Raw genomic sequence first — 45,964 nt, 5'->3', positions numbered from 1 at the left:
ACACCCGTTCCCATCCCGAACACGGTAGTTAAGCTTCTCTGCGCCAATGGTAGTTGGGGGCTTCCCCCTGCGAGAGTAGGTCGCTGCCGGGCAATATTAAAAGTCCTAATTATTTAGGGCTTTTTTTGTTGAAGTGTTTCCTTTGTCAGCTATCTTATTGGATGTTATATTAGTAAAAGACCCTTAAATAGAATTTTTAATGGAGTTTTTTAGGTGGAGGGGTGTTTTTTAGTGGATAATGGTATATTTATAGTAGCTACAATCTTTGTTGTAAATATTTTGTATGTGACCATTTATACGGTAAGGTTGCTACTTACGATGAAAGGATATCGTTATTTAGCTGCACTTTCGAGTGTATTTGAGATGATTATTTATGTTGTTGCACTAAGTTTGGTATTAGATAATTTAAATAACATAGCGAATGTTTTAGCTTATGCAGTAGGTTTTGGCGTGGGTATTATTGTTGGAATGAAAATTGAAGAGCGAATTGCTTTAGGTTATATCACTGTAAATGTTATTACGAAAGAATATAATTTAGATTTGCCGAATCAAATTCGTGATTTAGGCTACGGGGTGACTAGCTGGCTTGCGAGTGGGCGTGATGGAGAGCGTATGATGCTTGAAATTTTGACTCAAAGAAAGAATGAACGAAAACTATATAAACAAATTATTGAAATTGATAATGGAGCATTTATTGTTTCATCTGAGCCAAAACAAATTCATGGCGGTTTTTGGATAAAACAAGTTAGAAAATAGGAAGAAGCTTACCAAGCATGGTAGCTTCTTTTTTTATTTATTTAGTGAAATGAGCTACATAATACCACTATTAGTAATAAAAAACAGTAAAACACGAACGTTAAGAAAACGTAACAATTAAATGTTCGATTTTTCGTTGACTTTTATGATAGCTATTGTTAGAATGAAGGAGTCGAAAGAGATTATGAAATTAAGAAGGAGTTGATCACGTAATGCCTGCGGAAATTGGTGTCATTATGGGGAGTACCTCAGATTGGGATACAATGAAAAAAGCATGTGATGTATTGGATGAACTTGAAATTGCTTATGAAAAAAAAGTCGTTTCTGCTCATCGTACACCAGATTTAATGTTTCAATATGCAGAACAAGCGCGGGAACGTGGTTTGAAAATTATTATTGCGGGCGCTGGAGGAGCGGCGCATTTGCCAGGTATGGTTGCTGCTAAAACAACTTTGCCTGTTATTGGTGTGCCAATTAAGTCAAAAGCGTTAAGCGGAATGGATTCTCTATTATCCATTGTACAAATGCCTGGTGGCGTTCCTGTTGCTACTGTTGCAATCGGTGAAAGTGGAGCAGTCAATGCGGGTCTTTTAGCAGCGCAAATTTTATCTATTACAAACGATGCAATTACTAACAGATTACAAAAAAGACGTGCTACACTAGAAGAAACAGTTCTAGAAAGTAGTGATTCTCTTGGATAAAAAATTTTTACTGACAAATAGTACAATTGGTATCATCGGTGGTGGACAATTAGGACGTATGCTAGCGATAGCTGCAAAAGCAATGGGTTACCGAATTATTGTTTTAGATCCTACAGCAGATTGTCCAGCTGCTCAAGTAAGCGATGAACAAATCGTAGCTGATTATGATGACAAAGTAGCTTTACGTGAACTTTCGGAAAAAGCAGATGTTGTGACATATGAATTTGAAAACATTGACTACGATGCGCTTAAAATGACACAAAACTTAGTATCTGTCCCACAAGGATCGGAATTACTTTCGATTACGCAAGACAGAATTTTAGAAAAGGCGTATTTAGAATCTGCTAACATTAATATTGCGCCATATGCTGTAATTGTTGATAAAGAAGAAATCGAAAGTGAGATAAGAAGTATTGGTTATCCGGCTGTCTTAAAAACAGCGCAAGGCGGATATGATGGAAAGGGACAAGTTGTTATTCACAGTGCAAGTGATATTGAGGATGCAGCACAATTGTTGCGTTACGGTTCTTGTGTGTTAGAAGCTTGGATTCCTTTTGAAAAAGAGATTTCTGTCATTGTTGCTCGTAACTTAAATGGACAAGTGGAAACATTCCCAGTAGCTGAAAATGTTCATGTAAACAATATTTTGCATACGACTATTGCGCCGGCCAAAGTGGCAGCGGATGTCTATGAAGAAGCGGAAGAAATTGCCAAAAAATTAGCCGATGTACTTCAATTATGTGGTGTTTTAGCTGTAGAAATGTTTGTGACTAGTTCTGGGGCGATTTATGTAAATGAACTTGCTCCAAGACCTCATAATTCAGGACATTTTACGATTGAGGCTTGTTCGATTTCTCAGTTCACACAGCATATTCGTGCGATAGTTGGCTTGCCGCTAGTAAAACCTGAGCTATTGAAACCAGCGTTAATGGTCAATATTTTAGGACAACATGTGGATGCAGTGAATGAACAAATGATAGATTACCCACATTGGTTTGTGCATTATTATGGTAAAAAAGAAGCTAAAATCAATCGCAAAATGGGTCATATAACTATCTTGACTGATGAACCAAAAGCGGTATTGAGTGATATAGAAGAAACGCAAATTTGGAAGTAACTGGAGGAATTAAAAAGGATGTTAGAACGTTATACTCGTAAAGAAATGGGCAATATTTGGACAGAACAAAATCGTTATCAAGCTTGGTTAGAAGTAGAAATTTTGGCTTGTGAAGCGTGGGCAGAGCTTGGTGATATTCCAAAAGAAGATGTAAAGAAAATTCGTGCGAATGCTAAGTTTGATGTCGACCGTATTCATGAAATCGAATTAGAAACTAGACATGATGTAGTAGCATTTACTCGTTCGGTATCTGAGTCTCTTGGTGAGGAACGTAAATGGGTGCATTATGGCTTAACTTCAACAGATGTAGTAGATACAGCCAATTCTTACTTACTAAAACAAGCAAATGAAATTTTAAGAAAAGACTTGGAGAATTTCATTGCGATTATTGGCGAAAAAGCGAAAGAACATAAATATACAGTAACGATGGGTCGTACGCACGGTGTTCACGCGGAGCCAACTACTTTTGGTTTAAAACTTGCTCTATGGTACGAGGAAATGAAACGTAATTTAGAACGTTTTAACTTTGCTGCTGATGGTGTAGAGTTCGGAAAGATTTCTGGAGCTGTTGGGACTTATGCTAACATTGATCCTTTTGTGGAAGCATATGTTTGTGAAAAATTAGGAACTACTCCAGCGCCGATTTCAACGCAAACATTGCAACGTGATCGTCATGCAGAATATCTTGCAACGCTTGCTTTAATTGCCACTTCTGTCGAAAAATTTGCTGTTGAAGTACGTGCACTACAAAAAAGTGAAGTACGCGAAGTAGAAGAATTCTTTGCAAAAGGGCAAAAAGGTTCATCCGCAATGCCGCATAAACGTAATCCAATTGGTTCTGAAAATGTAACAGGGTTAGCTCGCGTTATTCGTGGACATATGGTTACTGCTTATGAAAATGTACCACTTTGGCATGAACGTGATATTTCTCATAGTTCAGCGGAACGAATTATTTTACCAGATTCTACTATTTTATTAGATTATATTTTAAATCGTTTTGGTAATATTGTGAAAAACTTGACGGTATTCCCAGAAAATATGAAACGTAATATGGATAGAACTCTAGGATTAATTTATTCGCAACGTGTTCTACTTGCGCTGATTGATAAAGGCTTAGCTCGAGAAGTAGCCTATGATGTCGTACAACCAAGAGCAATGGAAGCTTGGGAAAAACAAGTACCATTCCGTGAATTAGTAGAACAAGATGCAACCATTACTGAAAATCTATCTGCAGAAGAAATTGCAGACTGCTTTGATTACAACTATCACCTGAAGAATGTCGACTTAATTTTTGATCGCTTAGGATTATAATTACGGACAGAATACAACCTAACCTCTTTGATATATGTTTTTTCAAAGAGGTTAAGTAATTTATAAGGAGATAAATTATCGTGACTAATGAACTGTTGTATGAAGGAAAAGCAAAACGACTTTTTAAAACAGATGAGGCTGGGGTCTTGCGTGTTGCATATAAGGATGATGCGACTGCTCTAAATGGTGTTCGAAAAGAATCTTTTACTGGTAAAGGCGAACTTAATAATCAGATTACATCACTTATTTTTTCTTATCTAGCAAAAGAAGGGATTTCGAGTCACTTTATTCGGGCGATTTCAGAAACGGAACAACTTGTTAAAGAAGTTTCGATTATTCCACTTGAAGTTGTTGTTCGTAATGTGATGGCTGGTAGTCTTGCGAAACGTCTTGGTAAAGAAGAAGGCGAGGAAATTCCAAATGCGATTGTGGAATTTTATTATAAAGATGATGCCTTAGATGATCCGTTTATTAATGATGATCATGTGCTTTATTTAGACATTGCGACAACAAATGAAATGGACGCGATTCGTCAGGCTGCTCGTTCGATTAATAAGGTGCTACAAGAATTATTCAATCAAATGAATATTACTCTCATTGATTTTAAATTAGAATTTGGTCGTGATGCAGCGGGAAATATTTTGCTGGCGGATGAAATTTCACCAGATACTTGCAGACTTTGGGATAAGGAAACAAATCAAAAGCTCGATAAGGATGTCTTTCGTCGGAATATTGGCAATTTAACAGATGTGTATACAGAAGTATTGAATAGATTAAAGCAAGTTCAAAACTAGGAGGCCACAAAATGTATAATGTCAAAGTTTATGTCACTTTAAAGAAAAGCGTATTAGATCCACAAGGGGTTGCAGTAAAAGACGCAGCGAAAAGCATGGGTTACGAAGAAGTAGAAGATGTCCGTATTGGTAAATTTATGGAATTAAAAGTAGCGAAGTCAGATAGAGATATTCATGAAGTGTTGAATGAAATGTGCGACAAACTGTTAACAAATCCGGTGATGGAAGATTACCGATATGAAATTGAGGAGGCTTAAACGATGAAATTTGCTGTCATTCAGTTCCCAGGTTCAAATTGTGACCTTGATATGCTACATGCGATTCGCGATTCTCTTGGTGAGGAGGCGGAATATGTTTGGCATGCGGAAACAAGTCTTGCAGGTTTTGATGCGGTATTACTTCCAGGTGGATTTTCTTATGGAGATTACTTGCGAACTGGTGCGATTGCGAAATTTTCAAGTATTATGCCAGAAGTTTTACGCTTTGCTGAAATGGGAAAACCAGTGCTTGGTGTGTGTAACGGATTTCAAATTTTAACAGAAATTGGTTTACTACCAGGAGCTTTAATTAGAAACAATAATTTACATTTTATTTGTAAGACGGTGCCGCTTCGTGTGGCGAATGCCGATACAATGTTTACTGGACTTTATGAAGAAGGCGAAATTATTCAAGTTCCAGTTGCTCACGGGGAAGGTAATTATTACTGTGATGATGAAACACTTTTAAAATTAAAAGACAATAATCAAATTGTGTTTACATATGATAGCGTGAACCCAAATGGAAGTCGTGCAGATATTGCTGGTATCGTTAATGAACGCGGGAATGTGCTTGGAATGATGCCACATCCTGAACGCGCGGTGGAAGATATTATTGGCGGCACTGATGGTTTAAGACTTTTCGAGTCCGTTGTAAAAGCTTGGAAGGAGGAACAAGTAAATGCCTAACATGGAGCCAACGACAAAAGAAATTAAAGAACAAAAGATTTATCAAGAAATGGGTTTAACGGATAGTGAATATGAGCTTGTTTGTTCCATTCTTGGACGCGAGCCTAATTATACTGAAACAGGTCTTTTCTCTGTTATGTGGTCAGAACATTGTAGCTATAAAAATTCTAAACCAGTACTTCGGAAATTTCCTACAGAAGGAAAACAAGTTTTGCAAGGACCGGGTGAAGGTGCTGGGATTGTTGATATTGGCGATGGTTTAGGTGTTGCTTTTAAAGTCGAAAGTCATAATCATCCATCATACGTGGAGCCGTACCAAGGAGCTGCAACTGGTGTCGGCGGAATTATTCGTGATGTTTTCTCGATGGGAGCTAGACCGATTGCAATGCTGAACTCGCTTCGTTTTGGTGAGCTAGATACTCCACATGCGAAGTACTTAGTTAGTGAAGTTGTTGCTGGGATTGCTGGATATGGTAATTCGATTGGGATTCCAACTGTTGGCGGCGAAATCCAATTTGATCCTTGTTACACAAAAAATCCATTAGTAAATGCGATGTGTGTTGGATTAATTGAAGCAAAAGATATTCAAAAAGGGCAAGCAAAAGGAATTGGCAACCCGGTGATGTATGTTGGCGCTAAAACTGGTCGTGACGGCATTCACGGTGCCACTTTTGCATCTGTAGAGTTTAGTGAAGAAGGCGAACAACAACGTTCTGCTGTACAGGTGGGCGATCCTTTTATGGAGAAATTGTTGCTTGAAGCTTGTTTAGATGTGATTCGTGATCATTCGGATATTTTAGTGGGAATTCAAGATATGGGAGCTGCTGGTCTCGTAAGTTCAAGTTCTGAAATGGCCTCAAAAGCGGGTGCTGGGCTAGAATTAATTATGGATGATGTGCCGCAACGTGAACTACATATGACGCCATACGAAATGTTGCTTTCTGAATCTCAAGAACGGATGCTTCTATGTGTGAAAAAAGGTCATGTAGAAGAAATCCAAGCTTTATTTGAGCGATATGGTTTAGAAGCAGTTGTCATTGGAAAAGTAACGGACGATAAAATGTATAAAATTATTCATCACGGTGAAGTGGTTGCGAATGTTCCTGTAGATGCGCTTGCAGAAGATGCGCCAGTTTATCATAAACCTTCGAAAGAACCAGCTCGTTATCAAGCTTTCCAAGAAGAGGATGCATTTGTGCCGGTTATTGATGATGTGATTGGTGTTTGGAAAGAGTTACTTGCTCAGCCAACAATTGCTAGTAAGCGACATATTTATGAACAATATGATTATCAAGTGCGCACAGACACAGCAGTTGTGCCCGGATCAGATGCGGCGATTGTTCGTGTGCGTGGAACCGAGAAGGCGATTGCGATGACAACTGACTGTAACTCGCGCTATTTGTATCTTGACCCAGAAGTAGGCGGAGCGATAGCGGTTGCGGAAGCGGCGCGCAATATCGTTTGTTCTGGCGGGAAGCCACTCGCGATTACAGATGGACTTAATTTTGGTAATCCTGAAAAACCTGAAATTTTTTGGGAAATTGAAAAAGCTGCTGATGGCATTAGTGCAGCTTGTCTAGAGCTTGATACGCCAGTCATTTCGGGAAATGTTTCGCTTTATAATGAAACAGATGGTACGGGGATTTATCCAACGCCGGTGATTGGGATGGTTGGTTTAGTAGAGGATTTGGCACACATTACGACACAAGATTTTAAAAATAGTGGCGATGTGATTTTCTTAATTGGTGAAACAAAAGCTGAATATAGTGGCTCAGAATTACAGAAATTACAACAAGGGAAAATTAGCGGACGTGCGCCAGAATTAGATTTAGCGACAGAGAAAAAATACCAACAATTACTTCTAACAGCGATTCAGGAAGGTCTAGTTGCTTCCAGTCACGATTTGGCAGAAGGCGGATTTGGTGTTGCCCTTGCGGAAGCGACATTTAAAGCAGGGCTTGGTGCGGATGTAGAAGTACCATTTGAGTTGAATCAACTATTCAGTGAATCACAATCACGTTTCTTAGTATCTGTAAAACCAGAAAATGAAGCAGCTTTTGCTAAATTAATGGAACTGAAAAAAGTATATCGACTTGGTGTAGTAACGGCAGATGAAACGATTCGCGTGAAACATAAAGAAGAGCTAGTAACTGCGAGTACATCTGATTTACGATCTATTTGGGAAGGGGCTATTCCATGCTTGCTGAAGTAAAAGGACTTAATGAAGAATGTGGTATTTTTGGTATTTGGGATCATCCTAATGCAGCGGAAATCACTTACTATGGGTTGCATAGTTTACAACATCGCGGTCAAGAAGGTGCCGGAATTGTTTCAACAGACGGAGAAACGTTAAAAGGGCATCGGAATCTAGGGCTTTTAGCAGATGTATTTAAGCACGGTGAACTAGACGATTTAAAAGGTAAGGCAGCAATTGGCCACGTTCGCTATGCGACAGCTGGTCAAAAAAACTTAGGAAATGTACAACCATTTTTATTTCATTTTCACAGTTCTTCTCTTGCACTTGCGCATAATGGGAATTTAGTGAATGCGAAGACTTTACGCCGCGAATTAGAAGAAGAAGGAGCTATCTTTCAAACAAGTTCGGACACGGAAGTATTAGCGCATTTAATTAAACGCAGCCATACTGGTGATTTTGTAGAAGATTTAAAAGTAGCTTTAAACAAGGTCAAAGGTGGCTTTGCATATATGCTGCTTACAGAAGATACAATGTACGCCGCGCTTGACCCAAATGGCTTTAGGCCGCTTTCGATTGGTCGAATTGGCGATTCTTATGTAGTTGCTTCTGAAACTTGTGCTTTTGAAACGGTTGGCGCTGAATTTGTCCGTGATGTGGAGCCAGGTGAACTGATTATTATTAATAATGACGGACTGCGGATTGAAAAATTTACGGAAAATGTGACGCATTCGATTTGTAGTATGGAATATATTTATTTTGCTCGTCCGGACTCTAATATTGCTGGAATTAATGTTCACTCAGCTAGAAAGCGTTCTGGGAAAAGACTTGCAAAAGAAGCATTTATTGATGCGGATGTAGTAACAGGTGTGCCGGATTCAAGTATTTCTGCGGCGATTGGGTATGCAGAAGAAGCCGGACTGCCGTACGAACTTGGTCTCATCAAAAATAGATATGTGGCAAGAACTTTTATTCAGCCATCGCAAGAACTTAGGGAACAAGGGGTTAGAATGAAGCTTTCTGCGGTGCGAGGAGTTGTGGAAGGTAAACGAGTTGTCATGATTGATGATTCCATCGTTCGCGGGACGACAAGTAAACGCATTGTCCAGCTTTTACGTGAAGCGGGCGCGGCGGAAGTTCATGTGAGAATTGCTTCTCCACCACTTGCTTATCCTTGTTTTTATGGAATTGATATTCAAACACGAAATGAATTGATTGCTTCTAATTATTCTGTTGATGAAATTTGCCGTATTATTGGCGCAGATTCTTTAGAGTATTTGAGTGAAGAAGGTTTAGTAGATTCCATTGGTAGACCTTATCCGAACGAACCTTATGGGGGACTTTGTATGGCTTATTTTAACGGGGATTATCCGACCCCTTTATACGATTATGAAGCAGAATATTTAGCGAGCTTAGAAGCAGAAAAATAATGAGGAGTGACAAATCGAATGGCAGAGAATGCATATAGTAAAGCAGGCGTGGACGTAGATGCTGGCTATCAAGTAGTCGAGCGCATCAAAAAGCATGTAGCTAGAACAGAGCGGATGGGCGCAATGGGTGCCCTTGGTTCTTTTGGCGGAATGTTTGACTTAAGTAGTTTGAATTTAAAAGAACCCGTTCTTGTTTCTGGTACAGATGGTGTTGGAACAAAATTGCTTTTGGCTATTGAAGCAGATAAGCATGATACGATTGGGATTGACTGCGTGGCAATGTGCGTGAATGACATTTTAGCTCAAGGTGCCGAGCCATTATTTTTCTTAGATTATATCGCAACAGGGAAGACAGATCCTGTTAAAATGGAACAAATTGTTAAAGGGGTAGCTGATGGTTGTGAACAAGCTGGTGCTGCTTTAATTGGCGGGGAAACTGCTGAAATGCCCGATATGTACGGGGCAGATGATTATGATTTAGCAGGTTTTACTGTCGGAGCTGTCGAGAAAAAGAAACTGATTACAGAAGGTGCAGTCAAAGCCGGAGATACTCTCATTGGTATTCCATCGAGCGGAATTCATAGTAATGGTTACTCACTAGTCCGAAAAATTTTCTTTAAAGACAATGACTTTAAGTTAAATGAAGCGTTCACGGAACTAGATGTGCCACTTGTGGAAGAGTTACTTAAGCCGACACGTATTTATGTGAAGCCAGTTTTAGAAGTTTTAAAAGCAGTGGATGTTCGCGGTATTACTCATGTGACAGGTGGCGGATTTGTAGAGAATTTACCACGAATGTTAACAAATGATTTAGCTGTTAAAGTGGAGCTTGGTTCGTGGCCGGTTCTTCCAATTTTTGACTTAATGAAAAAATACGGTCAATTGAGCGAACTTGAAATGTATGAGATTTTCAATATGGGTATCGGAATGGTTTTGGCAGTTGCGAAAGAGGATGTCGAAAAAACATTAGAAGTACTCGTTCAAAACGGGGAAGCGGCTTATGTTATTGGAGAAGTAACAACGCGTTCTGATGATGCCGTTATTTTCGGAGGCGCAAAAGGATGAATATAGCTATTTTTGCTTCTGGTAATGGCTCGAATTTTCAAGCTTTAGTAGATGATGAGCTTATTAAGCCTCATGTGAAGCTACTTGTCTGTGATAAACCAAATGCCTATGTTGTAGAACGCGCAAACAAGCAAAATATTCCGGTTTTCCTGTTTGATGTGAAAAATTATCCGGATAAAGAGGCTTTTGAAACCGAAATTTTATTAGAACTGCGCGGTTTGGAAATTGATTTATTAGTGCTTGCGGGTTATATGCGCTTGATAGGGCCTACGTTACTTGCGGAATTCCCTGAGCAAATTGTTAACTTGCATCCGTCGTTATTACCTGCATTCAAAGGGAAAGATGCGATTGGTCAAGCTATCGAAGCGAAAGTATCAGAAACCGGTGTTACAGCTCATTTTGTGGATGCCGGGATGGATACAGGACCAATGATTGACCAGGTCAAAGTAGTGGTAGCTAAAACAGAAACAGCAGATAGTTTAGCTGAAAAAATTCATCAAGTAGAACATATTTTTTATCCAAAAGTGATTCGAGGATTAATTCAAAATGGAGGGAACGATTAATTATCATGAAAAGAGCGCTTATAAGTGTATCAGATAAAAACGGCATCGTGCCATTTGCAGAAAAATTAGTAGAACTTGGTGTAGAAATTATTTCAACTGGTGGAACAAAAGCAGCATTTGAACAAGCTGGCGTACCGGTTACGGGAATTGAAGCAGTTACCGAATTTCCAGAAATGCTTGATGGCCGAGTAAAAACGCTTCATCCAGCTATTCATGGTGGTTTGCTTGCAAGACGTGATACGGCGGAACATATGGAAGCAATTGCTGCACATGATATTAAGCCAATTGATTTAGTCATTGTTAATTTGTATCCTTTCCAAGAAACGATTCAAAAACCTGGTGTTACTTTAGAAGAAGCGATTGAAAACATTGATATTGGCGGACCTTCAATGTTACGCTCTGCTGCGAAAAATTATGCGGCGGTAACTGTTGTGGTTGATACAGCGGACTACGATACAGTACTTACAGAACTACAAGAACACGGCGCAACTACTTTTGAAACGCGCCAACGTCTTGCTGCTAAAGTATTTCGGCACACAGCAGCTTATGATGCTTTAATTGCAGAGTACTTAACGGATGTTACCGGTGAAACTTTCCCAGAAAAAGTAACATTAACTTACAATCGAAAACAAGTTTTGCGTTACGGTGAAAATCCTCACCAAGATGCAGCTTTTTATACAGAACCACGTGCGGTTGAAAACTCGATTAGTGCTGCGAAACAGTTGCACGGTAAAGAGTTATCTTATAACAACATTCGCGATGCAGATGCAGCACTTAAAATTGCTAGTGAATTCAAAGAACCAGTGGCAGTTGCAGTAAAACACATGAATCCATGCGGAGTTGGCGTTGGTGAAACTATTGAAGAAGCTTATTTAAAAGCCTACGAAGCAGATGAAATATCTATTTTTGGTGGAATTGTTGCTTTAAATAAAGAAGTTGATGCGAAAACGGCAGAACATATGAGTAAAATTTTCTTAGAAATCATTATTGCACCAAGTTTTTCCGAAGCAGCTTTTGCGATTTTAGCGAAAAAGAAAAATATTCGTTTGTTAACAGTTCCATTTGCGGGTAATGTGGAAGGTTTTGAGAAAACATCTGTTAACGGTGGACTTCTTATCCAAGCGAACGACTCTCTTGTAGAAGATACAACAAGTTATGAAGTAGTGACAGAAAAACAACCAACCGACTCAGAAATGAAAGCTTTACTTGCTCAGTGGAAAATTGTCAAACATGTCAAATCAAACGCGATTGTTGTTGGCTCAGACAAACAAACGCTTGGAATTGGCGCTGGTCAAATGAATCGAATCGGCTCAGCATTGATTGCGATAGAACAAGCTGGTGAAAAAGCGAAAGGTGCTGTACTTGCTTCCGATGCCTTTTTCCCGATGGATGATACAGTTGAAGCTGCCGCAAAAGCAGGCATTACGGCGATTATACAACCTGGTGGATCGATCAAAGATAAAGAATCAATTGCAATGGCTGATAAATATGGAATTTCCATGGTTCTAACTCATGTACGCCATTTCAAACATTAATCCTCATAAAAAGGACGTGTCATTAAATGAATTTATTAGTAGTTGGTAGCGGCGGTCGAGAACATGCTATTAGTAAAAAATTACTAGAATCAAACAATGTCGAAAAAGTATATTGCGCTCCCGGAAATGACGGAATGCGTTTAGATGATATTCAATTAGTTGCTATTTCCGAAACAGATAAAGCTGGTTTGGTTGATTTTGCCAAGAAAGCAGACGTTTCCTTTGTCATCGTTGGACCTGAAGTACCTCTTTTAGAAGGGGTGGTAGATGCGTTTGAAGAAGCGGGAATCAAAGCTTTCGGACCAAAAGCAAATGCGGCTTTAATTGAAGGTAGTAAAGACTTCGCCAAGCAATTTATGGAGAAATATGCCATTCCCACTGCTGCCTCAAGAACTTTCACTGATTATGCGGAAGCTAAAGCATATTTGGATGAACGCGGTGTACCAATCGTTATTAAAGCAGACGGACTAGCCGCTGGAAAAGGTGTCACAGTAGCTTTAGAGATGGAAGAAGCTGTCCTTGCGTTAAAAGATATGATGTTAGAAGAAAAATTCGGTGACGCATCTCTCAAAGTCGTTATAGAGGACTTTTTAGCTGGCGAAGAGTTTTCCTTGATGGCTTTTGTAAACGGGGAAGAAGTGTATCCAATGGCGATTGCACAAGATCATAAACGTGCTTATGAAGGCGATAAAGGACCTAATACTGGTGGCATGGGTGCTTATTCACCAGTACCACATATTTCAGAAGATGTAGTGAATGAAGCTGTTGAAAAAATCCTTCGCCCCGCTGCAAAAGGAATGGTGCAAGAAGATCGCTACTTCCGCGGAATTCTTTATGCAGGTCTTATTTTAACGACAGATGGGCCAAAAGTAATTGAATTTAACGCGCGATTTGGTGATCCGGAAACACAAGTCGTATTGCCTCGTTTAGAAAGTGATTTTGCAGCACTTATAGCAGCTTTACTCAACAACGAAAAACCAGAAGTTCGCTTTAAAAAAGAAGGAATTACGCTCGGTGTCGTTTTAGCAAGTGCCGGTTACCCAGAACATTATGAAAAAGGAAATAAACTCACTGGCTTAAATGATATTAGAGAGGATGTCGCCATTTATCATGCGGGAACAAAACAAAATGAAAACGGGGAATTTGTCTCAAGTGGCGGCCGCGTTTTATTACTAGCAAAAGAAGCTGAAACCATGAGTGATGCCCGGACTTTACTGTATCCAGAAATGCAAAAACTAGATAATCCAAATTTCTTTTACCGAATGGATATTGGAACAAAGGCAGAATAATAAAAAGTACTATCTTTAAGCAAATTGCTTGGATAGTACTTTTTTTGTTTATTTCGTAAAGAGAAACGTTTGTGTTTTACGCGTTGGTACGTTAAAATATGAAAGTAGGATATATGAGATTATTTGGAGGTAAAGATATGCAAATAGAGAAGTTGCGTGGACAAGGATTGGATGAATTCTTCCAAGGGATTTTAACGCTCGAGAATTTAGAAGAATGTTATGCTTTTTTTGATGATGTTTGTACTGTGAACGAAATACAATCCATGGCTCAACGTTTCCAAGTAGCAAAAATGCTTCATGATGGAAAAACGTATAATGTGATTGAATCTGAGACAGGTGCAAGTACAGCAACAATTTCACGTGTAAAACGTTCACTTCATTATGGCAATGATATGTACGATGTCGTATTTTCAAGAATGACAAAGCCAGAATAAGATTGGTAGGGATTAATATTGAAAAAGTTTAATAGTAAAACCTATCAGATTGTAATCATCTCTATTCTTGCTCTTGCAGTTATTTATTTTGTGATTAATATGATTTCCACTGGAACTGGGCTTGATTTTTCTTTACTGTGGCACTGGGTCTTTATTATTTGTTTTATTTTCACGACGCTTGCTAATGTTAGAGAAAAACGAGCAATTGGAACGGCGATTGGCCTAAGTGGAATCCTGATTTGTGTGACAAGTATTGTACTGATGGCAATATAATAAAAGCAATCTCGCTAAGAAATTAGCGGATTGCTTTTTTTGTTAAAACAGAAAATCAATTAAACCGGTCGCTGAGAGAAAGACAAAAATAATCGCAATTGGTGCAATATATTTAATGAGAAAGAGCCAAATAATAAAAACCTTTTTGCCAAAATGGCTGCTTGATGTAAATTCTTTTAAAAGTAATTCACGAGGTAATCGGTAACCAACAAAAATAGCGATAAATAAAGCACCAACTGGCAAGATAATATTCGACACAAGATAATCGGCAGCATCAAAAATACTTAGTCCAAAAATCTGAACATCGCTCCAAACGCCGAAACTAAGTGCACTTGGAATCGCCATTAAAACAATCACAAGCCCCATCCAGAGACTCGCCTTTTTACGATTAACGCCCGCATTCATCAGCGGAGCAACTGTTGCTTCAAGCATGGAGAAGCTAGACGTTAGCGCGGCGAATAAGAATAAAATTAAGAAAATAATAAAGAACAACATACCAAACGGCATTTGATTAAATATCGAGGGTAAAATAACAAACAATAACCCCGGACCTGCATCTGGCGTAATGTTAAACGAAAATGCCGCTGGAAAAATAGCTAACCCAGCAAGTAACGAAACAAACACATTCATAAGCGAAACTGAAATCGCTGACTGCGGTAAACTAGTCGATTTGTTCAAATAAGAACTATACGTAACCATCACTGAAATCCCCACACTGAGTGAAAAGAAGGCCTGACCAAGTGTAATAAGGACTGTTTGAGCAGTAAAATGACTAAAATCTGGTCGTAAGAAAAATGCGACACCTTCCATTGCACCAGGTAGTGTCAAGGACCTGATAATTAACACTATAAATAAGATGAAAAGCGCGGGCATCATAAACTTGCTCATTTTTTCAATTCCGCTGACAACTCCGCGGCTAATAACGATCACATTGAGTAAAATAAAGAAAATTGTCGCACCAACCGAAATCCATGGGTTGGCTGTCGTCACTTGAAAATCATGGAGTAAAGTCGCTTGGTTTTCACCGGCAATTCCACCAGCGAGCGTTTTAATTAAATAAGTAATAATCCAACCGCCAACGACACTATAAAATGAAAATAAAATACTTGCGCCAACTACGCCTAATTTTCCAATTAAGTTCCATTTCGTTCCAGGTGCGAGCGTTTTATAAGCTTGAACCGCATCCCCACCAGAACCTCGTCCAATAACAAACTCAGCAATCAAAAGTGGCATGACTACAAGTAAGGTTAAAACTAAAAACAATAAGAAAAATGCGCCACCTCCTGCAGTTGCAGCCACATAAGGCAATTTCCAAATCGCGCCAATTCCTATTGCGGACCCAGCGGATGCTAAAATAAATCCGACTTTTGAGCCCCATTCTTCTCTGTTTTCTTGCATAATATCCCCATTTCCTTTTTTCTATGTCAATACTCTAGAAGTCATAATAAAATCAAATTTTCCTCATCATACCATAAAATAAAAGCTATCCCAACAAGAAGTCGTAAAAAAAGCTTAAAAAAAGTTAAAATTTCCTATTGTAAGGGTGCGATGAAATGTAACTAATGCTATAATAAGATATCCCATTATAGAGAATTGGAGGAGCATATGAAGCATTTATTCAAGTTAGACCCAGCAAAGAATTTACCTCGTAATAGTGTCACAAAGCTCATTCATTCTGGAACCGATGGATTTATCATTGGTGGGACAGATAATTTAGAAATAGAAGCAGTCGAAAATCTGTATGAATTATTAGCTGAAACAGATTTGCCGATTTTCCTTGAAGTAAGCGATGAATCCATGATTTTACCGGAAGCAGAACATTTTTTAATTCCTGTTGTATTAAATACGGAAAATAGTAAATGGACGCACGGTTTACACAAAGAGTTAATCAAGGAACTAGGGGATTTTATTCCTTGGAAGCGAATCACATCAGAAGGTTATGTTATTTTAAATAAAGACGCAAAAGTTGCCCAGTTAACAGAAGCGAAAACAGACTTAACGAATGAAGATATTATTGCTTATGCGCGATTAGCAGAGAATATATTTCGTCTGCCGATTTTTTATGTCGAATATAGCGGGATGTACGGCGATCCAGAAGCAGTAAGAAAAGTAAGTGAAGTTTTAAGCGACACCGAGTTTTGGTATGGTGGCGGAATCCGTTCCAAAGAACAAGCTGCTGAAATGGCGAAGTACGCGGATACGATTATTGTGGGCAATATTATTTATGAGGATTTAGAAAAAGCACTAGAAACCGCAACTATTTTTAGGAAGAAAACGGTTTGATTATAAAGTGTAGTATGATAAAATAAGAACAAATGTTTGTATGGTGGTGTATAGGAGAATGCAATTGAATGCAAAAGAATTAGTTGACGGATTAAACCCAGAACAACGAAAAGCAGTAGAAAGTACAGAAGGACCTTTATTAATTATGGCTGGTGCAGGGAGTGGTAAAACACGTGTTTTAACCCATCGCATAGCTTATTTAGTAAGAGAACGTGGCGTAAATCCTTATAATATTTTAGCGATTACGTTTACTAATAAAGCAGCGCGTGAAATGAAATCCCGGATTGGTAATTTAATGGGCGGAGAAGCGGAATCAATTTGGATTTCCACTTTTCACTCCATGTGCGTAAGAATTTTACGTCGTGATATAGACCGGATTGGCTACGAACGCAATTTTACTATTTTAGATGGAAGTGACCAATTATCGGTTATTAAAGGCATTTTAAAAGAAAAAAATGTCGACCCTAAGAAGTTTGAGCCACGAGGTATTTTGGCTTCTATTAGCAATGCAAAAAACGAACTTATAACTGCAAGCGAATATATAAAAGAAGCAAGTGGTTTCTACGATAAAATGGTCGGCGAAGTCTATGAAAAATATGAAAAGAAACTGAAGAAAAATCAAGCGCTCGATTTTGATGATTTAATTATGGTGACGATTCAATTATTTGAGCGTGTTCCAGATGTTTTAGAATACTATCAGCGCAAGTTTCAATACATTCACGTGGATGAGTACCAAGATACCAACCACGCGCAGTACTTACTTGTAAAACTACTTGCCTCTAGATTTAAGAATTTATGTGTCGTTGGTGACTCTGACCAATCAATCTACGGCTGGCGCGGGGCAGATATTAGTAATATTATGTCTTTCGAAAAAGATTACCCGAGCGCCAAAACCATTTTGCTAGAAGAGAATTACCGTTCGACCAAACGTATTTTAGAAGCGGCGAACCGTGTAATCGAAAATAACGGCAATCGTAAACCAAAAAATCTTTGGACTAGTAATGCGGAAGGGAAGAAGATTTTTTACCACAAGGCGTTAACTGAGAAAGAAGAAGCGGCTTACGTCGTTATGAAAATTCAAGAAGAAGTAAATAATTCGAATCGTCCTCTTTCTGATTTTGCGATTCTTTATAGAACCAATGCCCAGTCCCGTGTAATGGAAGAATATTTCATGAAGTCAAATATGGCTTACACAATGGTCGGTGGTACGAAATTCTATGACAGAAAAGAAATTAAAGACATTTTGGCTTATTTACGACTTATTAGTAATAATGAAGATGATATTAGTCTGACACGTATCATCAACGTACCAAAACGCGGAGTTGGACCAGGCACATTAGAAAAACTAAACAATGTTGCCGCAGCTTACGATTTAAGTTTGTTTGAAGTACTTAATCGCATTGAATTAGCCGGGATTTCTGCTAAAATAAGCAAAGATTTAGTTGCTTTCCATGATTTGGTTCGCGGATTCACCCAAATGCAAGATTTCCTATCTGTAACTGAACTTGTAGAAGAAATTCTCGAAAAAACAGGTTACCGAGCAATGCTGAAAAACGAACGAACTATTGAAGCTCAAACTCGCTTAGAAAATATCGATGAGTTTTTATCAGTTACACAAAACTTTGAAAAAGAAAATGACGATAAAACATTACTCGCATTTTTAACGGATTTAGCACTGGTTGCTGACGTCGATAAGTTAGAAGAAGATAATGAAGAACAAAACGGTGCGGTGACACTGATGACGCTTCACTCTGCCAAAGGGCTAGAATTCCCAGTTGTCTTTTTAGTTGGGATGGAAGAAGGAATTTTCCCACATTCTAGAGCCATTTATGAAGAAGAAGAAATGGAAGAAGAACGCCGCCTTGCTTACGTTGGTATCACTCGTGCAGAAGAAGAACTTTTCCTAACGAGCGCGTATTCCCGGATGCTTTATGGTCGTCCATCATCCAACCAAGAATCTCGCTTTATTGGGGAAATTCCTCGTGACTTACTAGAATTAGGTAATGCAAATAAATTAACAGCTGATAAACCGTATGCCAAACCGCGCATGCCGCAAAAAGCAACTACTGCCTATAAATCTTCTGGAGCGGAAACACTCGGTTGGACAGTCGGCGATAAAGCTAGTCATAAGAAATGGGGCGTAGGAACAGTCGTAAGTGTCAAAGGCGAAGGTAGCGGAATGGAACTTGATATTGCATTCCCAAGCCCAACTGGAGTCAAACGATTGCTCGCAGAATTTGCGCCAATTGAAAAAGTATAAATTTGGAAAAAGCAGGTGAAGAAATGGCTGATAAAAAACGGTATGAAGAACTAATAAACATACTTGATCAATACAGCTATGATTATTATGTAATTGATAATCCAACAGTAGAAGATGCCGAATACGATCAAAAGATGCAAGAACTACTTAAAATAGAAGAAGCGCATCCAGAATGGGTTACACCTGAATCCCCGTCGAAACGAGTAGGCGGAGAAGTTTTAGAAGGTTTTAAAAAAGTAGAACATGACACACCAATGTTAAGCTTGGCCAATGCATTTAATCGTGATGACTTGGCTGATTTTGACCGCCGTATCCGCGATAAAGTTGGTGATGATATTAGTTATATGTGCGAACTGAAAATTGACGGGCTAGCCGTATCACTTCAATACGAAAATGGTAAGTATAAACAAGGTGCTACGCGAGGTGATGGAACAGTTGGTGAAGACATTACTGCTAATTTACGCACGATTCGTTCTATCCCAATGAAACTGAAAAAAGCTTATTCCATTGAAGTCCGCGGTGAAGCTTTTATGCCAAAACGTTCCTTCCAAAAATTAAATGAAATACGCGAAGAAGAAGGCCAGATGTTATTTGCAAATCCGCGAAATGCAGCGGCTGGCTCACTTCGTCAATTAGATACAAAAATTGCTGCATCTAGAAACCTTGATATTTTCCTTTATGCAGTAGCTGATTTTGGTGAAATGGGTGTTGAAACACATAGCGCGGGCTTAGATATGCTTGAAACACTAGGCCTTAAAGTCAATAAAGAGCGTAGACTTTGCAGTAATTTAGAGGAAGTATATGCTTACATTGACGAGTGGACGGAAAAACGAGCTGGTTTAGCTTACGATATTGATGGTATCGTTTTAAAATTAAATAATTTAGAACAACAACGCCAAATGGGGACAACAGTTAAATCACCACGATGGTCAATTGCTTATAAATTTCCTGCAGAAGAAGTACCAACTAAACTGCTGGATATTGAATTAAACGTTGGCAGAACTGGCGTAATAACTCCCACAGCGGTGTTAGAACCAGTAAGAGTTGCAGGAACTACAGTTAGCCGTGCGTCACTTCATAACGAAGACTTAATTACAGAAAAAGATATTCGCATTGGCGATACCGTTTTAATTAAAAAAGCAGGCGATATTATTCCTGAAGTGATTAAGAGCATTACCGAAGAACGTAACGGTAGTGAAGAACCTTTCCGTATGCCAAAAAACTGTCCAACCTGTGATAGTGAACTTGTTCGCTTAGAAGAAGAAGTAGCACTAAGATGTATTAATCCTAAGTGTCCAGCTCAAATTAAAGAGGGGCTTATCCATTTTGTTTCAAGAAATGCGATGAATATCGATGGCCTTGGAGAAAAAGTTATTATTCAGCTATTTTCAATGCATTTAATTAAAGATGTTGCAGATTTGTTTTTCCTTTCGAAAGAGAAACTGTTAGAATTAGAAAGAATGGGTGAGAAATCAGTAACCAATTTACTGGCATCCATCGAAGCAAGTAAACAAAATTCGCTTGAAAAATTACTTTTTGGTTTGGGAATCCGCCATGTTGGTGCTAAAGCAGCCAAATCGCTTGCAGTTCATTTTGAAACAATGGATAATTTGAAAATAGCAGACAAAGAAACACTGACAAGTATTAATGACATTGGGGAAAAAATGGCAGATAGCATTGTGACTTATTTTGCGAATGAAGAAGTACATGATTTACTGGAAGAACTAAAAAGGGCTGGCGTCAATATGACCTATACAGGGCCAAAACTAGAAAACATGTCCGAAGAGGAGCTTGTTTTTGCAGGGAAAACAGTTGTTTTAACTGGAAAACTGGAAAAATTAACACGAAACGATGCAAAAGCATTAATCGAATCACTCGGGGGAAATGTTTCTGGAAGCGTCAGTAAGAAAACGGATGTTGTTGTAGCTGGCAGTGATGCTGGTTCTAAACTAGCCAAAGCTGAAGAACTAGCAATTCCTATTTGGTCCGAAGAAGACTTAATAGAGTACTTACCAGACGAAGGTGGATTAAACGAATGAAAAAACTCATAATTGCAGCGCTCGGTTTAACGCTTATTCTCTCTGGCTGTGCCCCGAAACTCGACTCAAACGATAAAGTGGTACAAAAAGATGATAAAAAAGCAGAAACGGGCATCATGACAAAAAATCAAATTTCATCCAATTATTACAAAACGGTATTACCGTACAAAGCAAGTAAATCTCGTGGACTTGTAGTATCGAATATTTACTCAAGATATGATATTAACGAGTTAGAATCTGGTTTAATGCGAGTTTCCCAAAATAAATATTCGCCAGACAATTATCTTTTCCAAGAGGGGCAGTATTTGGACAAGGAAACACTAGAAAAATGGTTAGACCGGAAAAGTGAAAAAAATCCTAATGGTTTAAATCCAGAAAGTAATGGCGACGGAAAAGATCGTAAGCCAATTTATTTAGCTCACATTTTAGAACAAGATTATTTAAAACAAACAGATAAAGATACTGTAGCGCTTGGTGGGATTTCAATCGCGCTGGCAATGAATTCAGTTGATTACTATCAAAAAGAACAATATGGCGACACTTTTGAACAAGAAATCAGTGACAGCGATTTACTAGCACAAGGTAAAGAAATGTCTGGTACTGTATTGAACCGAATTCGCCAAACAAAAGGGTTAGAAAATGTTCCAGTTACGATTGCTATTTATAAACAAGGTCCACGTGATGCTGTAGCTCCAGGTAATTTTCTTACTTATGCAACAGCAAACGGTGACAGCTTATCCAGTTGGAAAGACGTGGAAGAAAAAAATTACGTTTTACCTTCCACTGAATCTGCAAAAGATCACAAAACTGACAATGATAATTTCCTGAACTTCAAAAAAGCTATTGAAGATTACTACCCGAACTTTACAGGTGTAGTTGGTCGCGCTAGATATGAAGACGGGCAATTAGCAGAACTTAGTATTGATATTCCATTGCAATTTTATGGGCAAGCGGAAATTATTGGCTTTACACAATATGTAACAGATTTAGTAGGACAACATATTCCTAAAACAGCTGATTTACAAGTCAATATTTCTACATCAGACGGTCCAGCTGCATTAATTACTAGAAAAGCAAATGAAGACGCAGCTACTGCTCACATTTATGATTAATAAAAAACAATGCGAATTGTTCTTTCCTGTTGTATAATTATGCAGGAGAGGACAGTTCTTCCCATTTAGCAAGGCGGGAAGCACTACCGCATAGAAAGTACCACTAAAAAGGAGGATGGCATTTTGTCAAATATATCCAAAGAAACAGTAGAAAAAGTAGCAAATCTTGCCAAACTAGAAGTATCAGAAACAGAAGCAACTGCTTTTGCTGGTCAGCTTGGTAAAATTATTGAGCTAGTGGAGCAATTAAATACACTAGATACAAACAATGTAGAGCCAACAAGCCATGCAATCGATGTATCGAATGTGTTACGTGAAGACGTAGCAACGAAAGGCCTTGATCGTAAAGAAGTACTGAAAAATGCGCCGGATCAACAAGACGGCATGTTCAAAGTACCAACAATAATGGAACAATAAACACGCTAAGGAGGGAAAATATTTTGGGCTTATTTGATTTTTCAGTAAAAGAATTACATGATAAATTAGTAAAAAAAGAAATCACACCTTTTGATTTAGTAACAGAATCATTTAACCGTATTGAAGCAGTAGAGGATAAAGTCGGTTCATTTATTACTTTAAACAAAGAAACAGCTCTTGGTGTAGCAGAAGAGCTTGGTGATGCAGGAATTGATCCAAACAATATGCTGGCTGGTCTTCCTATCGGTATTAAAGATAATATCGTAACTAAAAACTTACGTACAACAGCAGCAAGCAAAATTTTAGAAAACTTCGATCCAATTTATGATGCGACGGTTGTTTCTAAATTAAAAAACGCGCAAACGATTAATATCGGAAAATTAAATATGGATGAATTCGCGATGGGTTCTTCTACAGAAACATCTTACTTCCATAAAACACATAACCCATGGGATTTATCAAGAGTTCCTGGTGGCTCTTCAGGTGGTAGCGCATCCGCAGTTGCAGCAGGCGAAGTATTGTTTTCGCTTGGTAGTGACACTGGTGGATCGATTCGCCAACCAGCAGCTTTTTGTGGGGTAGTCGGAATGAAACCTACATATGGCCGTGTATCTCGTTTTGGTTTAATTGCCTTTGCGTCTTCTTTAGACCAAATCGGCCCAATTACAAAAAATGTAGAAGATAACGCTTATTTATTAGAAGCGATTTCTGGTTTAGATGCAAATGATTCTACATCGATTAACCAACCAGTAGAACGTTTCTCAGATAGCTTAACAGGTGATATTAAAGGCTTACGCATCGGTGTTCCAAAAGAATACCTTGGTGAAGGTGTGGATCCTGGTGTCAAACAAGCTGTGTTAGATGCACTTAAAACACTCGAAAAACTTGGCGCTACTTGGGATGAAGTTTCTTTACCTCATTCTGAATACGGTGTAGCAAGTTATTACATTTTAGCATCCAGTGAAGCTTCTTCTAACCTTTCTCGTTTTGACGGCGTTCGTTACGGATACCGTTCTCCAAACGCGACTACTTTAGAAGAACTTTATACAAAAACACGTTCTGAAGGTTTTGGTGATGAAGTAAAACGTCGTATTATGCTTGGAACATACGCATTAAGTTCTGGTTATTACGATGCTTACTACAAAAAAGCACAACAAGCACGTACGTTAATTAAACAAGACTTCGTTGATGTGTTTAAAAATTATGATGTCATTATTGGCCCAAGTTCCCCGACAACTGCATTTAAAATTGACGGAATGATTAATGATCCAATTACAATGTATTCCAATGATATTTTAACTGTTCCAATTAACTTAGCAGGCGTACCAGCTATTTCTGTTCCTTGTGGATTTTCAGAAGGATTACCGGTAGGATTACAAATTATCGGTAACTACTTTGAAGAATCATTACTATACAAAGTAGCGCACGCATTTGAACAAGAAACAACATTCCATAAAGAAAAACCAAACTTATAGGAGGCGTAGCAATGAATTTTGAAACAGTTATTGGACTTGAGGTTCACGTAGAGTTAAAAACCAATTCAAAAATATTTTCTTCTGCGCCAGCTCATTTTGGAGCAGAACCAAATACAAATACAACCGTGGTAGACTTAGGAATGCCAGGTGTTTTACCAGTTTTAAATAAACGTGCTGTCGAATATGGTATGAAAGCTGCAATGGCGATTAACTGCGAAATTGCTGAGCATACAAAATTTGACCGTAAAAACTATTTTTATCCTGATAATCCGAAAGCATACCAAATTTCTCAATTCGATAAACCAATTGGCGAACATGGCTGGATTGAAATCGAAGTTGGGGGCAAAAAGAAAAAAATCGGTATCACTCGTCTTCATTTAGAAGAAGATGCAGGGAAAAACACGCATACATCGCATGGTTATTCTTTAGTGGATATTAACCGTCAAGGAACACCACTTATCGAAATCGTTTCTGAACCAGATATTCGTTCTGCTGAAGAGGCATACGCTTACTTAGAAAAATTAAAATCTATCATTCAATACACTGGCGTATCCGATGTGAAAATGGAAGAAGGTTCGATGCGCTGTGACGCCAACATTTCTATCCGTCCAATCGGGCAAGAAGAATTTGGCGTAAAAACAGAACTTAAAAACCTAAACTCCTTTAACAACGTGCGTAAAGGTATCGAATACGAAGAAAAACGCCAAGCAGAAGTACTTAAGTCCGGCGGTATTATCGAACAAGAAACACGTCGTTTTGAAGAAGCAACGGGTAAAACTTCCTTGATGCGTATCAAAGAAGGTTCGGATGATTATCGTTATTTCCCAGAGCCAGACTTAGTAGATTTATTTATTGATGATGCTTGGAAAGAACGTATTCGTGCTGAAATTCCAGAACTTCCAGATAAACGTCAAATCCGTTATATCAATGATCTTGGTTTACCAGCATACGATGCGATGGTTCTTACGCTTACAAAAGAAATGTCTGATTTCTTTGAAGCAACTCTTGCAGCTGGAGCAGACGCTAAACAAGCATCTAACTGGCTGATGGGTGAAGTTTCTGCTTACTTAAATGCAGAACAAAAAGAACTTCACGACACAGGATTAACACCAGAAAATTTAGCAGGAATGATTAAATTAATCGAAGCTGGAACTATTTCCTCTAAAATCGCCAAAAAAGTTTTCCGTGAATTAGCACAAAACGGTGGCGATGCAGAGCAAGTTGTAAAAGATAAAGGACTTGTTCAAATTTCCGATGAAGGAGCTTTACGTACTATCATTGGAGAAATTTTAGATAACAACGAACAATCTATTATCGATTACAAAAATGGGAAAGATCGTGCAGTTGGTTTCCTTGTAGGCCAAGTTATGAAAGCAACAAAAGGCCAAGCAAACCCACCAATGGTTAATAAAATTTTACTAGAAGAAATGAACAAACGTTAATTTTTAGGCAGTGAGGCATTTCGCTTCACTGCTTTATTTATTAGGAATTTATAGCGAAATTTGCTATAATGTTACTATCATGTGTCAAAACGCGCTTTTCTTTTGAACAACGCTGTTTGAGTGAAGGAGAGGACGAACATAATGCAAAAACACGCTCGAGTTATTTATAATCCTACATCTGGAAGAGAGATTATCAAGAAAAATCTCGCAGATGTCCTTTCGATATTAGAGCAAGCAGGTTATGTAACATCTGCACATGCCACAACTGCAGAGCCAGGTGACGCCAAGCACGCAGCAGAAGAAGCTGTAAGAGATCGATATGATTTAGTCGTTGCAGCGGGCGGAGATGGTACCATTAATGAAGTTATTAATGGGATTGCAGAACAACCTTATCGACCAAAAGTAGGGATTATTCCAACCGGGACAACCAACGATTTTGCAAGAGCCTTACATGTTCCTAGAGACGTGATAAAAGCAACGAAGATTATAGCAGCTGGTCAAAGTGTAGCAATGGATATAGGTAAAGCAAATGATACTTATTTTATTAATATTGGTGGTGGAGGTAGGCTTACAGAGCTCACGTACGACGTCCCAAGCAGATTAAAAACAATGCTTGGACAATTAGCTTATTACTTAAAAGGAATTGAAATGCTCCCTTCCTTAAAAGCTACCAAAGTAAAAGTAGAATATGATCAAGGTGTCTTTGAAGGGGAAGTAATGTTTTTTCTTTTAGGTTTAACCAATTCTATTGGAGGCTTTGAAAAAATTGCTCCTGATGCCAAGTTAGATGATGGTAAGTTTTCTCTCATCATCGTCAAAAAAGTGAATTTAGCAGAATTTATTCGCTTAGTTACTCTGGCGCTTAGAGGAGATCATATTAAAGAACCAAACGTTATTTATGTAAAATCAGAAAAAGTAAGTGTACACTCTGAAGACAAGATGCTTATTAACCTTGACGGAGAACTTGGCGGCGAAACCCCGATGGAATTCCGCAACTTAAAACAGCATATCGAATTTTTTGCGAGTGTAGATGATATTCCAGCAACCGATTTATTTATAAAAGAAAATAGCTAAAAACTGCCCAGCTTGGTAGTTTTTTTCTTTAGCCTAAATGTCCTAACTGCAACATAGTAAAAAGGATGTAATTATTGTTAGATATTTGTCTTATTTGCGCAAAACAAGTATAATAGGTATCTTGACAAGAAATGAGGTGAATGCGATATGACGAGTGGATATGTATTAAAAAAATTCATTATGGTAATTGTTATCCTTATCATTGCTATCGCAGCGGCTATATTTTTCTTTTGGCAAGTTGATGCCGAAGAACAAGCGCCGACAGTCAGTAAATCAGAATTAATTGAAAGTAATAAAGTGTGGATAAACGACCAAATGCAAATTCCCTTAGAGGATAATGTATTTCTATCTATCCCATCTCCAAGTACTGAAGCAACAATCGCTAAAAACGGCGATTTAATCATAGCAACAACTAATCCAGAAATTTTAAATAAATTAGCAGCTTCTAATAGTCGTTATGACGGAATGAAGGCATATCGTCTTCGCATTGAAGCGAAAAAAGTTTCGGAATATATTACTAATACAAAATATCGTTATCCAACAACGACCGTCCAAAAAAAGCTTGCTAATTACGAAATTAAAAGCGGCGAACGAACAATCGAAACAGGTCAAAAAGCTATAAAAGCAGAATCAACTAAAAAAAGCGATATTAAATTAACACTTGAAACAACTTATTCAAGTAAGGACGCAGAAGTTGCTGCAGCTATTTTTAGCAATAAAATTCCCGATGAAATAACTATAAATGACAATACAAAAAATTTAAGTACTCAAAAAAACGTAACGATTTATCCAAAATCATTTGTTTATGATTTTACTTTACAAAAAAATACGATGCTTATATTTAAAGACCAAAAAGAAGCAACTATCACAGAACCAATCGGCATCGAATACATTATTAAGTAAAGCAAAGAGAGGGGCAAGGGACTTTGGAAGCATCCCTTTTAAAAAAGAACCAATCCGTAGAACTAACTATTGAAGATTTAACACATGACGGCAGTGGTGTAGGTAAGATTGATGGCTATCCGCTTTTCATTCCAAATGCATTACCAGGAGAAAAGATAACTGCAAAAATTACTAAATTAAATAAAAATTACGGCTTTGCGCGGATGGAAAATATTGAAGTTGTTAGTGCTGAACGTGTTGAACCACCTTGTGCCGTTTATTCAAAATGTGGTGGCTGTAGCTTACAACATTTGAGCTACGATGGACAACTAGCTTTTAAACGAAACCAAGTAGAAGAAACAATGAAACGCATTGGTAAGTTAAATGTAGAAGTACCAGACACGCTTGGTATGGAAAACCCGTGGCGCTATCGTAATAAATCACAAGTTCCAGTTGGCTTTGTGAACGGAAAATTAACAGCCGGTTTTTATCAAAAAAGAAGCCATGATATTATTGATATGTCGACATGTCTAATTCACAATGAAAAAGGGGATGTTGCCGTTCAAAAAACAAGAGAAATCTTGGCAAAATATGGGACAGAACCTTACGATGAAAAAACAGGTAAAGGTGATATTCGCCATATTATGACTAGGTTTGCGCACACTACAGGTCAATTAATGATTGTCCTTGTAACAACGAAAGAGCGCCTTCCTTTTAAAGCGGAAATTATTCAAGACTTAACGAATCAACTAGAAGTAACGTCCATCGTTCAAAATATTAACCCACAAAAAACAAATGTGATTTTCGGTGATCGTACGAAAACACTTTGGGGAAGTGATATTATTGAAGATACAATTCATGGTATTAGATTCGCTATTTCGGCACGTTCTTTTTATCAAGTAAATCCTTTGCAAACAGAGATTTTATATCAACAAGCTATTGATTCCGCCGAGTTAACGGGAGAAGAAACCGTGATTGATGCATATTGCGGGATTGGCTCGATCTCACTTTGTCTTGCGAAAAAAGCCAAACATGTTTACGGTGTTGAAATTGTTGACCAAGCTATTCAAGATGCCCGTGCGAATGCTGAATTAAACAATCTAACGAATACAACCTTTGAAACAGGTAAAGCCGAAGAAGTTATTCCACAGTGGTATAAGAACGGGATTGTAGCGGATGTTTTAGTAGTAGACCCACCGAGAAAAGGTTGTGATGAAACACTACTTGAAACAATTCTTGCAATGAAACCAAAGAAAGTAGTATATGTTTCTTGTAATCCAGGGACGCTTGCTCGAGATATGAAGATATTAACAGAAGGCGGTTATGAAGCGAAGAAAGTGCAACCAGTAGATATGTTTCCGATGACGACACATATTGAAGCTGTGACCGTTTTAACCTTAAAATAAACATACAAAAACCGCCAAAATGGGATAAATGGCGGTTTTTGCTTTTCGAGTGTGTGTGGTTGACTAAGTCAAATTAACAGACGTGATTTACGAAAATCAAGTCCAATTATTATTTAACCACGAAATAAAAATATGGTCAAAGGTGTTATTTTTAACTTTTCAAATATTAGAATCGATAAATTTTACTGTTTCAGCACTAAAAAGTTAAATAAAACACGAATTAAGGGCTGAGGGCACAAGAAATTGTCGCTAAATTGTCATAATATTTTTTTGCTTTCCATAACCGTGCGAATTTGGTAAGATGTATGTAACAGATTTCACATGAATGGAGGAACTTATAAAATGGCTATTACAATGTATATTGACCGCCCAGATGCTGCTCTTGACTTAGAGACAACCCATCCCCATTTTAAAGAACATTTTAAAGCAAGTTACTATTTAGACAAAAACGATGCTTATAGTCCTTTTGGATATGCCGATGGAATGGAGGTACTTCATCGTTTAGAAGAATATTTTAGTGATAAAAGTGACCAAGGACTTAATTTAGCAGCTTTTCCGAAATACATGATGGAAACAGTCAAACATTCCACTTATATACCAGCCAAAGACGACGGGGTAGACCGTTTACAACAACTTTTAGCGGAATATGGTAGCGCTCTTAGAGAGTCGGACCGGATAACTGTATCGGCTGCGTTAGCACAAATTAAGATAACTGGCTATGTATTGCCCGCTCTTCGTGATGCCGCACTCGAAGCACTCCATCGCGAAATAGAATTAAATAAAATCGAAAATATCGATGCAGGTTACGCAGATAGTATGTTTTATGACTTATTAACATTTACAAGAGATTATACTTCTGTTTTACCCGATATGTGGTGTCGACACTGCACGGAATAAAAAAAGAGCGCTAATATTATTAGCGCTCTTTTTTACTTATCTAGCATGGCTAAAATGGCTTTAGCGACTTCGTGTTGATTACGGTTGTCCGTGTTGACAATGAAGTCTGCGGAATCTTGATAATGGGCAATTCTCGGTTCGAAAATTGCTCGGATTTCTTCAGGTGTCTTTTGTTGAACTAGCGGGCGTGTTGTATCACCTTTTAAGCGGTTCATAAATACTTCCGGATCGGTTTCTAAATAAATAACTGGATATGTATTTTTTAAGACTTTTCTATTTTCAGGATTTAGAACAATGCCACCGCCTGTTGCAATAACGGCTTTGGTATTAGCTAGTTCTTTTAATTTTTCGTGTTCTAGTCGGCGGAATTCTTGTTCACCATACTTCGCAAAAATTTCAGATACACTCATTCCTTGTTCGCGAGTAACTACTTCGTCAATATCAATATAAGGCAAATCAGCTAATTTCGCGAGTATATTGCCGACTGTTGTTTTTCCAGCTCCCATGAAGCCAATTAAGATAACTTGATCGATGATGTTCTCCTCCTTTATTATTTCTTATATTTTACTACTTAAAAGCATTAAAGAAATTATATCACAAATGCTAGAAACGTCAACTGTAAATAATCCATTTTGATAGCAGTTTTTAAACGATAGAATGCTTTCTTTCCATTGTAGTATATTTCTAGTACAATAGAAATAAGAGAGAAGTAAACTGGAGGAAGAAAATGATAGAAAATGAGCTAAATCAAGCGAATAAAACAGAAAAAATCGAATTTGGCGTAAACCGACGCCTTATTTTTTCAAGTTGTTTACTTTGGATTGCTACCGGATTATTGTTATATGTAATTTTTAGTCATATAAAAGGCGTTACAGGTACAGAAGAAGTGATTTTACTTGTATTTATTGGTCTTTGTGTTTTACGGCCATTACTGCGTTTAATCAATATCGCACCCACTGTAGAGTTAACAGAACGTGGGCTTGCTTATCGTGGCGATTTTAAGCCGTGGAATGAAATTAAAGGGACAGAACTAATTAAGCCAGCAGTAATTCTTTTTTCTCAGGGAAGATTAAAGATTATGACATCGATTAACGGACGGGAAGAAGTTGCTTGGGATATTGTTGCGGCAGATGTGTCTGTTAGTTTAGAAGAATTAAGAGCAATTATCCAGTCCATGCAAGAAACGTATACAGATGATAATACAGTTGGGGAAGAAATATTCATTGAAAAAAAATAATAACAAGAATCATTTTTCTGTTTTCTTAAAATAGGGAGATGATTTTTTGATAAATACATCTATAGACCATGGTATCTTGCTTCATTATAGGGTAAAATAAGCAAATAATCGTGTAACGGGAGGAAAACAATGGATACAGTGCTAAAGGCGCTTAAAGTCAGAAAAGTATATGGTTCAAAAGGAAATTTGTTTTCTGCGTTAGGAAGTATTAGTTTAGAAATACAAAGAGGCTCATTTGTAGGTATTATGGGTCCATCAGGTGCAGGGAAATCTACATTACTTAATGTTTTATCTTCTATAGATAAGCCAACTTCTGGAGAAATAGAAATTGGCGGAAAACAGCTGTCTAAAATGAAAGGGAAAGATTTAGCAGTGTTTCGTAGAGATCAACTAGGATTTATTTTTCAAGATTATAATTTATTAGATACAATGACAGTTAAAGATAATATTGTGCTACCTCTGGCCTTAGCTCGAGTAAAGCAAGCAGAAATTGATGAACGTTTTGAAATTATTGCACGTCAGTTTGGCATTTATGATTTACGGAATAAATACCCGACAGATATTTCAGGTGGGCAAAAACAAAGAACGGCGGTTTGTCGCGCAATGATTACCGAACCAACATTAATCTTTGCTGATGAACCAACTGGAGCTCTTGATTCTAAAGCGGCAACTAACTTGTTAGAAGGTCTCTCTCAAGCTAAAAGTGTTCGAGATTCTACCATTTTGATGGTAACTCATGATGCTTTTGCGGCGAGTTACTGCGAACGGATTATGTTCATTAAAGACGGCGAAATTTTTACAGAAATATACCGAGGAACAAGTTCAAGAAAACAATTTTTCCAAAAGGTGTTAGATGTGTTGGCACTTCTTGGAGGTGGCGAAAATAATGTTATTTAAAATCGCGCTGACCAATATGCGAAAGAATTTTAATCAATATATCGTCTATTTTGTTTCGCTTATTGTGTGTGTATTAGTATTTTTTACTTTTGTCTCACTGTCTTATAATCCGCTCATAGACAAGGTGTTTAAACGATGGGAATTATTTGGGCCAGCAATGTTTTCATCGGCAAGTTTAATGTTGATATTATTTATTTTCTTTTTCATATTTTATTCTAATAGCTTCTTTCTTAAAAGAAGAAAACGAGAAATCGGACTTTATTCATTACTTGGTTTACGTAAGTCGCAAGTAGTTTTAGTTTTATTTTATGAAAATGCTTTGTTATACATGCTTGCGACCTTATTTGGTATTTTAATTGGCATATTTTCTTCAAAGTTTTTCGCGATGATTTTGTTTTGGATTGTTGGACTCGCGATTGATGCTGAATTTATTATTTCATTTAAAGCAGTTCTTGATACTGGGCTTGTCTTTTTTTGTATCATGCTGTTCACTTCTTTTTATGCTGTTTATATTGTATTAAGATATAATTTAAGCCAATTGTTTAAAAATGATCAAAAAGAAGAGAAATTGGCTAAGGGTTCTATTTTTCTTATGTTAATTGGACTTGCTCTTATTATTTTTGGTTATTATTTGGCAACAAGTAATATTGAAGTATCACCAATTTGGCTAACATATGATTTTTTTGATGTAATTTTAGTTATTTTATGTTCTGTTATTTTAGGGACGTGGCTTATGGTGAGGTTTGGCACGCCGTATGTGATTCGGAAGTTATATAGTAATAAACGTTTCTTTTATAACGGAACAAACATGATTGGTGTTACCTCCCTTCGCTTTAGGTTAAAGAAAAATGCAGGAACGATTGCGATGATTGCAGTATTAAGCGCGACGACATTAACGATTATTGGATCGATGAGTAGTTTTTATGTTCGAACAATTAATGACATTTCAGCAGAAAACCCTTCTAGTTACCAAGTGCTTGATATTTCGGCTAAAGATGAACGAGAAATTATTCAAACGATACAAAATGACCAAGATCACAAATTAAAAAGTTTGATGCAAGCGGAAATGGTTAGTGCTACGCTAGAATATAAAGATATTCCTAAATATAAAACGCGGATGGATAACATGATTCATACGGTCGTAGCAGAATCCGAATATAACCGCATTGGCGCCAAACAGCAAAGTGATTTTGAGAAGCCGAAAAAGCTTTCTTATGGAGACGCCATCTTACTTGGAAAAAATACGTATTATGCAAGACAAGAGATTCAAGATAAGTGGCTATCAAGAAAAATGGTAGTCCAGTCGAATGAGTCTTTAGCGAAAAAAATGCCACCAATAAAAGTAGTTGATTTTCGAGAGAATTCGATTTTCAATACGGGTATTTCTTATGAGACGCTCGTTGTATCAGATGAATATTATGATGATTTGGAAAGGCTATTCGCACCAGAAATAGTGGCAATGTTTGATATTACGAATCCCAATCACAGTGAAGAATTAGATAAGAAAGTACAGACTATCGTGGACGGGGAACCTTCTCTTTTTTCTGAAAATGTTTCGTCCTATTATACGAATTATCACTTGATTTCCACGCTAGTAGGTTCGCTATTATTTATTGGGATTTTCATCGGTATTGTATTTTTCTTAGCGACAGGAAGTATTATTTATTTTAAACTTGTAACAGATGCTGTTTCTGAGAAGTCTAAGTTTGATATATTATTTAAATTAGGTGTTACCGAAAAAGAAGTACGAAGGATTATTTCCAAACAAGTTTGGCCAATTTTTGCCATTCCGTTATTTTTTGGAATTGCCCATTCAATGGCTGCATTATGGGGAATTTCGATTAATTTAATGGATAATATCAAATATCCTGTTTTAATTGGAACAGGTATTTACATTATTTGTTATGCTGCTTATTACTTTTTATGTATTAATTCTTTTATTAAAATCGTTATGGCAGATAAAAAGTAATTGGCTTTTGTGTTTAATTCAGCTAAAATGAAAAGAGAGTTCTGCCGAGGAGGTACAAGAAATGGTTAAGGTATATATCGTAGAAGATGATGAGGTAATTCGTGATACTATTAGAAAACATTTAAGTAAATGGGGATTTGAAATAGGGGTTGTTGATGATTTCAATAATATTTTGCAAGAGTTTTTATCATTTGAGCCCCAATTGGTTATTTTAGATGTGAATCTTCCATTTTTTGATGGGTTCTACTGGTGTAATCAAATTCGCGAAGTTTCGAATGTACCTATTATTTTCTTATCATCACGTAACTCGCGAATGGATCAAATCATGGGAATGAACATGGGAGCAGATTATTATATTGAAAAGCCAGTAGATTTGGATGTTTTAATGGCTCGGATCAATGCACTTTTAAGACGGACATATTCGTATGCGGATTTAGAAGAAGCGAACGTAATGGAACATAATAATGTATTTTTACACATTGATACTAATACACTTACCCATTTAGAAGATAAAATTGAATTAACGAAAAACGAATTTTTGATTTTATATGAATTAATGAAACAAAAAGGTAGTATTGTAAGTCGTGACGAAATTATGCGTGCACTTTGGGAAGATGAAAGTTTTGTCGATGATAATACACTTACAGTCAACGTTGTACGAATTCGTAAAAAACTAGCAGAAATCGGCTTAGATGAATTTATTAAGACGAAAAAAGGCCAAGGTTATATGATTGAATGAAGTAAGAAAACAGGAAGATAGCGCCAAAAAACGCGAACTTCCTGTTTTTCGTAAATTAAGGAGGAGTCAAAATGAAAATTTTAGTATTTGGTGGTACGCGTTTTTTTGGAAAGAAATTAGTAGAACGACTTGTTTCCGCTGGGCATGATGTCACAATTGGCACTAGAGGAAAAACAAAAGATGATTTTGGCGATTCTGTAAAACATGTTGTACTAGACCGCGAATCTAGAGACGCCTTATTCCAATTAGCAAAAGAAGAATGGGACGTTATTTATGATAATATTTGTTTCTCACCGCGAGAAGCTCTTTATGCAGTAGATGCATTTAAAGGCAAAGTAAAACGATACATATATACATCTTCTCTGTCCGTTTATAGTCAAAAAGGTCGCGCGTTGGTGGAAGATGATTTTAATCCAAAACATTATGAAATTGTTATTGGTGACAAAGATGATTTTGATTACGGGGAAGGAAAACGCCTTGCTGAAGCTGTGTTTTTTCAAAAAGCCTCTTTTCCAGTGGTAGCAGTTCGTTTTCCGATTGTCCTTGGACTCGATGATTATACGAAACGTCTACATTTTCATTTGGAGCATATTAAAAACCATGAAGAAATTGGTATTAGTAATGCGCAGGCGGAAATAAGTTTTATTACTTCAGATGAAGCAGCTCATTTTTTAGAATGGGTAGGGGTGGATTCAGACCTTACTGGACCAATTAATGCTAGCTCTAACGGTACATATTCGTTAAATGCTTTTATCAAAATGCTTGAAGCGAAAACAGGTGAAGTGGCACTCGTTGAAGAAGTAACAGATGATGTGGATGATTCGCCGTTTAGCATCAATAAAACTTATTACATGGATAATGCAAAAGCAACAGAAGCTGGCTTTACTTTTGAAGATATAAAAGTCTGGTTGCCGGCGCTTGTGACGGATATTTTAAAAGAAAATTAATTTGGAGGCAAAAATATATTATGTTAAATTTTGAAGAGAAAAAAGCGCTAATAGAATCAATCGATGGTTTTGAACTGCATGAAATTTCTATGGGGCGCGTGAACGTACATTATCCAGCGAGTAAAAGGGATAAAAAAATCATCGTCAAACATCTTCATCCTAATGGTAACGCGTTTGTTTATGCGCCGTTTTTAGAAGTAGAACCGCTAGATAAGCAAGGTTACGTCAATGTAAAAGACTACTCTCAAAATGAAATTCGCGTGTTGTTACTTGAAGCGAAAGAGTTTATGGATAAAGATGAAGATGGGTTTAAAGAAGGTTTTACAAAAATATACCAAGATAATGAGGGCGAAAAGCTTTCTTTAGTCTATGAAAATAAAATGTGGGTTATTTATACAGGAGAAAATCTAGAAGCGGTTTTCCCAACTTTAGAAGCTGCAGAAGGTTATTTACTTGATGAAGGTTTTTTTGAAGCATAATTAACGGAGGCGAAAAATCGGTGGAGAATTTAAAGCAACTGCAAGAACGGGTCGCAGTAAGTGATGGCCGTGCAAAAGCAGATTTAGTTATAAAAAATGGACGAATAGTAAATGTGTTTTCAGGTGAAATTATGGAAGGCGATATTGCAATTAAAAATGGTTATATTGCTGGGATTGGTCATTTTCCGGATGCAGATCAAATAATTGATGCCGCTGGAGAATTTATCTCACCGGGCTTTATTGATGCGCACGTCCATGTTGAAAGCGCGATGGTAACCCCTTCTGAGTTTGCCCGGGTGTTACTTCCAAATGGCGTAACTACAATCATTACAGATCCACATGAAATCGCCAATGTTGCCGGAGAAAAAGGGATAGAATTTATGCTTGAAGATGCAAAAGGCGCCCCACTCGATATGTTCGTCATGCTACCATCATCCGTACCAGCAACAGAAGGTGAACATAACGGCGAAACACTTCATGCAAAACATCTCCATCCACTTTATAAACACGAAAAAGTAATCGGTCTCGCAGAAGTAATGGACTTTCCATCCGTTGCAAAAGGTAGCGCAGATATTTTAACAAAAATTATCGATGCAAAACGAGAAGGTGGCAGAATTGATGGCCACGGGGCGGGTTTAACTAGCGCGGATTTAAATAATTATCTTGCTGTTGGAATTCGAACTGATCATGAGAGTACAAGTGCCAAAGAAGCACTTGACCGCTTACGTGCGGGAATGTTTGTTATGTTGCGCGAAGGTACAGTTGGTCGTGATTTAAAGCAAACTATTTCAGCAGTAACGGAGAAAAATAGCCATCGTTTTTGTTTTTGTACGGACGATAAACTAATTAATGATTTAATCACAGAAGGCTCGATTAATTATAATATCCGACTCGCAATTGAAAACGGTATTGAGCCAATCACAGCCATCCAAATGGCGACAATTAATGCAGCTAATTGCCATAACTTGCCTTACCTCGGTGCAGTTGCAGCAGGCTATCAAGCGGATATTGTTTTTCTAAAAGACTTAAAAACAATTGAAATTAGCAAAGTTTTAAAAAATGGACAAGTTGTCGTTGAAAACGGAACTCGTAAAGAAGCAGCCTTTAAAAAGAAAAACAAAGCGAAGTTCATTTCTCCAAAAATTAATCATCATTTAAGCATCAAAGATTTAGAACTTCCATTAACAAATGAAACTTGCTATGTCATTGGAATGCAACAAAATAACCTTTTTACAGAAAAACTAATAGAACAAGTTACAATTAAAAATGGTAAATTTGTTCCGTCAATCGAAAAAGACTTGCTAAAAATGGCTGTTGTGGAACGTCATCATAATACTGGTTGCGTCGGTGTTGGAATTGTTAAAGGTTTCGGCTTAACAGAAGGTGCGATTGCTACGACCGTCGCGCATGATTCCCATAATATTGTCGCAGTTGGTGTGATCGATGAGGCCATGGAAAAAGCAATCAACCATGTGACAAAAACAGGTGGAGGCATTGCAGTAGTAGATGCAGCAGGTAATGTATTGCATGATTTAGCGCTCCAAGTGGCGGGACTTCTTAGTGATAAACCATATGAAGAAGTAGAAAATGATTTGGCAGGCCTTTTAAAAGCATTTAATCAGATTAGTAAAGCTAAGGGGTTTGACCCATTTTTGACATTGTCGTTTCTGACTTTACCAGTAATTCCTGAATTAAAATTAACAGATCAAGGATTGTTTGATTTTGCGACATTCCAAATTATTCCAAATGAAGTAAATTAACTCGAATGAGGGAGGTGCGATATGAACTGGTGGAGCTATATAAAAGATAAACGATTTTTCTTATTGTTCTTTTGCAGTATTATGTTTTTCGTCGGGGTATTAATTTCAATTGATCCTAACAGTAAATTAACTCTCGGGAATTTCATTTACTTATATGTCTTTGTTTTTGTCTTCCTGCTTTCTTACTTAGTGTTAGGCTACTTCTTTAAATACAATTATTGGCGTGAAATGGAAGACCTAGTAAGTGGCGAAATTGAAGAAAATATCATTGAATTATTACCAAAACCGCGAACACGCGAGCAAGCTTTTTTTAATCAGCTAATGGCAAAAAAACATAAAGAAGAATTACGAACCATTAGTAAACTTCAAGATAAACAACAAGAATATCATGATTTCATTTTATACTGGGTACATGAAGTGAAAACTCCTGTTGTAGCAAGCAAAATGTTAATTAATAACCCAGATTTAAATGATACCAAAACCATTTTTAAACAGATTGATGAAGAATTAGAGACAATTGATAAATTAGTAATGCAAGCACTCTATTTTTCAAGGCTTGATACGTTTTCTAAAGACTATTTCATCCAAGAACAAAATCTTGGCGCTGTTATGCGTGAATCAGTTAAGCGTCACTCCAAGCTTTTCATTGGTAAAAAGATGAAACTTGATTTACAAAATGTAGATATTGATGTGCGAACTGATAGTAAATGGCTGGGCTTTATTATCGACCAAGTGTTATCTAACGCATTAAAATATACCGCTGATGGTGGCGATATTCAAATTTGGTGCGATACAGAAGTAACCGGAAAAAAAGTGCTTCACATTAAAGACAACGGTCGAGGTATTAAAGAAGAAGATTTACCTCGCGTCTTTGAACAAGGCTTTACCGGCACAATCGGTCGCCAAGAAAAGAAAGCAACTGGAATGGGGCTATATCTCGCTAAGCAAATGGCGAAGAAATTAGGTCATGAAATTTGTATCGAGTCTAAAAGTGAAGTAGGGACAGAAGTACGCATTTACTTCGAACAAAAAGACGACTACTTACTAATAGCGAAAGATTAATAAAAAGACAAGCAAACGACTAACTGTTTGCTTGTCTTTTTTTGTTCAATTAAAAATGGTTGACTCTATCGCTTTATCGTGGTAGAGTATTAGCAAGAAGAAGTAAAAGCGATGAACAGAACAAGTAGAGCGTCATTCTTTTTAAGAGAGTCCTTGGTTGGTGCGAAAGGATAAAGATAGCGTTATCGAACACATCTCGGAGCTGGTTTACTGAAGCATAAGTGAGTAGGTGAACTCGGGAAAAGCCCGTTATAGCTTGTTAGTCTCGAACTAACTGAGGCTGGTGCTGTGAAGTATCAGTAAATTGAGGTGGAACCACGTGAATAGTATTCTCGTCCTCTTGGCAATTTTGTGCCAAGTGCGACGAGATTTTTTTATGTAAAAAAGGAGCGAAACAATATGGATTATATCATGGAAATTTTACCAGCATTACTTGACGGGGCGAAAACAACCTTACTTGTTTTTGTCGTCACGCTAGTTTGTTCTATCCCACTGGGAGCTATAGTGGCAGTAGGAAACATTAGTAAAATAGCCCCGCTGAAATTTATTTTAAACATTTATATTTGGATTATGCGAGGTACACCATTACTTTTACAATTAATTTTTATCTATTATGGTTTGCCGATTATCGGAGTTGTTTTTGACCGAATGGACGCCGTGTTTATTGCTTTTATTTTAAATTATGCTGCTTATTTCGCAGAGATTTTCCGGGGTGGCTTTTTATCAATCGAAAACGGACAATATGAAAGTGCTAAAGTTCTTGGTCTAACTTACGGTCAAACACTTCGAAAAATTGTTTTACCGCAAGTTGTCAAACGTGTTTTGCCAGCAATCGGAAATGAAGTTATCAATTTAGTAAAAGACTCTTCGTTAGTTTACATCCTGGGCATTGGTGATTTACTAAGAGCAGGAAAAATTGCTATGAGTAGAGACGTTACTTTAATACCGCTCGTATTAGTGGCTGCAATATACTTAGCGTTAACGGCTATCCTAACGCTACTATTTAAACAATTAGAAAAACGTTTTAGTTATTATAAATGAGGTGAAGAAAATGTTGGAAATTAAAAATTTATCGAAAAAATTTGATCAAAAAACGATTTTAGATAATGTGAATATTGCGCTTCAAGACGGGGAAATTCTTTCTATCGTCGGGCCATCCGGTGGCGGGAAAACCACTTTGCTTCGTTGTATTAGTGGTCTTGAAAAAATGGATGCCGGAGAAATTTTTATTGACGGTGAAAAAATTGATCCGATGTCGAGAAAAGATGTGGAAAATACGATTGGCGTAGTTTTTCAAGAATTTCACTTATTTCCACATTTAAGTGTGTTAGATAATTTGATTTTGGCACCGACGCTTGCTAGGAAAACTAAAAAAGAAGAAGCTATTAAAGAAGCTAAAAGGTTACTTGGCTTACTTGATTTAGCAGACAAAGCGGATAATATGCCTTACCAATTATCTGGAGGACAAAAGCAACGTGTGGCTATTGCTCGGGCACTGGCGATGAATCCAAAAGTACTACTATTTGATGAACCGACATCGGCTTTAGATCCTGACTTACGAGATCATGTGGCGTCGTTAATTTTGAGTTTGAAAAATGTTGGTATTACGCAGATTATTGTGACTCATGATCACGATTTTGCCAAAAAAGTTGCAGATCAAATGATGGAAGTCGAACCACTAAAAAAGGAGGCAAACTAATATGAAAAAAGGATTATTAATAACGGTAATGGCAATCGTAATGTTAGCGCTAGGGGCATGTTCAAGTGGTGAATCTAAGGAAGACCAGTGGAGTAGAATTAAAAAAGATAAGGAAGTCGTCATTGGTTTAGATGATAGTTTTGTACCAATGGGATTTCGTGATAAAGATGATAATTTAGTCGGCTTTGATATTGACCTTGCAAAAGCTGTTTTTGAAGAATATGGTATTAAAGCGAAATTTACGCCAATTGACTGGACGATGAAAGAGTCCGAGCTGAAAAATGGTTCGATAGATTTGATTTGGAATGGCTATACGGTAACTGACGCAAGAAAAAAACAAGTTGCATTTAGCAAACCTTACATGAAAAACGAACAAGTATTAGTGACATTGAAATCAAGCAATATTAATAAATTTAGTGATATGAAAGATAAAACGCTAGGGGCTCAAAACGGCGCAAGTTCGATTGATGACATGGCTAAAAAACCAGAAGTGCTCACAGATATTATCAAAAACAACGAACCAGAATTGTATGATACGTTCGATACAGCATTTATTGATTTGAATAATAAACGCATTGACGGCTTGATTATTGATGAAGTATACGCGCGTTATTATATTGATAAACAAAAAAATAAAGATGACTATACTATTATAACTGGTGGCTTTGATCCGACCGATTTTGCTGTAGGTATGCGTAAAAGTGATAAAGAACTGCAATCAAAAATCAATGAAGCGTTTGAAAAATTATACAAAGAAGGAAAAATGCAGGAAATTAGTAAAAAATGGTTTGGTGACGACGAAATCGCTAAGCAGTAGCTAGATTGACAGTAGGTTTAAGTTCCGATACAATTTGAATTATAAATGTCGCAGCCGAATATCCGACCGTGCCAGACAGAAGGGATGATTTTTGTTGAATAAAGAATTAATTGTTCGCGGAGCTCCGCAAGAGTATTTTTGCCAAGTAGGCGCATGGGATACTTTACCTACCCACTTAGAACGCCGCGGTTTGAAAAATGTTTTAGTAGTTCGTGGAAATGCTTCTTGGGAAGTGGCTAAAAAGAAATTCCCGGTATTATCTAATGTTACATCTACTTTTGAAGTATATAATGGCGGTTCAACGTATGAGGAACGCGATCGTCTGGTAGCGATAATGAAAACAAATAATATGGATGCGATTATAGCAGTCGGTGGCGGAAAAATTGCTGATGTATGTAAAGCAGCGGCAGCAGTTTTACGATTACCAGTGATTATTTTACCAACACTTGCTTCCACTTGTGCGGCTTATACACCGCTTAGTGTGATGTATGACGTTGAAGGCGCAATGATTCGTTATGACGTATTCGCTAGCAGCAACGCCTTATTATTAATTGATCCGGAAATGATTTTAGATTCACCAAAAGAATTGCTTGTTGCAGGCATTGGCGATACGCTCGCTAAATGGTATGAAGCAGATGTGATTATTAAATCATTACCAACTAAATCCGTCGAAATCGAAATTGCTCATATTGCTGCTAAAATGTGCCGAGATAATTTACTGCAATTTAGCGAAGAAGCACTTAACGCAATGGATAAGCAAGAATTAAATGAAGCATTCGTGAAAATTATCGAAACAAATATTTTAGTTGGCGGAATGGTTGGCGGTTTTGGTGATGATTATGGACGTTGTGCGGGAGCGCATTCGATTCATGATGCATTAACTATGGTGCCAGAAACACATCATTTGTTACATGGTAATAAAGTGGCGTACGGAATTTTAGTTCAACTAGTTATTGAAAATAGATGGAATGAAATTGACCAATTACTACCGTTTTATGCCAAACTGGGTCTTCCAACCAGTTTGTATGATATGGGACTGGCGACACTTACTGAAGAAACAATCGTTGCTGTATCTAAACGAGCAACTGAGTCACATGAGACAATCCATATGATGCCAGGTGAAATGACAGCTGAAGTAGTATTAAATGCGATAAAACAGCTGGAAGATAGCATGGCAATGAAGCGTGTGGCTAAGTAAAAATGATTATTCGGAAAGAACAACCACAAGATTACGAGGCCATTCGTCGTGTGAATGAGGAAGCTTTTAAAGGAACTGTGGAAGCAGACTTAATTCAAAATATCCGGAAATCCGATTATTATCAGCCAGGTTTGTCACTTGTAGCAGAAACGGAAGATGGGCTTATTGTAGGCTATATTATGTTTAGTGAAATTTCACTGGAGACAGCTGGGCGCAGCAGATTTATTTTAGGTCTTGCCCCGCTTGCCGTTTTGCCAGAATACCAGGGGAAACGGGTTGGTTCAAGCTTAATGGAGGAAGGGATCCGCTTATCACGCGAAAAAGCATATCCTGCTATTGCTGTGTTAGGACATGCTGATTATTATCCGCGATTTGGATTTATTCCTTCCAATCAATTTGCGATTCCAGCACCATTTGATGTGCCATCTGAATACTTTATGCTACTTGAACTGTATGATGGAAGTTTAGAGAATCTAGCAGGGACAATTCATTACCCAGCTGCATTTTCTGAAGATAATTAATTGGAAAAGAACGAAATAATAAATGAACGGAACAAATTCTCAGAAGGGGATAGGTTCCGTTTTTTTGTCGTAATAATCCCTACAGATCGACGTAACTCTTTATCGCGGAGTGCAATACTTTTCGTTTCTTTAAAAATCGCACCATCTAAAATCATTTCCGGTAAAATACTAATGCCAAGACCAGCGCCAACCAATCCTTGAATTGTATAAAAATCCCTGCTTTGAAAAGCTATTTGCGGTTCGAAGCCTTTTTTATTTGCCGCTTTCGTAACAATTTTATATAAATCGAAGTCTTCAGGATAAAGTACGAATTTTTCAGAAGCGAGTTCCTTGAGTGAAACAGTGAAATTTTCTGCAAGATGATGACTTGTTGGGACGATTAATTTCAATTTTTCATCAAAAAAACGGAGGGCTTCAATTTGTTCACTAGATTCGGGGACTGGAGATAAGAACGTCATGTCTAAAACGCCATTTACTAACATTTCGGTAAGTTCTTCATTCGTTCCTTCCATAAATTGGTAGGTGATTTCTGGATATTTTTCTCGGAAAGTTGAAATAACAGATGGCAAGACTTTGGTAGATAGCGAATTGGGCAGGCCGACTCTAACTGTTCCTTTAGTGGGATCGGTGTATTCAGTTACGAGGGCTTCGGCTTTTTGTAGTTCATTTAATGCGATTGTAGCTTGACTCAGGAAGTCTTGACCGACACTCGTGAGCTGCATATTACGACCAACGCGATCAAATAAAGGCACACCTAGTTCTTCCTCTAGTTTCGTTATCTGTCTACTAACGGCAGATTGGGCTACGTGCAAATTCTCGCTAGCTTTAGTCATATGCTCGACGCGGGCTACTTCCATGAAATACTTTAATTGTCTAAGTTCCATTACTTACCTCCAATTGTTCTCGAAATGAGATTGTTTTATTCTATTATATATATTGTTTCGATAAATGAAAAGGAATAAAATAGATACTACAAGAAATGTAAGGTAAGCTGGATCGCCAATTAATTATCAGTTAATTTGAATAATTCCGATGTAAACCATCCGGATGATTCAGTTTTTGAAGAGGAGGAGTTAGGATGAAACAAACAAATTTGCCAAAAAAACACGGCCTGTATAATCCAGAGAATGAGCATGATGCTTGTGGTATTGGGTTTGTAGCTAATATTAAAAAGATTTCTTCTCATAAGATTGTCGAACAAGGAATTCATATGCTATGCCAGCTTAAACACCGCGGCGGAGAAGTTGGGGGAGATACAGGTGACGGGGCTGGTATTTTGCTTGAAATTTCAGACTCTTTCTTCCGACGTGAATGTAGCAAGCTTGGCATTACGTTACCAGAAAAATATCATTATGCTGTTGGGATGTTTAATTTCCCTCAAAATAAAGCTCAGCGCGAATGTTTAATGTCAGAAACAGAAAAACTAATTGCAAGCGAAGGCCAAACGTTTCTAGGTTGGCGTAAACTTCCTACTGATGTTACAAAAGTCGGTGCCGGAGCTAGAAAAACAGAACCTGCAATGTATCAATTATTTATTCAGAAAAATGCCGAATTGGACGAAGCCGGTTTTGAACGGGCGCTTTATTTAATTAGAAAACAAGTCGAAAAATTTGCAGCTACTTCTGAACTAATTACCGAAACTTTTTACGTTCCAAGTTTATCGACACGAACAGTTATTTTTAAAGGAATGCTGCTACCAGAGCAAATTAATCAATATTACTTAGACTTAGCAGATCCAGCTTATGTATCGGCTTTTGCTTTGGTGCATTCGCGTTTTTCAACAAATACTTTTCCTAGCTGGGAACGGGCGCATCCATACCGCTATTTAATTCATAACGGTGAAATTAATACGCAACGTGGCAATGTAAACTGGATGAAAGCACGGGAAAAAAGAGCGGAATCAGCTTTACTTGGAAAAGATTTAGCTAAAGTATTACCAGTTATTGACGAAAGTGGAAGTGACTCGGCAACGTTAGACAATGCTTTAGAATTTTTAGTGCAGGCTGGTCGTTCGCTACCTCATGCGGCAATGATGCTAATTCCAGAACCGTGGGATAAAAATCCACATATGACAGATCCAAAACGCGCATTTTATGAATACCATAGTACTTTAATGGAACCTTGGGATGGCCCAACATCGATTTCATTTACAAATGGTCGTGTTATCGGCACTATTTTGGATAGAAATGGGTTACGCCCGGCACGTTATTATGAAACAAAAGACCATACGATTATTTACTCATCGGAAACAGGTGTCGTACCAGTAGATCCGAGTGAGGTAATTCGTAAAGAAACGGTTGGCGCGGGAACGATGTTGCTGATTGATTTAGAAGCGGGACGAATTGTCACTGATTCTGAACTTAAAGATGAACTAACAACTGAAAAACCGTATCGTGAATGGCTAGATTTAGAGATGACAGAGATTGCTGACTTAGTTACAGCTGATTTACGTTATGAGTCGATGGATAAGTCAGAGCGTTTCAAAAAACAACGTGCATTTGGTTATACGCAAGATGAATTAAATAAAATCTTGATTCCTATGGTCACAGAGAAAAAAGATCCGATGGGCGCAATGGGGTATGATGCACCGCTTGCAGTTTTGAGTCAGCGCCCCCAAGTATTGTTTAATTACTTTAAACAACTGTTTGCGCAAGTAACGAATCCGCCAATTGATGGTATACGCGAAGAAACTGTTACCTCGGCGATGACGCTACTTGGTGATGAAGGGAATATTTTAAATCCCACTGCGAAAAATGCTAATCGAATTCGCTTAAAAACGCCTATTTTATCTCGAAAAGAATTTGCTGCTCTCACCTTGCAAACAAAATTTGCTAAACCAACTGCTACTTTACCGATTTTATTTAAGGCGGAAGAGCGGGATGGATTAGAAGCATGTTTGGAAGAATTATTTGAAGCAGCTGATAAAAAAATCGCGAACGGGGCAGA

The 45,964-nt window shown here is 37.6% G+C and carries 43 protein-coding genes, 1 rRNA gene and 1 other annotated feature (1 of these 45 running past the window's edge); of the genes, 41 read left to right on the top strand and 3 right to left on the bottom strand.

Features of this window, described 5'->3' with window-relative positions; translation table 11 throughout:
* The 16 genes from rrf to AC4PG8_RS13675 form a co-directional block, all read left to right on the top strand.
* Positions 1-92, top strand: a 5S ribosomal RNA gene (gene rrf / locus AC4PG8_RS13750); the annotation flags it as partial.
* A 139-nt stretch (positions 93-231) separates the two neighbouring features.
* Positions 232-756, top strand: a complete 525-nt coding sequence (locus AC4PG8_RS13745; protein WP_003762861.1) for a DUF2179 domain-containing protein — start codon at positions 232-234, stop codon at positions 754-756.
* 212 nt (positions 757-968) lie between these two features.
* Positions 969-1,457 carry a 5-(carboxyamino)imidazole ribonucleotide mutase gene (gene purE / locus AC4PG8_RS13740; protein WP_003762860.1) on the top strand — a complete coding sequence of 163 codons (489 nt, stop codon included), beginning with the start codon at positions 969-971 and terminating at the stop codon, positions 1,455-1,457.
* Positions 1,450-2,574, top strand: a complete 1,125-nt coding sequence (gene purK, locus AC4PG8_RS13735; protein ID WP_010991006.1) for a 5-(carboxyamino)imidazole ribonucleotide synthase — start codon at positions 1,450-1,452, stop codon at positions 2,572-2,574. The genes purE and purK overlap by 8 nt, the downstream gene beginning before the upstream one ends.
* 18 nt (positions 2,575-2,592) lie before the next feature.
* The gene (purB, locus tag AC4PG8_RS13730) at positions 2,593-3,885 is read left to right on the top strand and encodes an adenylosuccinate lyase (protein ID WP_185541348.1); all 1,293 of its coding nucleotides are present in this window, start codon (positions 2,593-2,595) and stop codon (positions 3,883-3,885) included.
* 80 nt (positions 3,886-3,965) lie between these two features.
* Positions 3,966-4,679: a phosphoribosylaminoimidazolesuccinocarboxamide synthase gene (gene purC / locus AC4PG8_RS13725; RefSeq protein WP_070751853.1), complete on the top strand. Its 714-nt coding sequence runs from the start codon at positions 3,966-3,968 to the stop codon at positions 4,677-4,679.
* Positions 4,680-4,690: 11 nt separating this feature from the next.
* Positions 4,691-4,936: a phosphoribosylformylglycinamidine synthase subunit PurS gene (gene purS / locus AC4PG8_RS13720; protein WP_003722248.1), complete on the top strand. Its 246-nt coding sequence runs from the start codon at positions 4,691-4,693 to the stop codon at positions 4,934-4,936.
* Positions 4,937-4,939: 3 nt separating this feature from the next.
* On the top strand, positions 4,940-5,623 hold the full coding sequence (gene purQ / locus AC4PG8_RS13715) for a phosphoribosylformylglycinamidine synthase subunit PurQ (RefSeq protein ID WP_010991003.1): 684 nt from the start codon (positions 4,940-4,942) through the stop codon (positions 5,621-5,623).
* Complete coding sequence (purL, locus tag AC4PG8_RS13710) at positions 5,616-7,835, top strand: phosphoribosylformylglycinamidine synthase subunit PurL (protein WP_185541346.1); 2,220 nt, start codon at positions 5,616-5,618, stop codon at positions 7,833-7,835. The genes purQ and purL overlap by 8 nt, the downstream gene beginning before the upstream one ends.
* Complete coding sequence (gene purF, locus AC4PG8_RS13705; protein WP_003762854.1) at positions 7,820-9,247, top strand: amidophosphoribosyltransferase; 1,428 nt, start codon at positions 7,820-7,822, stop codon at positions 9,245-9,247. Before purL ends, purF begins: the two co-directional genes overlap by 16 nt.
* Before the next feature lie 18 nt (positions 9,248-9,265).
* Positions 9,266-10,312, top strand: coding sequence for a phosphoribosylformylglycinamidine cyclo-ligase (gene purM / locus AC4PG8_RS13700; RefSeq protein ID WP_185541344.1), 1,047 nt, complete (start codon positions 9,266-9,268; stop codon positions 10,310-10,312).
* Entirely contained in the window at positions 10,309-10,875 is a 567-nt protein-coding gene (gene purN, locus AC4PG8_RS13695; RefSeq protein ID WP_003762851.1) for a phosphoribosylglycinamide formyltransferase, read from the top strand. Before purM ends, purN begins: the two co-directional genes overlap by 4 nt.
* 5 nt (positions 10,876-10,880) lie before the next feature.
* A complete protein-coding gene (gene purH / locus AC4PG8_RS13690; RefSeq protein ID WP_185541342.1) occupies positions 10,881-12,410 on the top strand; it encodes a bifunctional phosphoribosylaminoimidazolecarboxamide formyltransferase/IMP cyclohydrolase in 1,530 nt (509 codons plus the stop codon).
* A gap of 26 nt (positions 12,411-12,436) precedes the next feature.
* Positions 12,437-13,699: a phosphoribosylamine--glycine ligase gene (gene purD / locus AC4PG8_RS13685; protein WP_492170460.1), complete on the top strand. Its 1,263-nt coding sequence runs from the start codon at positions 12,437-12,439 to the stop codon at positions 13,697-13,699.
* 137 nt (positions 13,700-13,836) lie between these two features.
* Positions 13,837-14,133: a YerC/YecD family TrpR-related protein gene (locus tag AC4PG8_RS13680; protein WP_003720075.1), complete on the top strand. Its 297-nt coding sequence runs from the start codon at positions 13,837-13,839 to the stop codon at positions 14,131-14,133.
* A gap of 18 nt (positions 14,134-14,151) precedes the next feature.
* Positions 14,152-14,406, top strand: coding sequence for a hypothetical protein (locus tag AC4PG8_RS13675; protein ID WP_003722240.1), 255 nt, complete (start codon positions 14,152-14,154; stop codon positions 14,404-14,406).
* Between the two features lie 42 nt (positions 14,407-14,448).
* Here AC4PG8_RS13675 and AC4PG8_RS13670 read toward each other — a convergent pair whose 3' ends face one another.
* Positions 14,449-15,804, bottom strand: a complete 1,356-nt coding sequence (locus AC4PG8_RS13670) for a sodium-dependent transporter (RefSeq protein WP_045554477.1) — start codon at positions 15,802-15,804, stop codon at positions 14,449-14,451.
* A 207-nt stretch (positions 15,805-16,011) separates the two neighbouring features.
* On the opposite strand from AC4PG8_RS13670, the gene pcrB reads away from it, so the two are divergent.
* From pcrB to AC4PG8_RS13615, 11 genes are all read left to right on the top strand, one after another.
* The gene (pcrB, locus tag AC4PG8_RS13665; protein WP_492170459.1) at positions 16,012-16,689 is read left to right on the top strand and encodes a heptaprenylglyceryl phosphate synthase; all 678 of its coding nucleotides are present in this window, start codon (positions 16,012-16,014) and stop codon (positions 16,687-16,689) included.
* Between the two features lie 64 nt (positions 16,690-16,753).
* Complete coding sequence (pcrA, locus tag AC4PG8_RS13660) at positions 16,754-18,949, top strand: DNA helicase PcrA (protein ID WP_492170461.1); 2,196 nt, start codon at positions 16,754-16,756, stop codon at positions 18,947-18,949.
* A gap of 23 nt (positions 18,950-18,972) precedes the next feature.
* On the top strand, positions 18,973-20,988 hold the full coding sequence (gene ligA, locus AC4PG8_RS13655; protein WP_045552667.1) for an NAD-dependent DNA ligase LigA: 2,016 nt from the start codon (positions 18,973-18,975) through the stop codon (positions 20,986-20,988).
* The gene (locus tag AC4PG8_RS13650; protein WP_003762831.1) at positions 20,985-22,100 is read left to right on the top strand and encodes a CamS family sex pheromone protein; all 1,116 of its coding nucleotides are present in this window, start codon (positions 20,985-20,987) and stop codon (positions 22,098-22,100) included. The genes ligA and AC4PG8_RS13650 overlap by 4 nt, the downstream gene beginning before the upstream one ends.
* A 123-nt stretch (positions 22,101-22,223) precedes the next feature.
* Positions 22,224-22,517, top strand: coding sequence for an Asp-tRNA(Asn)/Glu-tRNA(Gln) amidotransferase subunit GatC (gene gatC, locus AC4PG8_RS13645; RefSeq protein ID WP_003762830.1), 294 nt, complete (start codon positions 22,224-22,226; stop codon positions 22,515-22,517).
* A 23-nt stretch (positions 22,518-22,540) separates the two neighbouring features.
* Positions 22,541-23,992 (top strand): Asp-tRNA(Asn)/Glu-tRNA(Gln) amidotransferase subunit GatA, encoded by a 1,452-nt coding sequence (gene gatA / locus AC4PG8_RS13640; RefSeq protein ID WP_010990995.1) that lies wholly within the window; start codon positions 22,541-22,543, stop codon positions 23,990-23,992.
* An 11-nt stretch (positions 23,993-24,003) separates the two neighbouring features.
* On the top strand, positions 24,004-25,434 hold the full coding sequence (gatB, locus tag AC4PG8_RS13635) for an Asp-tRNA(Asn)/Glu-tRNA(Gln) amidotransferase subunit GatB (RefSeq protein ID WP_003762825.1): 1,431 nt from the start codon (positions 24,004-24,006) through the stop codon (positions 25,432-25,434).
* A 141-nt stretch (positions 25,435-25,575) separates the two neighbouring features.
* Entirely contained in the window at positions 25,576-26,508 is a 933-nt protein-coding gene (locus AC4PG8_RS13630; protein ID WP_003762823.1) for a diacylglycerol kinase, read from the top strand.
* Between the two features lie 147 nt (positions 26,509-26,655).
* Positions 26,656-27,411 (top strand): hypothetical protein, encoded by a 756-nt coding sequence (locus tag AC4PG8_RS13625; protein ID WP_010990994.1) that lies wholly within the window; start codon positions 26,656-26,658, stop codon positions 27,409-27,411.
* A 23-nt stretch (positions 27,412-27,434) separates the two neighbouring features.
* Positions 27,435-28,796 (top strand): 23S rRNA (uracil(1939)-C(5))-methyltransferase RlmD, encoded by a 1,362-nt coding sequence (rlmD, locus tag AC4PG8_RS13620; protein ID WP_185547986.1) that lies wholly within the window; start codon positions 27,435-27,437, stop codon positions 28,794-28,796.
* A gap of 342 nt (positions 28,797-29,138) precedes the next feature.
* Positions 29,139-29,693: a molybdate metabolism regulator gene (locus tag AC4PG8_RS13615; protein ID WP_492170458.1), complete on the top strand. Its 555-nt coding sequence runs from the start codon at positions 29,139-29,141 to the stop codon at positions 29,691-29,693.
* Between the two features lie 32 nt (positions 29,694-29,725).
* On the opposite strand, the gene AC4PG8_RS13610 is transcribed toward AC4PG8_RS13615, so the two are convergent.
* Positions 29,726-30,214: a shikimate kinase gene (locus AC4PG8_RS13610; RefSeq protein ID WP_301280211.1), complete on the bottom strand. Its 489-nt coding sequence runs from the start codon at positions 30,212-30,214 to the stop codon at positions 29,726-29,728.
* A 206-nt stretch (positions 30,215-30,420) separates the two neighbouring features.
* Here AC4PG8_RS13610 and AC4PG8_RS13605 point away from each other — a divergent pair, with 206 nt between their 5' ends.
* The 13 genes from AC4PG8_RS13605 to AC4PG8_RS13545 all read left to right on the top strand — a co-directional run bounded on the left by AC4PG8_RS13605 (position 30,421) and on the right by AC4PG8_RS13545 (position 43,018).
* Complete coding sequence (locus AC4PG8_RS13605; RefSeq protein WP_492170457.1) at positions 30,421-30,930, top strand: hypothetical protein; 510 nt, start codon at positions 30,421-30,423, stop codon at positions 30,928-30,930.
* A gap of 129 nt (positions 30,931-31,059) precedes the next feature.
* Entirely contained in the window at positions 31,060-31,827 is a 768-nt protein-coding gene (locus tag AC4PG8_RS13600) for an ABC transporter ATP-binding protein (protein WP_160464862.1), read from the top strand.
* Entirely contained in the window at positions 31,817-33,796 is a 1,980-nt protein-coding gene (locus AC4PG8_RS13595; RefSeq protein ID WP_185482732.1) for an ABC transporter permease, read from the top strand. The genes AC4PG8_RS13600 and AC4PG8_RS13595 overlap by 11 nt, the downstream gene beginning before the upstream one ends.
* Before the next feature lie 61 nt (positions 33,797-33,857).
* Positions 33,858-34,535 (top strand): two-component system response regulator VirR, encoded by a 678-nt coding sequence (virR, locus tag AC4PG8_RS13590; protein WP_003762805.1) that lies wholly within the window; start codon positions 33,858-33,860, stop codon positions 34,533-34,535.
* 71 nt (positions 34,536-34,606) lie between these two features.
* On the top strand, positions 34,607-35,482 hold the full coding sequence (locus AC4PG8_RS13585) for an SDR family oxidoreductase (protein ID WP_003769037.1): 876 nt from the start codon (positions 34,607-34,609) through the stop codon (positions 35,480-35,482).
* A gap of 20 nt (positions 35,483-35,502) precedes the next feature.
* Positions 35,503-35,961: a hypothetical protein gene (locus AC4PG8_RS13580; RefSeq protein WP_003762800.1), complete on the top strand. Its 459-nt coding sequence runs from the start codon at positions 35,503-35,505 to the stop codon at positions 35,959-35,961.
* A 20-nt stretch (positions 35,962-35,981) separates the two neighbouring features.
* On the top strand, positions 35,982-37,721 hold the full coding sequence (ade, locus tag AC4PG8_RS13575; protein ID WP_492170456.1) for an adenine deaminase: 1,740 nt from the start codon (positions 35,982-35,984) through the stop codon (positions 37,719-37,721).
* Between the two features lie 21 nt (positions 37,722-37,742).
* Positions 37,743-38,783, top strand: a complete 1,041-nt coding sequence (locus AC4PG8_RS13570; RefSeq protein ID WP_070751874.1) for a sensor histidine kinase — start codon at positions 37,743-37,745, stop codon at positions 38,781-38,783.
* Between the two features lie 102 nt (positions 38,784-38,885).
* Positions 38,886-39,126: a binding site (T-box leader), on the top strand.
* Between the two features lie 56 nt (positions 39,127-39,182).
* Positions 39,183-39,824, top strand: coding sequence for an amino acid ABC transporter permease (locus AC4PG8_RS13565; protein ID WP_003769032.1), 642 nt, complete (start codon positions 39,183-39,185; stop codon positions 39,822-39,824).
* A gap of 10 nt (positions 39,825-39,834) precedes the next feature.
* Positions 39,835-40,482, top strand: coding sequence for an amino acid ABC transporter ATP-binding protein (locus AC4PG8_RS13560; protein ID WP_160464858.1), 648 nt, complete (start codon positions 39,835-39,837; stop codon positions 40,480-40,482).
* A gap of 1 nt (position 40,483) precedes the next feature.
* On the top strand, positions 40,484-41,299 hold the full coding sequence (locus AC4PG8_RS13555; protein WP_010990988.1) for an amino acid ABC transporter substrate-binding protein: 816 nt from the start codon (positions 40,484-40,486) through the stop codon (positions 41,297-41,299).
* 91 nt (positions 41,300-41,390) lie between these two features.
* Positions 41,391-42,497, top strand: coding sequence for an iron-containing alcohol dehydrogenase family protein (locus AC4PG8_RS13550; RefSeq protein ID WP_160464856.1), 1,107 nt, complete (start codon positions 41,391-41,393; stop codon positions 42,495-42,497).
* Positions 42,498-42,499: 2 nt separating this feature from the next.
* Complete coding sequence (locus tag AC4PG8_RS13545; protein WP_003769022.1) at positions 42,500-43,018, top strand: GNAT family N-acetyltransferase; 519 nt, start codon at positions 42,500-42,502, stop codon at positions 43,016-43,018.
* Here the strand turns inward: AC4PG8_RS13545 and gltC are convergent.
* A complete protein-coding gene (gene gltC, locus AC4PG8_RS13540; RefSeq protein ID WP_045554470.1) occupies positions 43,015-43,902 on the bottom strand; it encodes a glutamate biosynthesis transcriptional regulator GltC in 888 nt (295 codons plus the stop codon). The genes AC4PG8_RS13545 and gltC overlap by 4 nt on opposite strands.
* Before the next feature lie 194 nt (positions 43,903-44,096).
* Here gltC and gltB point away from each other — a divergent pair, with 194 nt between their 5' ends.
* Positions 44,097-45,964: the start of a glutamate synthase large subunit gene (gltB, locus tag AC4PG8_RS13535; protein ID WP_492170455.1), read on the top strand. The gene runs 2,725 nt beyond the window's last position; the window shows 1,868 of its 4,593 coding nt (coding positions 1-1,868); its start codon is at positions 44,097-44,099; its stop codon lies beyond the right edge, outside the window.

The sequence above is a fragment of the Listeria sp. MAN/IMW/UF555 genome (genome assembly GCF_058684075.1).
The sequence above is the reverse complement of the archived record's forward strand: the minus strand, read 5'-3'. Positions and strand labels throughout refer to the sequence as shown.

Bases quoted from the DNA above. Each gene is read 5' to 3' on its own strand.
- AC4PG8_RS13555 (WP_010990988.1), top strand. From the start codon at position 40,484: ATGAAAAAAGGATTATTAATAACGGTAATGGCAATCGTAATGTTAGCG.
- AC4PG8_RS13560 (WP_160464858.1), top strand. From the start codon at position 39,835: ATGTTGGAAATTAAAAATTTATCGAAAAAATTTGATCAAAAAACGATT.
- purS (WP_003722248.1), top strand. From the start codon at position 4,691: ATGTATAATGTCAAAGTTTATGTCACTTTAAAGAAAAGCGTATTAGAT.
- AC4PG8_RS13625 (WP_010990994.1), top strand. From the start codon at position 26,656: ATGACGAGTGGATATGTATTAAAAAAATTCATTATGGTAATTGTTATC.
- AC4PG8_RS13650 (WP_003762831.1), top strand. From the start codon at position 20,985: ATGAAAAAACTCATAATTGCAGCGCTCGGTTTAACGCTTATTCTCTCT.
- AC4PG8_RS13615 (WP_492170458.1), top strand. From the start codon at position 29,139: ATGGCTATTACAATGTATATTGACCGCCCAGATGCTGCTCTTGACTTA.
- purQ (WP_010991003.1), top strand. From the start codon at position 4,940: ATGAAATTTGCTGTCATTCAGTTCCCAGGTTCAAATTGTGACCTTGAT.
- gatB (WP_003762825.1), top strand. From the start codon at position 24,004: ATGAATTTTGAAACAGTTATTGGACTTGAGGTTCACGTAGAGTTAAAA.
- AC4PG8_RS13580 (WP_003762800.1), top strand. From the start codon at position 35,503: ATGTTAAATTTTGAAGAGAAAAAAGCGCTAATAGAATCAATCGATGGT.
- AC4PG8_RS13585 (WP_003769037.1), top strand. From the start codon at position 34,607: ATGAAAATTTTAGTATTTGGTGGTACGCGTTTTTTTGGAAAGAAATTA.
- purL (WP_185541346.1), top strand. From the start codon at position 5,616: ATGCCTAACATGGAGCCAACGACAAAAGAAATTAAAGAACAAAAGATT.
- pcrB (WP_492170459.1), top strand. From the start codon at position 16,012: ATGAAGCATTTATTCAAGTTAGACCCAGCAAAGAATTTACCTCGTAAT.
- purB (WP_185541348.1), top strand. From the start codon at position 2,593: ATGTTAGAACGTTATACTCGTAAAGAAATGGGCAATATTTGGACAGAA.
- AC4PG8_RS13630 (WP_003762823.1), top strand. From the start codon at position 25,576: ATGCAAAAACACGCTCGAGTTATTTATAATCCTACATCTGGAAGAGAG.
- AC4PG8_RS13565 (WP_003769032.1), top strand. From the start codon at position 39,183: ATGGATTATATCATGGAAATTTTACCAGCATTACTTGACGGGGCGAAA.
- AC4PG8_RS13595 (WP_185482732.1), top strand. From the start codon at position 31,817: ATGTTATTTAAAATCGCGCTGACCAATATGCGAAAGAATTTTAATCAA.
- gltC (WP_045554470.1), bottom strand. From the start codon at position 43,902: ATGGAACTTAGACAATTAAAGTATTTCATGGAAGTAGCCCGCGTCGAG.
- ligA (WP_045552667.1), top strand. From the start codon at position 18,973: ATGGCTGATAAAAAACGGTATGAAGAACTAATAAACATACTTGATCAA.
- virR (WP_003762805.1), top strand. From the start codon at position 33,858: ATGGTTAAGGTATATATCGTAGAAGATGATGAGGTAATTCGTGATACT.
- AC4PG8_RS13605 (WP_492170457.1), top strand. From the start codon at position 30,421: ATGATAGAAAATGAGCTAAATCAAGCGAATAAAACAGAAAAAATCGAA.
- purF (WP_003762854.1), top strand. From the start codon at position 7,820: ATGCTTGCTGAAGTAAAAGGACTTAATGAAGAATGTGGTATTTTTGGT.
- purH (WP_185541342.1), top strand. From the start codon at position 10,881: ATGAAAAGAGCGCTTATAAGTGTATCAGATAAAAACGGCATCGTGCCA.
- purN (WP_003762851.1), top strand. From the start codon at position 10,309: ATGAATATAGCTATTTTTGCTTCTGGTAATGGCTCGAATTTTCAAGCT.
- purD (WP_492170460.1), top strand. From the start codon at position 12,437: ATGAATTTATTAGTAGTTGGTAGCGGCGGTCGAGAACATGCTATTAGT.
- AC4PG8_RS13670 (WP_045554477.1), bottom strand. From the start codon at position 15,804: ATGCAAGAAAACAGAGAAGAATGGGGCTCAAAAGTCGGATTTATTTTA.
- purM (WP_185541344.1), top strand. From the start codon at position 9,266: ATGGCAGAGAATGCATATAGTAAAGCAGGCGTGGACGTAGATGCTGGC.
- purE (WP_003762860.1), top strand. From the start codon at position 969: ATGCCTGCGGAAATTGGTGTCATTATGGGGAGTACCTCAGATTGGGAT.
- AC4PG8_RS13570 (WP_070751874.1), top strand. From the start codon at position 37,743: ATGAACTGGTGGAGCTATATAAAAGATAAACGATTTTTCTTATTGTTC.
- AC4PG8_RS13680 (WP_003720075.1), top strand. From the start codon at position 13,837: ATGCAAATAGAGAAGTTGCGTGGACAAGGATTGGATGAATTCTTCCAA.
- AC4PG8_RS13545 (WP_003769022.1), top strand. From the start codon at position 42,500: ATGATTATTCGGAAAGAACAACCACAAGATTACGAGGCCATTCGTCGT.
- AC4PG8_RS13600 (WP_160464862.1), top strand. From the start codon at position 31,060: ATGGATACAGTGCTAAAGGCGCTTAAAGTCAGAAAAGTATATGGTTCA.